Below are 49,823 nucleotides of genomic sequence, written 5' to 3'. Positions count from 1 at the left end.
GCTTTTTTTCTGGCATAATTACCCCTACCTTTTCTAGACTTAATTTCATGGAAACATTTTGCCTTAGAGTGTGTCCAATTTTGATACTAACCTTATTATTGTAGGTTATTCGGTAGTTATGGCCTTCTATTCAGTATTAATTTCGCCTATTCGGTAATTATCACCTGCTATTCGGTATTAATCCCGCCTATTCGGTAACTTTCACCTTCTATTCGGTATTAATCTCGCCTATTCGGTAATTATCACCCTCTATTCGGCATTAATCCTTCCTATTCGGTAATTATCACCCGCTATTCGGTATTAACCCTCTCTATTCAGTAATTACAGCACCGCTGCCAAAAAAAGAACACTCCCCACAAGAAAGTGCTCCTTCCATTATTCTATGTCGATTCTTGTTTTTCCTCTTCGTAATATTCATCTTCTTGAAGCTTGTATTCTGGTAAGAAAATAACACACACCAACGTTAACACCGCAAAGATTAAGCCAACAAAAAACAAAGCGCTTATACCGCTTGATAGTGACAATTGAATTGCATGTAACCATTCTTGATATAATGCTTCACCTTCTGGGCCAACCGCGGCAAATGATGACTCAACGCTTTCTTGTGCCTCGCGAGTAATGAGTTGTTGTGGGTCCATCGCTAAAATGTCTTGTTGAGCGGAATCACTTAACTCATTAAACCCTGATGGCTCGACTTCGTTAAAGCGGCGTAAAAACCACGCATTTAATATCGCACCAAACACTGGCGCCGCTATAACACCAGCTAGTGACCTAGAAAATTGTAAGTTCGCATTCACTTGCCCCATCTGTTTATAAGGGAAAGCATTTTGCACCGACACGTTCATAATTGGCATGAGCGAGCCAATTCCAATTCCGAACACTGCCATGTTAATCATTACGGTCCAAAACGTCGTGTTCACATCCATTTGATTAAATAAAAATAAACCAATTAACATAAGTGTTGCTCCAACAAATGCATAGCGTTTATACGTCCCTGTACGTGACATGAGCTGACCTGTCAACGTCGCGCCAATAATGAAACTTAGCATAAGTGGTGTCATGACGATCCCACTTTGTTGTACAGTAAGTCCGACGACCCCTTGAATATATAACGGTAAGAACATGATCGTACCGAACATCGCCATCGTAACAAATAAAGCAAGCACGACTGTAATGGAGAAAATTTTGTTTTTGAAAAACGACATTTCAATAATCGCGTCTTTTACGCGACGTTCGAATAAGACAAAGATCGTTAAAATAATAATACCGACAATAAATACCGTCACGACTTGCCAATCTGTCCAGCCGAAGCGATCACCAACCCACGTTAACCCAATCATAATCGGTAACAAACCAGCGATTAATAAAAAGCTTCCCGTCCAATCGACTTTCACTTGGTCTTCTGTCTTAACTTTCGGCAATGTAAAATAAACGCCGATAATCGCCAATACAGCAAATGGTAAGTTAACGAAGAAAACCCACTCCCATCCGAATTGTTGGGTAATAAAGCCACCAAGTGTTGGGCCGATTATGCTTGATATACCAAATACGATCCCTAATACTCCCATCCATTTACCACGTTCTTTCGGGTTAAAGATATCCCCGATCGTCGCATTCGGCATCGTCATCATCGCACCAGCACCAATTCCTTGAATCGCTCGCGCTACGATCAACCACATCATTGATTCGGCTAAACCAGCCAGGACTGAACCGATGGCAAAAACGATTAATCCAAACAAATAAAAAGGTCGCCTTCCATAAACATCTGATAGTTTACCGTAGATTGGAACCGTTACAGCCGATGTAATCATAAAGGCACTAAACAACCATGCATAATACTCAAATCCACTTAAGTCACTAACAATCGTTGGGATTGCTGTTGATACGACGGTCTGATTCATCGATGCAAAAAACATCGTCATCATAACGGTCGCTAACGCCCACCATTTTCTTTTCCCCGTAATTTGATTCGTCGTTTGAACTGCCACCATATGTACCTCTCCCAATTTTATTTCGATACTCGAAATTATATCATAAAAAAGAGAACCACTCCAGGTTTTTAGAGTGGTCCTTTATCTTTATTATTTGTTTTCAATTACCATCGCAATGCCCTGTCCGCCGCCAATACACAAACTCACAACAGCGTAGCGACCTTCTCTTCGTTTCAATTCATAAGCTGCGCTTAACAAAACGCGTGTACCACTTGCTCCAACTGGGTGACCTAACGCAATCGCACCACCATTAACATTTGTTTTATTACGATCTAAGCCAAGTTCTTTTTCGACCGCTAAGTACTGAGCAGCGAACGCTTCGTTCACTTCGACTAGATCCATGTCCTCAATCGTTAAATTTGCGCGTTCTAACGCTTGCTTAATCGCTGGAACTGGGCCAATGCCCATAATCGTTGGATCGACACCAGCAACACTCCACGATTTAATTTCCGCCATCGGTGTTAAGTCGTGGTCATTGACCACTTCTTCTCCTGCGACAACGACACTTACAGCACCATCATTAATGCCTGATGAATTCGCCGCTGTCACTGTACCGTCTTGTTTAAAGACCGGCTTCAACTTCCCTAATGTCTCCAAAGTTGAATCGGGTTTAATGTGCTCGTCTTGAGTAACCTCAACTTCACCTTTTCGCGTTTTGAGCGTTACAGGTGCAATCTCTTCTTCAAAGTAGCCATACTCTACTGCTCGAGTTGCTCTTTCATGCGATTGAACTGAATATGCATCTTGTTCTTCACGAGAAAGATTATGAATGTCAGCTAACTTCTCAGCTGTCATCCCCATTCCATTTCCAGTATATTGGTCAGTCAACGTCGCCTGCAACATGTCTTCAAATTGCATGTTACCCATTTTCACACCGTTAAACCGTTGCTTAAAGTTTGAAAAAGGTGACTGCGACATATTATCAGACCCACCGGCTAACACAATGCCTGCTTCACCTAACTTAATATGTTGAGCACTTGTAACAACCGACTGCAAACCAGAACCACACAAACGATTCAACATTAATGCTGGCACTTCTTGTGGTACACCGCTGTAAAGGCCGATATGACGTGCTAAGTATGCGGCATTTTTCCCCGAATGAATAACGTTTCCGTAAATAACATGATCAACATCACTAGCTTGTACATTGGAGCGTTCTAACGCCGCTTTAGCAGTAGTTGTCCCTAACTCAACTGCATCCGTATTAACAAAAGAGCCACCAAAAGCTGTAAATGGCGTTCTAGCTCCATCGATTAAATATACCTTTTCCATATTTAATACCTCTCCTCTTGATCACGCAATTCTATTTCATGTTCACTCAAGCCATCTTCAACATCACGTAAACGATGAGCAATTCTACTTGAAGCATTAGCTGCAATACTTCCAACAATATCATCTAAAAATGTGTGACATTGACCGCCTTCTTTAGAATCTAATTGCTTTATAATTCCAATCTTCTCTTTATCTAAATGGCCAAATGTTGTAACAGAGATACTGCCATATCCTAAGGCCGCTCCAAAAGCAATCGTTTCATCAACCCCGAAAAGCCCTTCATCTTGAGCGACTAATGATTGTAGAGGTTCAGATAGCTGGCCTTTTTCAGCCAATTGATCTAATTCGACTCCGACTAACAATGCATGTTGAATCTCTCGTTTTTCTAATACACGATTGACACTTTCTACGCAATATTCAAAAGTTAACGATTCATTATATGGTTTTTGCATTTGATAAACAATTTCTGCAATACTAGAAATAGATACACCTCGTTTTTCTAAACATTCTCGAGCTGCGTTTTCTACTTCTTTGCTACGAATGTGGTTCGAATAAGTCGTCATCCTTCTCCTCCTCCTTTTTCCTAATTATACCACGCGCAAGGAGTTGGACAAATCGTAAAATTCGCGATTTTATTTATATGTGGTAAAATAAAACAAGACCAACTACAACTGGAGGTATCGAACTTGGCTAGAGATGGTTCAATGGTTGAACGTGAAATTGAGAGTGAATATATGAATGAAACGTTCACGATAAATATTTACCGACCTGAAAATTATTCAACGCTTTACAAGTACCACTTATGCATCGTGCAAGATGGTGATGATTATTATCAACTTGGGCGTTTAGCAACAGTGAGTGACAAGTTGCATAAAGAAGGCAAAATTGAGAACACCATTTTTTGTGGCATCCACTATAAAGATCGTGACGATCGTTGGCACAAATATCATCCAGAAAGTGAACAACAGGAAAACTATATGAAGTTTTTACGCTTTGAAGTCGTTCCTGTTTTAGATAAAGAATTGCCGAGTTATCATGTGAAGTCATGCAGAGCATTAATGGGGGACTCTTTAGGTGGAACCGTATCTTTAATGACTGCTTTAAAGTATCCGAACACATTCGGAAAAGTTATTATGCAGTCACCTTATTATGATGAGCGTGTCGAAAAGCTCATTAAAGAAACAGATGAAATTGAAACGATGTCCCTATATCATACGATTGGTTTAGATGAGGAAGAAGTAGAAACGACTTATGGAGATATTGATGACTTTTTGAATCCGAACCGTGAGATGAACAAACTTCTAGAAGAACGTGTTTCCGACTATACTTATAAAGAGTTAGAAGGAAAACACACATGGAAACAGTGGCAGAAAGACTTACCAAACGCAATTGAAAATATTTTCGGAAAATAGGCACATTATAGGGGCGATTTTTCCAAGGTTTTTCTGTTATAATATAATCTATACTTTGTTAATCAGTCTTATCGGAAAATACTTATTGAAATATGGAGGGATTTATTCATGACACCAGTGACTTATGGAATTGCTATTTTTCCATCAAAACACATACAAGATGTAGCAAACTCATACAGAATGAGGTATGACCCACGTTATTCATTAATTCCACCACACATTACGTTAAAAGAACGTTTTCAAGCTACAGAAGATGAAATTAAACAGGTTGAAGATGCTTGTCAAAAGCTTGCAGATGAAATGGACCCTTTTGATATCGAAATTAATCGTGTAAGTTCATTTAGTCCAATTACACACACAGTTTATTTAAAAATTGAAGAGAATGATGATTTAACTTATTTAAGTAACAAAATGCATGAGGAACCATTCCCTCAAGAGCGTGAGCATAAGTTCGTGCCGCATATCACAATCAGTCAAGAGTTATCAGAAGATGAACACTCTGACGTATATGGCAGTTTAAGACTTTCAGAATTTGATTTAAAAGATACAGTTGATCGCTTCCAGTTACTTTATCAACTAGATGACGGGGCTTGGACTGTACATGAAACATTTAAGTTTGGTAAGGAGTAAGATTCATGATAAACGTGCAAGAAGTTGAAACGAAAAGACAGAAAGACGAAGCCTTTGATATTCGTAAAATCGTCTTCGTTGAGGAACAAAATGTACCACTTGAAGAAGAAATGGACGAACACGATGACCATGCCACTCATTTTGTGGGCTACACGTTAGAAAGACGCCCAGTTGCAGCAAGCCGCCTACGTTTTGTCGATGAGTTTGGAAAATTAGAGCGTATTGCTGTATTAGAAGAAGAGCGTGGCAACGGGTTTGGACGAGACATTATTTTAGCAATGGAAGATGTCATTCGTTCTAAAGGTTACACGAAATCGAAACTAAACGCGCAAACTTACGCTGAAGATTTTTATAAAAAACTCGGTTATGAAACAGTCTCGGATGAATTTATGGATGCTGGGATCCCACACGTGACAATGGTAAAAGATTTATAAATAAAACCGCCAATAATGGCGGTTTTATTTTTTATATAATCAAATAAGTAAATGATATCCTAGCCAAAAAATAGCGAGTGCAGACCCAACAAGGACTAATATTATCGTCATTTTCCCTTGCATATTCACAGCCACTTCCCCCTTCCTCTATTGGTGCCATTAGTTATAGGTTGAGTTCAGTTAAAAAATATATACTAACCAACTAAAATTCACTCTCACTTAAATGCATGAAAAAACCTAGCCTTCAAATAATATTGATGACATGTAATGAAGGGAGTTTTTGTGTTGGGCACTGAACCAATGGATTTTGTTCGAATTACTATGGAAACTATCGTTGGATTTGCCGCTTTATTCGCATTAACTAAAGTGCTAGGTAAGTCGCAAATTACACAAATAACCCCTTTTGATTTTATTGCAGCCATTATCCTAGGTGAATTAATTGGTAATGCGCTTTATGACAAAGAGATTGGTATTAGTATGATCTTGTTTGCTGTTACTTTATGGGGGACATTGCTATATTCAATCGAAGCGATCACTAACAAATTTCGAAAAACACGCAAGCCTCTTGAAGGTTCACCATCTCTGATTGTCCGTCGAGGAGAAATTCAGAAGGACTTACTTAAAAATGCAAAACTTGATATGAACCAATTCATGCATTTATTAAGAGACAAAAACGTCTTTTCAATCCAAGAAGTAGAGTATGCCGTACTTGAGACAAACGGTACAGTTAATGTCCTTAAGAAATTTATCCACCAATTACCAACAAATGAAATATTGAATCAAACACCAAAAAGTGTTGAACTACCAATTTCAATCATTTCAGACGGTGAGATCGTTGAAGAAAATTTGAAAGAAATATCATGGGACTTAGAAGATGTTGAAAAAGAAGTCGAACAACAAGGGTTAACCATTCAAGACATTATGTACGCTGAGTGGACACAAGAAAAGGGGCTGTATGTCATGCCATACTAGCCCCTTTTAAACTCTCATGTAGAAGTCGTCCAACTAAAGGGCGACTTTTTAAATTGATTTGATCATAACACGAAAATTTTCAACCTCAAACTCAGCTTTATTCTCTTCAACTAATGCTTTTACGTATGCAGATACAGCGGTTCTAAACAGCATAAACATGGATAGTTGATCAGCTTTAACATCATATCGAGCACACATAAACGACACGATATCTTCATGAGATAAACCATGTGCGGATCGGTCAAGCATTTCTTTCACTGTACTTAAAATGTCTTGGTGGTAATCAATATTGTATTGAATCGTATCTTGGAAGTCTTCTTCATAAGGTCCATGCCCTGGTACTGCGCCATCATACTCTTTATCTTTAATTTTTTCTAGGCTTTCAATCGTGTCTTTCGCACACGTAATATAGGGAATTTTATGCTTGTCTAACTCTTTTTTACCAAAATAACTATCGGCTGCATACAATATGCCGTTTGTTGCAAGGGCAAGTTGGTGATAGCTATGCCCTGGAGTTGCAATGAACTCTAAATTAAACCCATCTATACTCTGTTCACCTTCATCAACTACTAAATCTACTTCAACTGGCGGCCCTTCTAAAAACTTGTTCCTCAATTCCTGAACCGGTGTATTACCTTGAAACATATAAATCGGCTCAATAATCGGATTTTCAACGATCGCCGCTTCTAATCTAGGTGCAATGACTTTTACATTATAATGCTTTTTTAAATAAGCAGCCCCGCCATAATGATCTGCATGGGCATGTGAAATAAACAGATGGGTAATTGGAAGTTCTGCTTCTTCTAATTGACGCACGACTTTTCGAATAGCCGACTGGTCAATGGCAGCATCAATGATCAACCCTTGATTCCCCTCATGCACATACCCAACATTGACGGAGCTTGAGAAGTAATAACAATGATTATTTAATCGATTCATTTTCATAGACTAGAATCCTTTCTTTAGCGGACTGTCTTATTTTAAATGCTTTCGCTAAAGTATTGACCTTTTCCTGTTATTTTAGAAAAATTTCTCTCAGCTGAATGACTCGTAATAGACCCTGGTGTATAAAGTTGCGCAGTTTCTGCTTGTTCACTATTTTTAGGACTGTTTTGATTGTTATAACGTAAACTCATTCTTCTTCTTTCTTCAGCATATTCAAACGGATGTTTACGCCTTGTCTCTAATTCTACACGAAATGGTCTTTCGATTACGAATGGAGACTTCTTTTCACCAGCTACTCGTTGATGGTATTGACTATATTGATGTTGACCAACTGGCAAAATGTATCCCATATGATCAACCTCCTTCTTATATTAGTCCTATTCCCGTTTTTACTTATACTTATTCGTTTATGGTTACTTCGGTTTGTCGATTTTCTTCTCTAAATCTGCCATCCACTTTTCAATCTTTTGCGCATCACCTTCTAACATTTTCTCCCACTTATAAAATTCACTTGTCTGTTTGTCGTATTTTTGTTGAGGTGACTGATTTAATTGTTTAGTCAATTGTTTCAAATGGTTCATTAGGAGAATGAATCGGTCAGGCATAGATTATCACACCTTTTTCAAAAAATTTGTCTAACTTTGTTCGTTATAAAATATTTTTATAAAAAATCGGTCGGTTTAAGTTCTTTATCAAGAATCAAGTCCTATAAAAAAGGAACTCGGACTAAACCCGAGTTCCTATGTTCCGATTAGATCCAGAAAAATGGTGGACGTCTCTCTTCACCATCGTCTTGATCGTCATCTTTCATTTCTTCATCTTCTGACATCATTTCCTCATGACGGGGCTCTTCATCCATCATACGAGGGCCAAACCATGGGTGAGATTCTCTTTCAGAGGGCTCAAAATGAACATTGTCAGCTCTAATAATTAAGTCCTGTACGTGGATTTCTTTTTTAGAATCGGACATGCTTTTCACTCCTTTAAGTGTTAGGCGTTTCGTTAACTAGTATATTCAGTACTTAAAAATTAGCATAGGTTGATGCCCTAGAATTTCCAATTCATTTAATTTAACCTTGGAAACTTTTTTTGGCGTATGCCCACACCTATATAGGTAAAATGCATACATTATTATCGTAACAAGAGTCAATATTGACCAATAAGAAAGGAGTTTGCTTATGACTTGTCGAGATAAGCGTCGTATTGAAGAAGATACTAACTGCGTAGCCGATATTCTACGCCAGATCGTTGATGCACAAGATGATATTGTCGATGACGATTGTGATATTAGTTGTGAACAGTCAATTCAAGATTTACGAGGTGACACTGCTGCACCCAACAGCTTAGATACAGTTCCTGTTTTACTATACTGCAAATGTGATCCATTTAAAGGGTATGGTGTCCGCAATGATCAACAAAAGACTGTTGTAGACAGCTTTTATTTCCGTGTTAACAGCATCGATGACGATAATTGTGCAACGTTAGAGTTATTACGCGACCCTTCTGACTCGCATACAGGCGCACCGGATCCAACTAAGCAAAAAACCGCTAACCTACGCGCAACAGGTATTTGCATCACGGTTGATTTAGAATGCTTCTGCCACGTTACTTGTTTACCAGCTATTAACGCACTTTAATATTACCGCGCACATTAAACGAGTCTGCTATATGATTAGCAGACTCGTTTTTTTGTAAACATGTTCTATTAGTTTTTTCCCTTTAAAAAGGTAACTAGGCGTCTCCTGCCTAGTTACCTTCTTTTAAACTAAAAACCTACTAACTGTACGTCTACTATATCTCCTCGTTTTATCTTCACGCGAAAACCTTGATCCACCGTTCTTAACATTAATATGTCTTCATCACACTTCTCAATCGTTCCAATATATTTGTTATTGTCAGTTTGAACTTCGCATTTCATTTTTGGAAGAATGCTAGGCATATCAACCATGTATCTTAGTCGCTCTTCAACTGACATGTCTTGAAACTTCTTTCGTTTAGAAGAAATGCTTTCCGTCTTTCCTTCCTCTTTCGGTTCATCGTCTACCACATTTTCATTGTTACTATAAAAGTATGTTTGTGCTTTAGCGGAAGGGTTATGATCAGAGTTTTGCGCAATAAATAAAAGTGGTGGCTTCACTTTATGATCTGGCATGAGTCAATCTCCTCTCTTGACTTCTTTTCACCTTATCTTATGCATAAATGCCTAGAGGAGTGAGCATAAAAAAGTAAAGTGCTTTCAGCTCATCTGAAAACACTTTACCTTTTGAAAGATCTTATCGACCTAAAATACTATAACCGCTATCAACGTGTAAAATTTCACCTGTCATTCCACGTGATAGGTCACTCATTAAGAAGTATGCGACATCGCCCACTTCCTCTTGTGTAACCGGCTTACGTAATGGTGCACGATCAGCGATTTCTTGTAGAATGGAGTTAAAGTCGCCAACACCTTTAGCTGATAACGTACGGATTGGACCAGCTGAAATCGCGTTAACACGAATGCCATACTTACCTAAATCATTCGCTCCATATTTCATCGTTGCATCTAAGCTTGCTTTTGCGACTCCCATAACATTGTAGTTCTCAACAACACGCTCGCCACCTAAATAAGTTAGTGTCACGATGCTTCCGCCTTCTGTCATAACATCTTTAGCAGCACGAGATACTGCCGCTAATGAGAATGCACTAATGTTATGCGCTAGTAAGAAGCCATCACGTGATGTGTCAATGAATTCGCCTTTAAGTTCATCACGGTTTGCAAATGCAATACAGTGCGCTAATCCATGAATGACACCTACATCATTCTTAATATTTTCGAATGTTGTATTGATCGCATCATCATCTGTTACATCACACTCATAAAATAGAGAGTCATCACGATCTAGTGTTTCTGCTAAATCACGAACAGGCTTCTCAAAACGTTCATTGGCATAAGTGAAAATTAGACGTGCACCTGCATCGTGTAACGCTTGAGCAATCCCCCAAGCAATACTACGTCTGTTCGCTACACCCATTACAACATATGTTTTACCTTCTAATGAAAAATTCATTTGATTGACCTCCTAGTCAGTCATAGAAATTATGATTTGTTATTAGTACCTACTACTATTTTATATAAAATTGACGACAGATACAATTGTTTTCTATAGATTAATTGAAAACTTTCATAAACTGTTAACGAGTTCACATTGACGAACTAACTGAAATGCACGAAAATAGAATAGATGATTACTTTAAAGGAGTATATCCATGGACAACACTGTAAACGAAAAAAAACTCGATACATTTCTCATATTTATAATGACAGCTTTAGTTGCGATTAGCTGTTTTACGTTATATACATTACAACCTCATTTGCCAGGTTATTTAGCCAATAATAACTTCTATTTACAGCAATTAATATGGTTTCTAGTAGGGACAATTGGAATTGCGTTAATTATGATTCTTGATTTTGATCGTTACCGCAAACTTGCTTGGCCAGTGTACATATTAGGAATCTTAATGCTAGCTGGTCTCTTTGTTTGGGGCGACACACGACTAGGAGCGACTCGTTGGTATGACTTACCTATTGGTTCTATACAGCCATCAGAGTTCATGAAAGTGTTTCTCGTCATTGCCCTAGCACATGTTATTACGTCACATAATGAAAAGTGGACGCATAAAGATTTACAATATGATTTATTGCTGTTAGGAAAAATTGTTGCGTTAACATTACCGCCGTTCGCATTAATAGCGATGCAGCCTGACTTAGGATCTTCGTTAGTTATTATGTCGATTATGGGCTTTTTAATTTTAATTTCTGGTATTCGTTGGCGAGTTATTTTAGTTATATTAGGTATTTTTACTTTAATTGGCGCTTCACTTGCAGCGATGTACCTTTTATACACTGAACAGTTTATCGACATTATCAATGAATATACGCCATTCGGACATGCGATTCATCGTATTCAAGCATGGCAAGACCCTCATTTATATGAACAAAGTTCCGCCATGCAAGTGATTCGTTCAATGTTAGTCATCGGCTCAGGTGAGTTATCAGGTAAAGGGATTGGTAATTTTGAACTTTACATTCCTGAACGCCATACAGACATGATTTTTACTGCTATTGCTGAACAATTCGGCTTTATCGGATCAAGCGTCGTTATTATTTTGTTCTTTTTAATGATTTATCGAATGATTCAAATTGCACTCGTTTGTCGTGACCCATTCGGTACGTACTTAGCTGTAGGTTTCGTCGGTATGTTCTCTTATCAAATCTTCCAAAATATCGGCATGTCTATTCAGCTCTTACCTCTAACCGGACTTCCACTACCTTTCTTAAGTTACGGTGGTACGTCATTACTCGTTTACATGGCTGCCATTGGCCTTGTGCTGAATATACAATCAAGGAAGAAAGAATACATGTTTGAAACAGACGACTAAGTTAACCGTTTCAATTCATTTGGCTTGTTCGCATAAGCATGAACTGTTTTATTATGAATCGGATGTTGAAACGTAATCCACCCGCAATGTAATGCTTGTCCTGTTAACTGATGATGATATCCACCATATAAGTCATCACCGATTAACGGATGGCCTATATGTGCAAAGTGAACGCGTATTTGATGTGTTCGACCAGTTTCAAGTTCCACTTCAACTTGCGAGCCTTGCGCGATTTCCCGTTTTACACGGTAATGCGTAACGGCTCGCTTTCCTTTATCACTTACTTTGCGCTCAATGATCGAAGGCAAGTTACGTGCAATCGGCAAATCAATCGTTCCACTTGGTTGCTCTAATTGACCAGTTACAAACGCTTCATACCATCTTTTAATCTCATGTTGTTGTAATAAATGATGGATGTAACGGTTTTTAGCGATGATCACTAATCCTGATGTAAAGCGGTCTAAACGAGTGACAACATGGTAAGTCGCATTAATCGATTGAGTATCAAAATAATGCAACACACCATTAGCTAGCGTAGATTCTTTCAAGTCATTCATATTCGGTGAGACAGCCAATCCTCTTCGTTTATTCACAATGAGTAAGTAGTCATCTTCATACACAACTTGAAGAGGCATATATTTTGGTTCGACTGCATCACTTCTTTTTTCAGCTGGAAACTGAACGGTTAAAACATCGCCGGAAACTATTTCCTTTCTTACCGTAACCGATTCGCCATTTATTAAAATGGCTCCTTCTTTTTTCACTTCTTTTAATAATCGATTAGAAAAAGCTCGCACGTGCAGTAAATAGTCACGTACGAGCCACTGATGATGTTTTCTAGTAATAGACCATGAAATGTTCATTTGAATTTCACACCTAAAATTCAGTTCTTTCATTAGAAATAAATGAATCGTGCACGCGTTTCCAAAACGGGAACGGACGGAAACGTGCAAAACGAACACGTTCTTTTGCGACACGGCATTGAATGCTATGCACATGGTTAAAGTTCATCGTTAAATGATCAATCGTAATTAAAAACGTTCTGTCACTTTTCGGTTTCATGACCGCTGTATGATGTTTTGGCAAAATAAGTGGTGAGCCGACTGTACGGAACACACGATTGTTAATTGAAGCCATCTCAGTAATTTGGAAAGCTTCAAGTGACGGGTGAATAATTGCTCCACCTAAGGCTTTGTTGTAAGCTGTAGAACCTGATGGGGTAGAAATACATAACCCATCACCACGGAACGTTTCGAAATGCTCACCTTTAATCTCAACATCTAATACGACAGAACCCTCAGCCGTTTTAACGGAAATCTCATTTAACGCTAAGTAACAATGTTCTTCATCATATTCTTCAGGTCTAATCGTTAATTCTAATAGCGGATACTCAACGACTTGGAATGGCGTTCTTGCAATTTCAATGATTAACTTTTCCAGCTCTTCTGGTACCCAATCCGCATAAAACCCTAAGTGCCCTGTATGTACACCGATGAACGCTGTCTCATTCAGTCTGTGGACATAACGGTGAAACGCTTCTAACAATGTTCCATCGCCACCAACTGAAATGACTAAGTCGGGCTCTTCTTCGTTATACTCCATCTTAAATTCGGACAAATAACTTTTAAATTTTGATTTAATTTCTTTGGAAGCTTGGTCGCCTCGGCACTGTACTGCAAACTTCACTTCAACCCCACCTTTATCGAGTCTAAAACGCTAATCTTTTTTTCGTCGGAAAAATTCTTGTGCATCACGTATTTCTTTTCTAATTTTCGACATTTCTTCATCTAGGCGAAATGCGGCTTCAGCAGCATTTTTCAACCGTTGTGTTACATCTGTAGGCATTTGACCAGAATATTTATAATTTAACGAGTGTTCATTAATCGCCCAGAAATTCATTGCTAATGTACGAATTTGAACTTCAGCTAAAATCCGCTTCTCACCGTGAATCGTTTCAACCGGATATGAAATAATGACGTGATAAGAGCGGTAGCCACTTTCTTTATTTTTTTCTATATAATCTTTCTCTTCTACTATTTCAAAATCTTGTCGTGCCCGAATCATGTCAACAACTTCATAAATGTCATCGACGAAAGGACATACGACTCGTAAGCCTGCTATATCTTGTACTTCTTGTTCGATTTTAGGGATCGGAATGTCTCGTCTTTTAGCTTTATCAACAATACTAGTAATTGGTTTCACTCGACCTGTGACAAACTCAATGGGAGAATGTCGAGACTCGTAATCAAATTGTTTACGCATTCCTTTTAGTTTAATCTTTAATTCATCTACTGCTTGACTGTATGGTGCTAAAAAGATATCCCATTTCAAACGGTTCTCCCCCCACTTTCACATGATGTCTTTACACTAAACCCATTGTACCATAATTTCCAGACTGTCATAATCGTTGAATCTAACAAATTTATCCTTCATAATGAGAATGAGTTTAGCAAGAGGTGAGACAATGCAAGAAATTGAAATTGAATTTAAAAACTTACTAACAAAAGAAGAATATGAACGTTTAGCTGTGCATTATATTAAAGATTCTTCGGAAATTAAACAACAGATTAACTATTATTTTGAAACTAATGACTTTGAATTGCGTTCTAAACGTGCTGCACTTAGAATTCGTGAAAAAAATGGTGAATACATTGCCACTTTAAAACAACCTGTTGAAAACGGTTTGTTAGAAACACACGACGTCTTGTCAGCAGAACAGTTCGACCAATGGCTTCAAGATGATATTAATCTACCACCAAACATCAATAAACAATTAAACGAAATTGGTGTAACTGGTGATCAACTTTCATACAAAGGCGCATTACAAACAAACCGCTTCGAAGAGAAAAACGATCAATATATAATTGTTTTAGATCATAGTCAATATAATCAAACCGAAGACTATGAGCTTGAACTTGAAGTGTATGACTATGAATATGGTAAACGACTTTTTTCAGAACTATTGAAGAAATTCAAAATAGAAAAACGAGAAACTTCAAATAAAATCGCACGTTTCTTTGCAACTGTAAAAAAATAACACCCTGTACAACATCGCGCAATGAGCGGAAGTTTCCTTGTTAACAGCATTTCCCTATTCATATTAATTGATACTATGCTTCGAGGTTGCTACAATATAGAACAAAGAGAGAGAGGAATATATATGGCACATTCACAAGCAAACATTTATGAAGCAATTGGAGGCGAAGAGGCTGTTGAACGTTTAGTAGATGCATTTTACAAACGTGTAGCCGAACATCCAGATCTCATTCCGATCTTTCCAGATGATCTAACCGAAACGAGAAGAAAACAAAAACAATTTTTAACACAATTTTTCGGTGGACCACAACTATATATTCAAGAGCATGGTCATCCTATGCTTAGAGCTAGACACATGCCATTTCAAATTACACCAACACGTCGTGATGCTTGGTTAGATTGTATGGCAGAAGCATTAGATGAAGCAGAAATTGAAGAGCCTTACAGAAGCTCTATTTTCGAAAGGCTAACGATGACCGCTAACCATATGATGAACACACCGGAGTAAATTGTTTGAAAGGGGAAATCGATGTGATGGATCAAACAGCAGATGTTATGAACAATCTTGCATCGAATGATAATTCCCAAGTTGACTTTTGTAACTTACTAAATAAACCAGTAGAAATATATTTATTTGTCGATCCGCTTTGCCCGGACTGTTGGTCTTTTGAACCTTTTATAAAAAAGCTAGCGATGGAATACGGATGCTATTTTAAATTACGCACGATTGTCACAGGAAAATCAACTGAAATGAACATCCCAACTTTAAACAGAACGAAAAGCCATACCTCCTGGCACAAAGTTTCTAGACGTACAGGGATGAACTGTGACGATGGATTTGAATCGAATGCCGTATCATCACCAATTTTAACGTCTTTGGCGATTAAAGCAGCTGAACTTCAAGGCCAGCGTTTAGGTACAAAGTATTTACGTAAATTACGCGAATATTTATTTTTAGACAGACAAAACATTTCAGATGAAGACGTGCTAATCGAGGTTGCTGAAAAAGTCAATTTGGATGTAGAGGAGTTTAAGAAAGACTTACATTCCAAAACAGCAAAGAAAGCTCTTAAATGCGACATACATGTTGCTAGAGAGATGGAAGTTGAACAAACACCAGCAATGGTCATGTTCAATCGTGAGAAAGAAGAAGACGGATTGAAAGTTTGTGGACTTTATAATTATGACACTTATATACGTGCATTTTTCGAAGTGATGGATCGTAAACCAAGACCATCAGTTAAACCAGAACTTATCGATTTCTTAAATCATTTTGAGTTTGTCGCATCCAAAGAAGTATCCGTCGTCTTTGACTGGTCAGAAGAAAAGACAGAAAAAGAATTAAAGAAACTGCAACTTTCTCGCAACGTAGAGCGTTTTCCTGTAAAGCACGGAACCTTTTGGAAGTATATAAAACAGGACAACTAGAATATTTTTAATAAAAGCACCATATGATGAGTATCAAAGGAAGGGAACGATGCACATGGTCCAACTTCTCTTTTGGTTGATTCTGATTATAGGTGCTTTTTTCTTTAATATGTTAGGTATGATGCAATTAGTACCTAGGTGGATCTCTTTTCCACTTCTATTTTTAGTTTTGTTTCTGTTTATAACTGCGATTACACAGAGAAATTCTTTTAGTCGAACGACACGACGATTTCATTAACCCTCAAGAGCTGCTCTCGAGGGATTTTTTATTTAGTTTCGTTGTCGAATTTTGTAGCTTATGACCTATTTGCGCTTTCCTATAAGCTATTATCAAAAATCAGTCGACTACTTAAAGTAGCCGACTGATTTTTATCCGTTATTCATTTAATAATGCTTCGAACTCATCTAATTTTTGTTCAAATACATCTAACGCTTCTAAAATTGGAGCTTTAGTCGTCATATCAACGCCTGCTTTTTTCAGCACATCGATTGGGTCTTCACTACTTCCAGCTTTTAAGAAATCTTTGAAACGTTCAACAGCTGGTTCGCCTTCTTCTAAAATTTTCGCAGCTAATGCTGTTGCTGCTGAATAGCCGGTTGAATATTGATAAACGTAATAACCCATATAGAAGTGCGGAATGCGTGCCCACTCTAAACCAATAGCTTCATCAACGTGGACCTCATCTCCGAAATATTTCTTATTCAAGTTATAGTAAATCTCTGTAAGCTTCTCAGCTGTTAACGCTTCACCATTTTGATCACGTTGGTGGATCTCGTGTTCAAATTCAGCAAACATCGTCTGACGGAACACGGTACCTCTAAAGCCTTCTAAGAAGTTGTTTAATAAGTATAAACGCTTCTTCTTCTCATCTAATGTCTTTAACAAATAATCATTTAATAGTGCTTCATTAGCAGTCGAAGCAACCTCAGCTACGAAAATTGAATAGTCACCGTAACGTGGTTCTTGATATTTACGTGTATAGTAACTGTGTAATGAGTGACCTAATTCGTGAGCTAGGGTAAACAAATTATCGACATTGTCTTGCCAATTCATTAAAATGTATGGGTTTGTTAAATAGCCCCCTGATGAATAAGCACCACTCCGCTTTCCTTTCGTCTCTAACCAGTCAATCCAACGCTCCTCATAACCTTGTTGTACAATTGACGTGTACTCTTCACCTAAAGGCTCTAAACCTTTTAATACATAGTCTTTCGCTTCATCAATCGTCACTTTAATTTTCTCGTCAACTAAAGGTGTATAAATGTCGTACATGTGTAATTCATCTACACCTAAAGCTTTCTTCTTTAAATCCATGTAGCGATGTAAAGAAGACAGACGTTCATTCACAGCATCGACTAAGTTATCATACACTTTTTCAGGAATATTGTTTTTATCTAAAGCCGCTTCACGAGCCGAGTTGTAATTACGCGCTTTGGCAAAAAAGTTCGCTTTCTTTACTTGACCGCTTAACGTTGCGGAAAAAGTATTTTTATACTGACCGAACGTTTCATACATTTTCTCAAACGCTTGTTGACGGACAGTTCGATCCTTTGAATCTAAAAACTCACGATAACGCCCGTGCGATAGTTGAACCTCTTCCTCATTTTCATCTTTAATCGTTGGAAAATCGATGTCTGCGTTATTTAACATACTAAACGCATTACCTGGTGTTGAAGTCACTTCTGAGACTTCAGCTAGTAGCGCCTCTTCTTTTTCTGATAAAACGTGTGGACGAGACTTCATAATGTCTTTTAACGTCTTTTCGTAATGCTTTAGTTCGTCTTTCTCTTGAATAAATTTCTCAATTTGCTCATCTTCCATCGCTAAAATTTCTGGAGTAACGAAGCTAAATGCACTCATCATTTGAGTAATTAATGACTTAGCACGAGCGTCTTGGTCTTGATATTTACTATTTGTCGTATCTTGGTCAGAACGCATATGCGAATAAACAAACACTTTTTGAAGACTAATGCGTAGTTCATCTTCAAGCTTCAATACTGCTAATAAGTTATCTGCAGATTCTGCAATACGACCTTTATACTCTGAGATTTTCGGAAATTCTTGCTGTAGATCTTTAAACGCTTGTTCCCATTCTTCATCCGTTGAAAAAATCGCTTCCAAATCCCATGTTAATTCTGTTGGGACCTCTTCCCTCGTTTTTAAACCTGTCGCTACTGACACGTATGTAACCTCCTAATAATAACTTTTTTCTTATTATTCTCTATTTTATAAAAGTTTCATGTAATTGTAAAACCTAACTACTTAACCATTAAAAAGTTGATCAAGCAATTCACGGTCATTCCGTAAGGCTTCATCCAACGTTTTTGGATAGTGAACATCTTTCTTCTTCACAAATGTTCCATCTTCATGACATTTGATATAACCTAATTGATCTAGTTTTAAAGTGTAATCATAAAGTGGGTGAATTGCAGAACTTGGGTAAGCTGAAGTCAGACGAGGATAAAAGAAATCACTTAAACCGTCATATAAATCTTGCCACGTAAAAGAGCCTTCTACATCTTTTACATCTAATACATCCATAATAAAATGTGTCTGCCATACATATATAGGTGTGTGAAATAAGTGATAATTTTGTACAGGTAAGTATATACAAGAAGGTAAATATTGAGGGTGTAAACGATTGTTGTAAAGAAACTGTAAATACTCTTTTTCCTCATCAGAAGTAAATTGACGTTGTTTCGTTCGGAATCGTCTTTTTTGTAACAACCACTGTTCTTTTTCACGGTTCTCTTTTGACTCGTTAATTAATAAATCTTGGAAGGAAAACGTTGTAATAGGCTTAGTAGTTGATGATGAGAAGGCTAAATTTTGGTGAACCGTTGAGGGGTGGTGTATAGAAAGCGTAAATTTACTAGGGTTATAGGTGAAAAATCTTAAACTTTTTGCATATGGGGATGCTAGTAAACTTGTTCTGATAGCTGTATTTACTTTATAGAATTCTTGTTTCAAAGGTTGTTCATACGATGGACCGAAAATCCATATCGGGATAATTTGTTGGGAAAGAAACCCTTCAGTTCGTTTCAATAGCTCTTGTGGTTCAATTGGAGAGCATTGATACTCAATTGCGTAGTAAAACTTGCCGACTTTTGTTATGATATCAGCTCGTTGTTGAATGGATTTGACGAAGTACTCGAGGTAGATTGGGTGTTTTTGTTGAAACAACCATTTGGCTAGGTGCATCTTACCTTTTAAATGAACATCATTCTCACCTTGGCCGTGACGGCATTGCCCGTCACTCCTATGCGCAAAATGGGGAATATTCACTTCACCTGCTTTTAAGATGACTGGTTGCTTACAGTTTGGGCAATACAGATGTTCACGCCTCAGTTGTTCAAGCTTTTCACGAGGTTGACTAAACGAGATGACTGCTTTTCCTTGGTCATTCATAGCCTTTAGCAATAGACATCACTCCTATAATATCTTAATAAAATCACCGCTGCTACAACAGCGGTGACATTAGTCTAAACAATGATTCTACAACACGAATAAATATAGAACGCTGTTTGAATTGATCTGGGTCAATTGGTTGGGACACTTTAAAATCTTCTTTAAAATCCTCGACAAGTTTATTCGTACTATTAGTTCTAAACAAAAACGCGTTTACTTCGAAATTGAGATGAAAGCTGCGCATATCCATATTGGACGTACCGATTGATGCCAACTCTTCATCGACAACAACAATTTTGCTGTGCAAAAAGCCTTTACCATACTCATACACTTTAACTCCTGCATCCATTAACTCCGGATAATAAGATCGAGAAGCATGGAATACAATTCGTTTATCCGGTACATTCGGAACTAACAAACGTACATCAACACCACTTAAACTCGCCACTTTCATCGCAGTTAAAATATCATCTTCAGGAATAAAGTAAGGTGATGCAATCCAAATTGATTTCTTAGCTGAAATAATCATCGAAAAATATAACTTTTTAATATTCTCCCACTGCGTGTCAGGGCCATCAGCAATCATTTGTACACCGCCAGCTTCATGGTCATTTAATACCATTTCAGGTGACAAATAATCTTGTTTCAACAATGACTCCCCAGTTTCATAATGCCAATCTTGTAAAAAGATCATTTGCAGTGAACGAACAGCTTCCCCTCGGACATGTAAGTGTGTATCTCGCCATTCACCAAAGTACGCATTTTTCCCTAAATATTCATCACCGATATTCAAACCACCCATAAATCCTAACTCACCGTCTACTACTATAATTTTACGATGATTACGGAAGTTTATACGGTTACCGATAAAAGGTAACTTTACAGGGGCAAATGCTTTAAATCTAACACCCGCTTCACGAAGTTCTTCTTTAAACTCTTGTGACAATTTCCAGCTTCCAACTGCATCATACAAAAATCGTACTTCTACTCCAGCTTTTGCTTTCTCAATTAGAATATCTTTAATTTCACTACCAATCTCATCATCACGCACTATATAATATTCCATATGGATATGATGTTCCGCTTTTCGTAGAGCCTCTAAAATGGAAGGAAAAGTTTCTGATCCATTCGTTAATACACTCGTTTCTGAGTTAAATGAGACAGGTGAATTACCAAGTTCATGGGCAAGTCGAAAAAACATCTTCTGGTGGTCACCCATTTGATTCAAGTCTTGTTTTGTAATAGGTTTTTGCCCTTCAATCTTGCTAAAAGCTTGCTCATCTAACTCTTGCTTTTCGTCATAGCGTTTTCTCTTCGTATAATTTCGACCGAACAAAATATAGAAGAAAAAACCTAATACAGGAAAGGCTGCAAAAATTAATATCCAGTTGATCGTTTGAGATGGATTACGATTCTCGATGAATATAATAAATACAATTAAAATAGCGGAAAGAGTCACAAAAATAGAGAACGTCGTAACAAGCCGACCTTCCCAAATGACATATGAGAGATATCCGATCCCAACAACTAGCGCTGTAAACAACAGCACTTGTATCCATTTAAGCATAATACATAAGCCTCTCTTCTCTATCCCTCTTTGAAAGTTGGACTTGCACCAACACTTTATTATAAAGCGTTATTTATAAACCCTTTTTCATCATATACGAGATATAAATTTACAATACAAAAAATGTTACATTTTTGCAACCTAGTTGATTTTGGGAAATTTTTAGATACTAATAATAACCCCTCTATATTTGTAACACTTTACTTATTTTAGCTATATAATTTATTGAAGGTTGATGAAAAAATATTTATTTTGGTTTGAGAGCTGTCAATTCTTGCGAGTGCTGATAAACACCCGTCCTCATAACAAAAAATGACAAGCTTGTCATATAAGGAGCAAGCTTGCCATTTTATTATTTAAAATGTTTTCTTAGTTGTTTAAGTGCATTTTTAGCCACTACTTCTGTGCCATATTCGGCTAGGTAATGAACCGTTTTATCTGATTCCTCACCATATTCTAGTAACTGGCTAATGTAGTCTTCTTGTTCATCTTCGCTTAAGAAGCCATTTGGAAAACCAATGTGTAGATAATATTCATTATCATAAGCGTATAGACGATCATCAACGAAACGCGTGTCTTTCATTGATTTGCTTAATGAAATAACGTCTTCAATATCTTTAAACTTAATCATTAACGTTAAGTCATCATCTAAATGTCTTTTCTTCTTTGATTTAGGAGTTGATTCTTCAGACGATGAACCTTCTTTAGGGAAGCTTTGTTCCATAAAGTTTTCTAAGTCCTGTGTTACACCTGGACCGTTTTCATCATCATTTAAATCAGGTAACTCTAATTTATTTCCGTCTTTTGAAATTTGAGCTTTAGTCACAACAATTTCAAGACCTTTGTCTAACGCTTGAACTTGAATCCATAATGGACCATCAACACTAAAGTCTTCTTGGTCGTTAACTTCATCCATCATTTCCCAAAACAGTTCTTCGCCTTTTTCTCGGTTGTACCAGATATCTTCGCGACTAAAACCGCGTTCTTCAATATCACTGTATGATATATAAAATTTTAACGTGTTCTCATTAATTCTTTCTATTTCCATTGTTCTCCTCTCCCTTCTCATAAGCAATTAAATAGCTGGGAAGGACTACCCGAAAACTCCTTACACCTACAATACCCTGAATCAAAATCTTTCAATCATTTCATAAAGAAGCCTTCTTGTTCATATTTTATGTTAGGTAGATCTTTATTGAAAATGTTTTTGACTCGCTTTTTACAAATTCCATGTTTGCCCTAGTTAAACCTCCGTTGCCATAACATCTAAGCAAACTTCGGACAAGCCATGTTTTCTTTGTATTTAATCCACTATTTTAAAACATATATTACAATTTGTCACGTATAAAAAGGAGGTTTTTTAGTGGAAATTTTATTTGATATAAATTGGGATATTTTAAAAGCCGTACTCATCATCATTGGTCTCGATCTCATCTTAGGTGGCGATAATGCAGTAGTTATTGCCATGGCGAGCCGAAACCTGCCTAAATCGTTACAAAATAAGGCAATTATTCTTGGGACAACCTTTGCCATCCTATTCCGGTTCTTATTAGCGACGATTGCGATTTACTTACTAACGATTCCTTACGTACAGCTTATTGGTGGTGTCTTTTTATTTTTCATAGCGATCCAGCTACTACTAGATAAAGGGGATTCTCACCAAAACATTTCTGCATCAGCCACGATGTTCGGCGCTGTGAAAACCATTATAATCGCTGATGTCGTGATGGGGTTTGATAATGTGTTAGCAATCTCAGCTGCATCAAACCAGAACCTGTACTTAATCATCTTCGGATTATTAGTATCAGTACCTATTATCATTTTCGGTAGTAAGTTAATTTTACACTTTATGAGTAAATACCCAATCATCATTTACTTTGGGGCTGCTTTATTAGCTTATACGAGTGCAGAGCTCATATTGAAAGAAATCAAATTACAACCTTTTCTCATCCACATGCCGCTTGTGCACTGGGTTTTCCCAATAGCTATCATTTTAATAACTGTATTGATTGGTTACTCATCAAGAAAAAAGACAGCTTATTAAAAATAGACAAAAGCCGAACCCATTTACAGTGGTTCGGCTTCTTTATATTGTACTTGTTAATTAATTAACTAATCGCTGCGCTTCTTTTAGTTGGAAAGAACGAACTTTTCTCGGTAAGAAACGACGAATTTCATCTTCGTTGTAACCAACTTGTAGGCGCTTATCATCTAAAATAATTGGGCGTCTTAATAGCCCTGGATTTTCTTGAATAAGATCAATTAAATCCTTTAGCGGCATTTGATCTAAACTTGTATCAAGTGTTTGGAACACTTTTGAACGTTTAGAAATGATCTCGTCAGTACCATCTTCTGTCATGCGTAAAATTTCTTTAATCTCATCAGCTGACAATGTCTCTGAGAAAATGTTACGCTCTTCAAATGGAATTTCATGTTCTTGCAACCATGCTCTTGCCTTCCTACAAGATGTACAGCTTGGTGATGTAAATAAAGTTACCATGCCATTCACTCTCCTTTTAAACGGCTTTAGACATGAAACAAAGTATATTGAAAAAGATATTAGTTTAGAATTAATCTAATCTAACCTATATTAATTATACAACATTTTTATGTAGTTGAATAGAGCGTCAGATTAGTTGTAATGAAATATTCACAATATCGATTTCTGTCTTATTATTGGTTTACCCTTAATTACCAATATTAAACCTATTTTTTATAAAAAATTTTAAAAAATTATAGTAAAATGAGATGTTTCCTAGAGTAGCTTGTTGTCGAAATAGGGGATTTAATAGCTAAAACTCCTTACGTGAGATCAGCTTAAAAATGAAAGAGGCTGCTAATAAAAGCAACCCCTTCATTATAACATATTTTAAACACCTTTTGGATCCTTTATTGCTTCAAATAAATCACTTTTTCGATTACGATCAATGCTTAATACTTCTTCAACTGGCTGATAGGATTCCCCGTAAATTTCTTCATCTTTATAAGTATGGATCTGTTCGTACAGCTTTTTCATCTGTTTATATATAACTTCTTCAGACCCTTCATCAGGTGACCAATATAATATTTCTAACGTGTTCATTTCATCAGTCGCTAAAGAACGGCGTGTATAACCAATTGATTGAGCATGTTTAAACCCTTCACGTTGATAAAAGCGTAATCTTTTCTCTGTATCAGTATCTTCATAATCAACTGGTTCAACTTCTAAAATTATTGGTTTATGACGCTCTTTAAGCTTGTTTAATAACTTGCGACCAAGGCCTTGCCCACGTGCTTTCGTTGAGACATATACATAATCTATAAAAATGAACGATTCAAACTCAACATACATCATAACATGGTGCTCACCTTCATCTTTATAGTACACATCACTTTTTTCTTTTAACAATCGTTCCATATGTTCCTTTGACTTCATCTCTTCTACCGGAAAGTATTCATTTAACTTCTCGTACCAGTTCATACATCTACTCCTTCTTAAGTTGTTTCACCATAAAATGACGATGGCGTTTTCATTATTAATTATAGATTACGGGGGAAATTCTGTTAAATGGCATTAAGTGACGCTCAGTTAGATTAAGTTTGATTTATAGTGACTATTTAGCCTCATCCATATAATCCCTCAAATATACACATATAAACTCCCATATCCATTAAAATATAAGAAATTTGCTAAAGATCACGTTCAAAGCAATAAAAAAAGACTTTTGGCTAAATAACCAAAAGTCTTTTTAAGAGAGAGTTAACGTGGGTCAAAGTTTGCATCTCTCGTATATCTATTACTTGGGTCCCACAGTAAGTATTCGTAAATACCGTTATCATAAAGCGCTTGGATTTGTGCTGTTACTTCATCTGGTCCGTAACGAAACACATTACCTGAAGAATATAACCATGAAGCTGTAAAATCTTGTAGCCACGGCCTAGAAACCGGTGGGTCATCAAGCTCAGCTAACAGTTCATTCTCAACTTGTGCATATTCATTTACTAAATTATATGGTTCACGGTCTGGTTCTGAGATACCGAAATATGGTGTCCAATGACTTGGATAAATCATAGAAGAAATAACATCCACATTTTCTGAGATACCTAAGAAATTTTGTCCAATACCAGGAGCGTCTTCAACAGTTGCTGCATAGCCAAAAATATCAACTGAAACGTCAACACCATATGGCTCTAATTCATTATATGAATACTCAACAAACTCATTTACTGCTGTAACACGCTCTCTAACATTATCTAAACCAGCATCTTCATAGTCTCCACGCGTATAGTCTAAATCTTCATCACGATGTTCAAATCCTTCAGGGAAACGAACGTAATCAAGCTGAATTTCTTGGAAACCTAATTCTACAGCATGCTTAGCTATGTCAATGTTATATTCCCAAACATCTTGTACAAACGGATTAACAAAAGCTTCGCCACGTCCATTAACCCAAACTTCACCATCTTCTACAAATGACCATTCAGGCTTGGACTTAGCCAACTCTGAATCTTTGAAGACAACAACTCTTGCAATTGGGTAAATACCTTCCTCTTCAAGGCGTTCAAGCATTGCTCTTGGGTCTTTAATATAGCTTTCTGAGAACTCATGTCCATATAAATCTTCCGGTAATTTATACGTGATCTTACCGTAATCGTCCTTAACATCAATAACCATAGAGTTTAACGGTGTATCGTGTATAAACTCAATTAAGTCTTCAAAACGAGAACCACCCGCGGAATGTCCTGTCACATAAATGCCTCGCACAGCATCAGGGTACTCAAAGTGTAAACCTGAGTTAAATGTAAAGCGGGGAATTGGGTCAGGTAATTCCTTAATTTGTAGACCTGTTTCATATGTAGAATGGAATGTGACCATTTTTGACTCTGTTTCATCTGCATGAAGTTCAAATTCTGATGAAAACAATTGAACAAGTCCTAAAATTAATATTAGTGAGATGATGATCCGACTCTTCTTCATAGTTTCATTCCCCCAAGTTGTTTTCTATCTGTTACTATTATAATCTGTTTTTGACAGTATTTGTTGAAATTTTAATAATTTCTTATAAAAAAACAAAAAATCCAACAATTGTTTCAGTTCTTTTTAACGAATGTCCAATATTTTTAGTCAAAATGGTTGATTGACTTGCAACACAATTGAACATTACATATAATAAAAGCAGTAAATTTATACTCTATTAAATGCTATGAAAAAGTATAAGTACAATATAACCTCTATTTTCAGAGAGTCTGGATAGTGGAAACAGACAATATGTTATGTTGGAAATTGGAACTTTGGAGCTGAATGGTCCGGTTAGCAACCGTTAACAAGCTTACACTGAGTGATCTCATTTTGAGGTAACAAGGGTGGTACCGCGAATCCAGTCGTCCCTTATTTTAGGGAAGAGTGGATTTTTTTATTTACTTCTTGATGTAATAACCTGAGTTAAAGGAACAGACTAAAAAATATTTTGAGGTGATTTGATGAGTACAATATTCTCTGGCATTCAGCCGAGTGGTTCATTAACCATTGGAAACTATCTTGGTGCTTTAAGACGCTTTCCAGAATTACAAGATGATTATAACTGCTATTTTTGTATTGTAGATGAGCATGCAATCACAGTACCACAAGATCGTTTAAAACTTCGTAATCAAATTCGTTCTTTAGCAGCTTTATATTTAGCTGTTGGTATTGACCCGAAGAAATCTACACTGTTTATTCAATCAGAAGTTCCAGCCCACACACAAATGGCATGGATTTTACAGTGTGTTGCTTATGTCGGTGAGCTAGAACGTATGACGCAATACAAAGACAAATCATCAGGTAAAGACGGCGTATCAGCTGGTTTATTAACATATCCACCATTAATGGCGGCTGACATTTTATTATACTCAACTAATGTCGTACCAGTCGGCGAGGACCAAAAACAGCACATTGAGCTAACTCGTAATTTAGCAGAGCGCTTTAACAATAAGTACAATGATATTCTAACTGTTCCAGAACCACACATCCCAGAACAAGGCGCTCGCATTATGTCATTACAAGACCCTACAAGTAAAATGAGTAAGTCAGATGAAAATCAAAAAGCAACAATCTACATCCTAGATGAACCAAAACAAATTGAAAAGAAAATTAAAAGTGCAGTTACTGACTCAGAAGGCATAGTGGAATACGATCAAGAAAATAAACCAGGTATTACAAACTTATTAAACATCTACTCTGGCTTCTCTGGTGAGTCCGTTGAAGAAATTACACAAAAATTCGAAGGCAAAGGTTATGGTGAATTTAAACAAGACTTAGCTCACGTTGTCATTGAAGGACTAGAACCAATCCAAAAACGTTACCATGAATTATATGAATCTGAAGAGTTAGATACCATTTTAGACGAAGGTTCCGATCATGCTTCATTTGTCGCTAACAAAATGTTAAAAAAAGCGAAGAAAGCTATGGGATTAGGACGCGTACATTTGAAAAGGTAAAGTTTAAAAGCAGAACTGTCGGTCAGTTCTGCTTTTTATTTAATCTTCAAATGGTGCCACCGGACTTTGTATTAACCACTCCCTATTCGGTAATTATTTTCTCTATTCGGTATTAACACTTCCTCATTCAGCATTAACCCTCTCCTCAACATAAAAAACCTGCGTGATCACATCACACAGGCCTTTCACATCATCTTTTCAACACATTTTTCTTCTGTTGTTCCATTTCCCAAAGGCGTTCAAAGAATGGTTGGCCTTTTGCCATTTTTTCACACATTTCTTCATGTTGAATACTCCATCCATCACACGCTTCGTTAATTAGTAATTCAAATCCTTCTTCAAAAGTCATTTGTTGAATCTCTTGATACATTTCTGGTCGCCATTCGGTTAGCCAATAACGTAATTCATCAATACGTTTACTTTGTTTTAACTGATCAAGCATCAACATGAGCAAATGCTTAAGTTGGCGCTCTTTTCTCGTTAAGCCCATCATATATTCTGGTTGTAATGATAAAATGTGATAATCTTTTTTCCCTCTTCTCGGTTTATAAGAAAAGTCTAACGGACGTTTGTGTGTAATTAAATCTAGTACTAATCGTTCCTGTCTTGGTATGACACGACTCTTTCTAACTGGAATATCGTAACCTAACGTGTCGATAACCATCACTTGGTGTCCATCTGTTGCAACAAATGCATATTCTAGTGAGATTCTCTTATGTTGTTTCTTTAAGTATGCACGTTTATAAACTGCTTCTAACAAAGGTTTCGGTAAATCAGACATATCGTTTTCTATGTAGTTAAATAGCTCCTTTGTTACATATACCACTGGGACTTGATCGAGCAGCTCAATTGAGTCATTTTTGCGCCACTCATGAAAATGGCAAACGTTATAACCATTTTCCTCCCCTTCAAACCAGTTCACCCAAATATCATGAACGTACATCATTAACATCCCTCACTTTAAGTGTTAATCCGTTTATGTTCATTATCACCAAGTGACATATTTTTATTCTTAATTTATGAACTAAATGGGTTTTTATACATGGCCAAGATCATAATGAAAGAGCCGAGCGGAAGCAAATAGCACTCTGGTCTTTTATAAATAAAAAGCACAAAATCATACCATCCCATCCCGACAGGTAAAAAATTCAAATAACCAATAATTGATACTGCTCCAACACACGTAAAACCAAAACCGATAAAAAACATTATTAACTGCCACATCATTAGCATCTCCTATTTTTGATGCTTATCCTTTGGTGACTTGTCCAATTTCCTTATTTGAATATATGTAACAGCGAGGCTAAACATTAATAAGTAACCATAAAAAAACAGGCCTAACGAATGTTAGACCTGCCTGTTTAAGATAAAAACTTGATTAATCAATAATACCTTGATCAATTAAAAACTCTTCTGCTACTTCTTGTACACTTCTTTCTTCAACATCTACTTGGTAGTTCAATTCAATCATCGTTTCACTATCTAAAGCGTTAGCCATTGGTTCAGTTAAATCTGCTAAATCTTCATTAGCTTCAAGTACATCTGTGCGAACAACAGCTGCAGCAGTATAGTCTGGGAAGAAGTCTTGATCATCTTCTAAATTCATTAATTCAAACTGCTCAATACGGCTATCTGTGCTAAAGCCCATCGCAATATCTACTTCTTCATCTCTTAATGCTGCATACGTTAACCCTAAATCCATTAACTCTACATTAGCTGATGGAAGTTCAAAATCGTAATGCTCTTCTAATGCCCCGTAACCATCTGGACGAGCTGAGAACTCATCATTAACTGCAACGTTTGGCTCATTACCTGAGTTTACATATTCAGCTAAGTCTGACAAGCTTTCTACTCCTTCAGTTTCAGCAAATGATTGACGAACCATTAACGTATACGTATTATTGACCTCTGTTGGGTTCATCCAAGTAATTCCATTGTCTGCATCGATTTCACGGACCGCTTCAAACGCTTCTTCTGCTGTCGATACAGGCTCTTCATCTAAATAGGTTACAAGCCCCGTACCAGTATAATCCCATGTGAAATCAACTTGTCCACTCTCAATAGCTTCACGCAGTACATTACTTCCCATGTCAGAGCGTTGGTCAACTTCATAACCAGCATCCTCTAAGACGATTTTTGTCATCTCAGATAATAGTAGAGATTCTGTAAAACTTTTCGCACCTACTGTAATTTCATTTTCATTGTCCCCACCACAAGCTGCTAACAACAATATAGTGACTAAAGCAATAATACTTAACATTTTCTTCATAATGATTCCTCCTCAATTTATTATCTAGTACTAGGTCTAGCACCACGTGGTACAACCTTACGTTCAAGAAGACGTAAAAATAAGTCAACCGTGATCGCTAAAAGGGTGATTGGTAATGCACCTGAAATTAAAATACTATTATCAAACACATTAATACCAACGAAGATCCAATTACCTAGACCTCCACCACCAATTAAGTAAGCTAATGCCGTTGCACCAATATTTATGACAACTGCAGTACGAATACCAGCAATTATTGAATATGCTGCATTGGGCAATTCTACTTTAAACAAAATTTGATAAGGTTTGAATCCCATACCTTTTGCAGAATCTATTAAATTACTGTTCACAGACTGAATACCAGCTAAAGTGTTTCGGAAAATTGGCAAGATCGAATAAATAAACAGTGCAACTACTGCTGTTTGAAAGCCAATTCCCATAATCCCCATCATTAAAGCTAAAATGGCCATATTCGGAATGGTATAACCGAAGTTAACGACAGTTGACACAACCCCTTCAAAACGTTGGAACTTGGGTCTCGTTACTATTATTGCAGATGGAACAGCTACAGCGATCGCTAAAAACGATGATAAAGCAACTAATTGGATATGTTGTCTCAACAACACTAAAAACTCTTCAAAGTTTTCAACAAGGTGGTTTAAATACTCATTACTGAACACCCAAATAAAAAATGCTAATAAACCAAGATAGACGATTACTCTAACCGTCCACGTAATCACATTTTTCCCCAAAACACTCCCCTCCTCTTAAGGATTTACAACGGGCTCATCCTTCTCTGCCAGGTCAATCATATATTGATTAACTAACGCAAAGTCAACTTGACCGATTACTTCATCATTTTCATTAACAACATGAACAGCTTGTTGTTTGCTTTCTAAAATATAACTTAATACATCTCTTAAGTTAGAAGACTTAGAGACTGTCGCAATTTGACCTTTTTCAATAGAAGAATCTAATAACTCGTAACGCTCCATTAATTGCTCGATCCGATGAATGGTCAAACTTTTCACCATGCGGTCTTTACCAACGAATTGTGCAACAAAATCATTTGCAGGATTTTGCAATATTTGACTAGGTGTATCAAATTGCATTAATTGACCATCTTTCATAAGAGCAATTTTATCTCCCATTTTTATCGCTTCATCAATATCATGACTAACAAATAAAATCGTCTTATTTAATTCACGTTGAATAGCTAAAAACTCATCTTGCACTCTTTCGCGAATAATGGGATCCAACGCCCCAAATGGCTCGTCCATTAGCATCGCTGGCGGATCTGCAGCTAGGGCTCGAATGACACCAATTCTTTGTTGTTGTCCACCTGATAATTCATGTGGATAACGTTTACGGTAATCTTCTGCATCCAACCCTACTAACTCCATCAACTCTTCGAATCTTTTCTTTTTATCTTCTTTTGACCAACCAAGTAAGGTAGGGACAACGGTTACATTTTGTTCTATATTCATATTAGGAAACAGACCATTACTTTGGATAACGTAACCTATTTTTCTTCTTAACTCTATTTCATTTAAACTTTTAATACTTTCTCCATTAAATAAAATATCTCCATCAGTAACAGACTCTAATCCATTAACCATTCTTAATAACGTTGTTTTACCACACCCTGATGGCCCTAATAAAACGACTATTTCACCTTCATTGACATCTAGAGAAACTTGATCAACTGCCGTGACGTCTTCACCATAAATTTTGGTCACGCTTTTATATTGAATCACAACCGTTCAACCCCTTTTCATATTAATCACCTAATAGATTAAGATATCCCCTTTGGCGTTAACAGACGTTGTAAAAACCTTAAAAATAAATCTGCTGTTATTCCTAGAATTGAGATCGCAATCGCACCAGAAATAATCATCTCATGATAACCACGTGTAATACCTTGTGAGATTAAAATACCTAATCCACCAGCACCAATAAATGCAGCAATTACACCAATTCCGATATTTAATACGACCGCAGTTCTTATCCCTGCCATAATAACCGGAATCGTATTCGGGATCTCTACTTTGAACAAACGTTGCCAAGTATTCATACCAACACCATATGCGGCATCACGAATCTGTGGATTAACGTTATGAATTGCTGTGTATGTATTACGGATAATAGGTAACTGAGAGTATAGTATTAACGCGACAAATGCTGGGACGAAACCAATTCCTTGATTGATTACAGCAAAGATCGGAACCATAATTCCGAATAACGCAATACTTGGTATTGTCATAATGACACCAGCAATGTTTAATACGGTACTAGCTAATTGTTCGTTTGTCGTTAAATATATACCTAAAGGCACACCGATTAAAATCGCAACAATGATCGCTGAACCAACTAAGACTACGTGCTCGACTGTTAATTCCAAAATCCAATCAATATTGTTTTGGAAATAATCAATTACACGCCAAAACGTTGACTCTGAATTCCCCATCGACCTCAATTCCCCCTTTATCATTCAACCAATGATTATTTGAAAATTAGCACGCCTTTTATGATAGCTTAATATTTATTTATTAAACAAACATCAAACCAGGTTGTTAAATTGAGTTATCATGAGTATTTTTGAAAAAAACATCATTAATTTTCTTATCACATTGTTTAAAGACTATAATTCCCTATTTTTCGCATCTTTTCATTTTTGAGTAAACATATGAAGTCTGTTATGTTTCGAACAATCCAAAATGTGAACTAAAGACTTTAATTCGAAGACAATATGTTAGAAGGAGCGTATTATGAAAATAACTTCAATTGAAACAAAGCATTACAAAAAGCCGTTAAATCCAGCATTTAAAGCTGCATGGGATCCGAAACCGAGAGAAGAATTTCTTTCAACGATCGTTAAAGTTCACACTGATCAAGGAATAACAGGAATTGGGTCAGGAGATTTAATGAAAGGTTTTGAAGGTCATGAGCATTTGTTTATTGGTCAAGACCCCTTCGCAATTGAACGACACAACCAAATTTTAGATAATATTGATTTTCATTATGGACGTTGTTGGCCTTTAGACCTTGCACTTTGGGACCTCATAGGGAAAGCGACTGGACAACCAGTCTATAAATTACTAGGTGCTAAATCTGACAAAATAAAAGCTTATGCTTCAACCGGTGAAATTGTTTCACCAAAAGAGCGCGCTAAACGTACACAGAAGCTTATTGATGAAGGATTTGAAGCGATGAAAATTCGTTTTCACCATGAGGACGTACGTGATGACATTAAAGTAATTGAAGAAATACGAAAACAAGTCGGTAACAAAATTGAAATTATGGTTGATGCTAACCAAGGTTGGAAAATGCCTTGGGATACCGAGCGCACTTGGGATTTAAAAATGGCATTACAAGTTGCTAAAGAACTTGAAAATCTTAATGTTTTTTGGTTAGAAGAGCCGCTTCCTGCCCACGATTTTAAAGGAATGGCAAAGCTTAGAGAATTAACTTCTATAAGAATTGCTGGTGGAGAGATGAACAGAAGATGGCATGACTTTAGAGAAATGACTGATTATGGATCACTTGATGTTTATCAACCTGATGTCGCACTAGCTGGAGGCCTTACTCAAGTGAAGAAAATTGGTGAATTAGTCCAAGGCAGTGGACATATCTTCTCACCTCACACGTGGAGTAATGGCATTGGGTTATTAGCGAATTTACATTTAAGTGTTGCTATAAGTGATTGTCCTTATATTGAATTCCCATATGATCCTCCTTCATGGACGAATGAACGTCGTGACTTTGTTTTAAAAGAAACGGTTAAGCCTAATAATCAAGGTGAACTGGTCATGAGTGACAAACCTGGGTTAGGATTTGAACTAGATGATGCAGCACTTGCTAAGTATGAAATTTAATAATCGAATATAATAAAAGGTTGAATCAGCATAAGCCGATTCAACCTTTTTGTTATTTATATTCTTTAAAGACTAACGAAGCGTTGTGACCACCAAAGCCTAAAGAGTTCGACATGGCAGCCGTAATTTCTGCTTCACGCTTTTCATTAGGCACATAATCTAAATCACAGCCCTCATCAGGTGTTTCATAGTTCACTGTCGGTGGCATGATATTATTTTTTATTGATAAGACCGTCACAATTGCTTCTAAACCACCAGCAGCTCCTAATAAGTGACCTGTCATTGATTTCGTTGAGCTCATAGCCAAGTTATAGGCATGATCTTTAAAGACTGTTTTAACAGCCGTTGTTTCATACGGGTCATTTAACTCTGTACTCGTACCATGTGCGTTAATATACTGAATGTCTTCACCAGTCATTTCTGCATCACCAAGTGCTTGTTCCATTGCACGAGCAGCTCCTTCGCCTTCTGGTGCTGGAGCTGTAATATGATGGGCATCACCTGTTGAACCATAACCGACAACTTCAGCGTAAATGTTCGCACCACGCTTTTGCGCTGATTCGAGTGATTCAAGAATGACGATTCCTGCACCTTCACCCATAACAAATCCGTCACGGTCTTGATCAAACGGACGACTTGCTTTTTTCGGGTCTTCATTTGTCGTTAAAGCCTTCGCACTAGAAAAACCTGCAAAAGACATATTATTTATTGGCGCTTCAGTACCACCTGTAATCATAACATCGGCATCGCCACGTTCGATTACTTTGTACGCATCACCAATTGAATTAGTTCCTGAAGCACATGCTGTAACTGTACAAGAGTTGATTCCTTTTGCTCCAAAAATAATTGAAACTTGACCAGAAGCCATATCTGGAATCATCATCGGTACGAAAAACGGACTAACACGACGCTGCCCTTTTTCCATAAACTTTCTAAACTGCTCCTCATACGTTGACAACCCACCAATACCAGAACCGATCCAAACACCAGCTTTAGGTGCTAATGTTTCATCAATCTCAAGTTTAGCGTCATCCAACGCCATTTTAGAAGCAGCTACAGCATACTGTGTAAATAGATCCATTCGTTTTGCTTCTCGTTTATCCATATATAATGAAGGGTCAAAATCCTTAACTTCTGCTGCAATTTTCGCCGGAAATTCATCTGGATTCACTTTAGTTACTGTATCGATTCCAACATGACCTGCAAGTAAATTGTTCCAAATTGTTTCAACATCATTACCAACTGGAGACACAGCTCCTATACCTGTTACGACCACTCGTCTTTTTGACATTTCCTTAACCTCCTAAAGTCCTCATACTTTTATTTACCCCATTTTAAAGCAACCGCACCCCAAGTTAGACCGCCACCAAAGCCGACTAACACAACGACATCGTCCTCTTTTATGCTACCTGCTTTAACATCTTCTGACAATGCGATTGGGATTGATGCCGCTGACGTATTGCCATATCGATCAACCGATTTTGACATTTTCTCTAGCGGTATTTCTAACTTTTCTCTCGCTGCTTCCATAATGCGAATATTCGCTTGGTGTGGAACCAAATAGTCAACATCATCTTTCGTTAAACCTGCTTTATGAACAACATTAAGTGATGATTCACCCATTTGACGAACAGCAAATTTGAATACTTCGCGACCATTCATATAAATATGATCTTCATCTGTCTGATGCAAGTAAGGAATCCCTGTTCCGTCTGCTCCTAACTCATGTGACAAAATTCCTTTTCCTTCAGACACATTAGATACAACAGCGGCTCCAGCACCATCACCAAACAATACTGCTGTATTACGATCAGACCAATTTGTGATTTTAGATAGTTTTTCCACTCCAATCACTAAAATATTCTCGTGAACTCCAGCTTCAATGAACTGCTTAGCTGTAACAATGCCATAAATAAACCCGGAACACGCAGCACTAATATCCATTGCTGCAATTTGTCTTGCACCTAGACGTTCTTGTAATTGACTTGCTACAGAAGGGAATCCCATATCAGAAGTTACTGTAGCTACTAAAATCATATCAAGTTCTTCTGCTTTTAAATTAGCCTCATTTAACGCTTCACGCGCTGCTTCGTATGCCATATCAGATGTATTCATATCATCAGAGGCAATTCTTCTTTCCTCAATGCCAGTTCTTGTACGAATCCATTCATCCGATGTATCAACAATCTTCTCTAAATCATGATTTGTGACAACTTTTTCTGGTACATAATGTCCAGTACCAATTAAACCTGCTTTCATTCTGTCATCTCCTAACGATTAACTTATATAATCATATATTATGACCTGGTTCTAATTTTACCAAAAAATAAATCCATTTAAAAGATAACTTTCTTCTAAATGGCAAAAAATATTATTGTGGTAATCTTCCAGTGTCTATATACTGTTCAATCATCTCATCAATATGAGCCGCTAAATGTATTGGAACGTCGTCACCATATTCCCCTAAGTAGATATACTCTTGGTCAAACGAAATATTCATAATCCCAGAAGGAAGCGTTCCTTCGTTATACATTTGAGCAATTTCCGAATACAAACCTTCAACCTCTTGGACGGTGCTAGTTATAACTGTCTCAGGTGCCACATCATATTGATCATGAATATAACCGATTGCATATATGCCATGTTGTTCAGCTGCACGAATAACTGGTACATTAAACCCATCACCAGCTGGATAAATGACATCAATACCTTGATCCAACAATTGATCAAACATCATCATCGCTCGTTGTTGATCATGCCAACTATTGACAGAATTAATAATCGTATTAATCGAGGAATCGACTGCTTGGATTCCTTCATAAAATCCTTGCACTTCATCTTGATGATGGTAGGCTGCAATGACACCAATTTGATTCGTTTCAGTCATTTCTGCTGCCAACATTCCTGAGAAAAAACCCATATGATAGCCATCAAAATTAACACTCGTAATATTACGATCAAAGATTTGACCATTAAAATAAATGAATTGAATATCAGGATGATACTCGTTCATCTGTTCAAACATTCGACCAAAATTCTCTCCATGTCCAAACACTAAATTTACACCTTGACTAGCAAAGTCTTGAACAGCCTCTTCCGCTTCTCGATGAGTATCGATATTCTCTCGCAATAAGGCACTGACATTTTGCTCTTCTTTTATATTTAAACTACCTAAGTATGCACCACGTCCCCACGTTTCATCGTGAATTGTACCTTCTAATAAAAGCCCAACATTATTAAGTTGTCCACTATTAAAGTAACCACAACTCGATAAAATCATTGGTGTGATCATGATTAAAAACAGCCACTTATACAACCTTGGACACCCCGATACGTATAATTCATCTTTTATTAACTATTGTGGTGGCAATTCATTAAAATAGCAAGAAATTAAATGTCTGAATTTTTATTTTCATTGGTCGATAACTTAAAAATTTGCTTAGCATTTACATTAAAATCTTCTCCGATTAAAAACGCTTGGTCGAAAGGCTCTCTCTGTTCAACCTCTTCTCCTTCAACAAAATTGAAGTTGGAATTACGTCCTACCATCGCAAAATAAAACATTTCATCATCGGTCTCAAGTGATCCAGTACCTACCACTTCAACACCACTATTTAAATAATAATTTACGAGCTGGTACCCAAATTGATCAAAACAAGGGTATACAAAAACTCTCATAAAAACTCTCCTTAAATGTTTGACACATTCGCCAAAATTTTTATATTTATTTTTCTTTAGAGCTTTGATAAACTATAGTATGGAATGTATAGATAAATGAGGTGAACAATATGCGTTTAATTTGGACAGCTATTTGGAGCTTTTTACTTAGTGCAATGATTGTATATGTAATCAGTAGCATGGCTGGATATTCATTTGATCTTACAGGTACTGTTGCAATCGCAGTTACATTCACTTTAGTTGCGGTAATTTTAAGTGAAGTCGTACTTAAAGACAAGCCGAACGAATAGCAAACGAGGTTGACTTCCTATTAGGGTAAGTCAACCTCTTTTTTCACCTACCAAGGCAGTAAACTTAATGCTGCAACAAAAGTTAAAGGAATAATTAAACGACTAAGGCCATATTCATATGGTGGATAGCCATAGTACGGGCCATATCCACCACCGTAATAACCTCCATAAGGACCATAGCCGCCATAAGCACGAACAGGTAGATGAGGAATTTGTTGTGACGGTACAACTAAATGGACATGCTCATCATCCACTTCAATGACATAACCTTCAATTTGATCGCCTGTTGTCGTTTCAACTAAAACATGTTGTTTAAGGTGGTTTTGACACAAATCAAGTTTGTGTTCTTTAGAATGATGTACCAATGTAACCTCCCCTTTCTAAGTACAATGTATTCAAAAAGCCCAGTACATGTGCATAGTTTCGGAGGTTTAAGGAGGATTCCATTTATAATGAATGAGTTAGTTGAAGTGTTAAGGTATTTATTTTTAGGGTTATTCCAAGGTTTCACTGAACCGATCCCCGTTTCCTCAAGTGGTCATTTAGTGATTTTGCGAGAACTTTTAGACATGAACGACCCGGGCATCACGTTTGAAGCTTTTATTAACTTCGGATCACTTATTGCTGTCATTATTATTTACCGAGAAGACATTTGGCAGCTTATGATTAACGGCAGCCGTTACTTAATAAAGCGAGAGCAAAATACACAGCAAGATTTTTATTACCTATTCTTATTGTTTATGGCTACGATTCCAGCTGGAGTTATAGGAGTTTTGTTCAACGATACAATTGGCGGAATTTCTGAACATGTGAAAATCGTTGGAGTCACTTTGATTTTAACAGCTATTGCATTGTGGATTATTCGAAATTTGAAAGGGTATAAAGGGGATGCCGAAATTACATTAACAGATGCTGTAATCGTCGGTTTTGCCCAATCACTCGCATTAATTCCTGGAATTAGTAGGTCTGGTGCAACGATTGTGGCTGCTATGTTAGTCGGCTTTAACAGACGTAGTGCTTTAAAGTTTTCTTTCCTTATGTATATACCAGTCAGTATAGGAACGATGGTTTTTGCTGTTAGTGACGTTTTAAGTACTCCAGAATTATCTAACCAGTTCGTTTTATATCTAATTGCACTAGGGGCAACAATAATCGCATCATACTTTGCGTTATTACTATTTATTAACATTATGACAGCTGGCAAATTGAAATACTTCGCTTATTATTGTATGGCAATAGGGGCATTAGTTGTTATTTTCTTATAATAAATAAAAAGACCGACTGTGTTTAAAAATCACAGTCGGTCTTTTTATTAGTTTTAGTCTGGAATACCAAGTGCAATTTTCGCATAACGAGACATACGATCTTTCGTCCATGGTGGATTCCATACGATATTAACTTCTACATCATCAACTTCAGGTATATCTGAAAGTGCATTTTTAACATCTGATTCAATTGTTGCCGCAAGTGGACAACCCATCGCCGTTAATGTCATTGTTACTGTCGCTATACCTTCATCATCTAAATCGATATTATAAACAAGCCCTAAGTTTACAATATCAATCCCTAGCTCAGGGTCAATAACATTTTCAACAGCACCCCACAGATTCTCTTCTAATGCCTGATCCATGCATAGTCCTCCTTCAAACGTTCTTACTTTATTATAAACATGATTGTACTTAATTTTAAAGTAAAATAAACGAATTATAAATAAGTTTTTATCCAATTTGTCAATTCAATCATACCTTCACGACTCACTTTATGGTCACGACCTTTTTCGCTAATGAATTTCACGTTTTCACCGTTTCGCTCCAGCTGTTCATAAAAATCAACAGCATGGTCAAAAGGTACAACACGATCTTCTTCTCCGTGCCATATTAAAATTGGACGTCCATTAATGACTTCTATTTGTTGAGATAAGTCGATTTTACTTAGTTCATCTATTTGTGCTGTAATTTCCTCACCAGTGTATGGTAACTCAATCCCTTGTTGCTCAATTCCTTTTAGTAAATAATGAGCCATATACTGAAGCTTAGCTGATCCCATCATAAGACCTGTTACTTTTACTTGTTCAAACTGCGTTAGAGCAGCTGCTGTTGTAATTCCACCCATACTTGTTCCAGCAACTCCTAATCGTCCAGCTTCTAACAAGCCACTTTGTGTTAACCAGTTCATTAATTTATGCATATCAACTAGGTTGTGCTGTACAATCTTCCAAAAAGCAAACTGAATGTCATCATCAGTTATATCTCCTCTTCTTTCACCATGATGAAGAGCTTCAGGAAGAATGACACGATAACCTTGATTAGCTAATAAATAAGCAATTGGCAAGTTTTGCTCCTTCGCACTTGTGAACCCATGAAAATAGATAACAACTGGTAGTGGTGCTGCTTGTGTATCTTGTTCATGTATCATTAATATTGGAATATCATCAACAAGTTGACGATCTATTACAATCCCCATTAAACGTCCTCCCTTTTCACTTTATTACTATAATAAATCATATATTTATGCTTAACAAATGTTAGTCTTTTGCAAAAGAAAGTACCATGACATTTTAAGAAAAATATGTTATTATAATTTAATTAGATATAAAAGGGTAATGAGGTGAAACCATGAAACAACAGCATTTAATTGCGTTAGATTTAGATGGTACTTTACTAAATAATCATAAAGTGATTTCAGAAAGAACTTTACAAACTATTGAAGCAGCGAAAAAAGAGGGGCACATTGTAGCTATTGCAACAGGACGTCCTTATCGAGTAAGTAAACAGTTTTATCATCAAATGGGATTAGATACGCCAATCGTTAATATGAATGGTGCATTAATTCACCACCCAAAACAAGCCAATTGGGATCATATGCATTCACCACTCCCGAAAGAAGTGGCACATGATATTGTTGAAACTTGTTATAATGTTGGTGTCCAAAATATATTAGCTGAAATTATGGACGAAGTGTATATAGAATTTGACAATAGCCATGACATTACACACTTTTTCCAAGCTGGACTTGAACAACCAGCTAGATTCGGGAAAATTAAAGAGAACTTAGCACAAGATCCTTCATCAGTCTTAATCCATCCATTTGATGATCGTGTCGACGAAATTCGCCAAACTTTAACGGATCGTCACGCAACGATCGTTGATCACCGTAAATGGGGAGCACCTTTTCACGTTATTGAAGTGATTCGTTCCAACATGCATAAAGCTGTAGGCGTACAAAAAATCGCTCAAGAATATGGTATTTCAAAAGATCGTATTATTGCTTTTGGTGATGAAGATAATGATTTTGAAATGATTGACTATGCCGGTGTCGGTGTTGCTATGGGCAACGGTATTGACGAGCTAAAATCAATGGCTAATGAAATTACAACAACTAACCACGATGATGGTGTTGCACAATTTTTAGAAGAATATTTAAGTTTACCTAAAAATATCCTAACAAAATAAGTTCAAACTATTTCGACCGCTAACTTAGCGGTCTTTTTTATTTGCAAATCATTTCAAACGTAAATATAACCAATTATATTTTGCTCTAATCGACACACACTATTCTTGAACGCGATCATTCGTGTTCAACTAACGCTGATTTCATCACTCGTTGAACTTAGGATCCTAAAGCTAAGACGAGGCCGTAATGTAGCCTTATACTTCATTTCCATTAAAGGAGGAGCTTCATGCGCCAGAAGAAGCAGCAACAACGAAATACGAAGGTAAATCCTCAATCGAAAACAGGTCGTCGTGCATTTTCAGATCAAGATCGTAAACGTAGAGAACAGAACATGTACAACCGAGGAGGATTTTAATGGAAAATAAGTTTTTAAACCAAGCGAAGCAAGCAATGCAAAACCTTTCTGGAAGAGATAGACAGCCAAACGGACAAGCCCAAGCAGACGAACAAGAAGTTAAAGCAATCCAGCAATGTATTCAATCAGCATACGAATCATGTTCACCCGAAGAAGAACAGGAATTACAACAATTAGAGAACCAATTGAACGAATATAAGTAAAATTAACACCCTCAAAAAGTGACACAATTCGACTTGTGTCACTTTTTTTGTTAAGAATTCGTAAATTTACAACATAATTTTAAAATTATGTTGTACTAATGTCATAGATTATTTATAATTAAGTTGTTTTAAACATTCAATTATTCAAGGGGGAGACAATTATGAAAAAGTTTTTAGCGTTTGCAACTGTAGCACTTATTATGTTGCTTGCTGCATGTGGTCAAGACAACTCTGATCCAGACGAATTAGTTATGGGGTTTGTTCCATCTCAAGATTCTGACACAATTGTAGAAACAGTAGAACCATTAGCTGAAGAACTATCTAATGTTCTAGGTCGCGATGTGGATGCTCGTACAATGACTAACTATAACGCATTAGTTGAAGGAATGGGCTCGGGTCAAGTACACATCGGATTTATTCCAGCATTCGGTTATGTTATGGCGAATGAAGACTATGATGTAGAAGTAATCTTAAAGTCTGTTAGACACGGAAGTGAAACTTATCAAGCTCAATACCTAGTACGCCAAGACTCTGGTATTGAAACTCTTGCAGATTTAGAGGGTAAATCTTGGGCTTACGCTGATGCTGCTTCAACTTCAGGGTTCCTATTCCCAGCTTCTCAATTAATGGACATGTTCGATATCGAAACACAAGCTGATTTAACAAGTAACTGGTTTGGTGAAGCAAATGCAGTTGGTGCACATGATACTGCCGCTTTAGAAGTTTACGAAGGTGATGCCGATGTTGCAACAACATTTGATGACGTTCGAGACCAACTAGAAGAAGATTACCCAGATATCTTTGATGTTACAACAGTTATCGATTACACAGACGACATTCCAAATGACACAATTTCTGTTATTCATGAACTAAATGATGATTTAGCTGACGAGATTCGTGAAGCGTTCTTATCCTTCAACGATAACGAAGATATGATCGAGATTATGAATGAAGTTTATAACTGGGATGCAATTGCAGAAGCTGAGCATTCTGATTATGAAGTCGTAGCTGATACTTACAATCGCTTCAAAGATGAAATTTCACTAGACTAATTAACTACTCTTAATTTGAATATTTCTTTTAAGAAAGGGGAGGAGAAATCCTCCCTTTTAGATTACAAGCTATTTTTCCAAATAATCAAATTAATAGATGATTTTTCCTACAAACAATTAAAAAGGCATGAGGTGAAGAGTGTGATAGAGTTCAAAGATTTGTCATTAGTTTATCCAAACGGACATCAAGGATTAAAAGACGTTAATGTCAAAATTAACGACGGGGAATTTGTCGTTATTGTCGGTTTATCAGGTGCCGGCAAGTCAACTTTTATTCGAAGCATTAACCGTTTAGTGACACCAACTGAAGGTGAACTAAAAGTCGATGACGACAACATTCTCGATTACAAGAGTCGCGGATTAAGAGACTTACGTACAAAAGTCGGTATGATTTTTCAGAGTTATAACCTTGTTAAACGTAATAATGTATTCAAAAATGTTCTAGCTGGCCGTTTAGGCCACACAGGAACTTTTCGTTCTGTCTTCAACCTTTTCAGTCAAGATGATAAAGCATTAGCCTATGAAAGCTTACAACGTGTTAATATTGACGATAAAATTTATAGTCGTGCTGACCAATTGAGTGGTGGACAACAACAACGTGTTAGTATCGCGCGTGTACTGACACAAAAACCTAAGTACATTTTAGCCGATGAACCTGTCGCATCGCTTGACCCACCTACATCTCATCAGGTGATGACTTATTTACGCAAAATTAATAAAGAAGATGGTATCACAACCATTGTAAACCTACACTTTATTGATATGGCAATGGAATATGCTGATCGTATTATTGGTATGAGATCTGGAGAAGTAGTGTTTGATGGTCCTGTATCTGAAGTAACAGAAGAAACATTTGAAGAAATCTATGGTCGTTCAATCCGTGAAGATGATTTACGCGGAGGTGCAGAAGAAGATGGCGAACAAAATGAATAAACCGACCATGAATGAGGATAAGTATGCACCACTTCTCTCACCATGGCGCGTTAAGGCAAAAATTTCTTTAATCTTTTTTGTAATTTTATTTTTCCTAATTTATAGTTCAGAACAAACAGGTGTTAATTTTGCAGATTTAATTTGGGGCCTATCAAATATGGGACAAATTTTTGATAAACTATTCCCGTTAAATTTTGATGTATTAGGTCCAGCGTTTGATCGACTATTTGAAACGTTGCATATGGCTATTATTGCCTCAACATTTTCAACGTTAATTGTTATTCCAGTGAGTTTATTAGCAGCTCATAACATTACGTCCAATTGGCTCGTATATAATACGACACGTTTAACAATGAACGTATTACGTACAATTCCTGATGTTGTATTAGCTGTTATTTTCGTTGGTATTTTCGGTACAGGTGTATTCGGTGGTATCGTGGCTTTATTTATTTTCTCGTTAGGTATTTTAGCTAAGTTAATAAGTGAGACGATTGAATCTATCGATATGCAACCCGTTGAAGCAATGAGAGCATCAGGTGCAAATACTATTCAAGCGATTGCTTATGGTGTAGCACCGCAAATCATGCCTCAGTTCACATCATTTTCACTATATGTATTTGAAATTAACGTTCGTGCGTCAGTTGTAATCGGCCTAGTTGGTGCTGGTGGTATCGGTCAGTTACTGATGAATCAGTTCAGCTTCAACAACTACGGCGCCGTAATGACGATTATTATAGTAATTTTCGCTGTTGTAATACTTATTGAATACATCAGTGGTAAGATAAGGGAGGCGATTTTATAATGAGCCAGCAATTACCTCCAAAAAAACCTAGAACACCCAAGCAAATTGCACGTAATATCGCCATAGCGTTAGCTGTACTTGCTTTATACATTTGGACCTTCGTATCAATTAACATTGATTGGGGAAGAGTCTTAGATCGTTTCACATCAAACTATGACGTAGTACTCCCACAGCTTTTTAGTCCTAACTGGGCACGAGCTGGAGAAGTGGTTGAAATGATGATCGAAACCATCTTCATTGCTTATGCTGGTTCACTAGCTGCAGCAATCCTTGCAGTACCTTTAGGTTTTTTAGCGGCGATTAACATGACTAACAATCGCTTTCTTACTACTTTTGGTAAGTGGATCCTAAGTGGTGTACGTGCATTCCCAGAAATTATATTGGCGATATTATTCGTCGTTGCGGTGGGACCTACACCTTTCGCTGGTATTTTGGCGATCGCTATTGGTTCTACTGGTATGTTAGGTAAGCTTTACGCAGAAGTGTTAGAATCGATTGATATGAACGTCGTCGAAGCAATGCAAGCAAACGGTGCAAACAAAATTCAAATTATGTTCCACGGGATTATTCCACAGGTTATTCCTGAGTTTTTATCTTATGCGATTTACCGTTTTGAAATCGACGTTCGTGCATCAACCATCTTAGGTTACGTTGGTGCTGGTGGTATCGGTACGATGATCTTCTTCGCTTACAGTAACCGTAACTGGAACGATATGGGAATGATTTTACTTGTCATTATCATTGTCGTTACCATTATTGACTATGCAAGTACTTACATTCGTAAAAAGATTGTATAAATCTAATGATCATTTGGTTAAAACCAAATGATCATTTTTTGATTGAAAATATTTAAGACTATTGCTATATTTACATATCAGTATTTATCGACTAACATAATGAATAACATTTAAAGCACTGATAGGAGATGAGACATATGATCGTACTAAAAAATAACGATTTTATTGAACGTAATGAAGCGACAATTGATATGGAAGACCGTGGACATCAATTTGGTGACGGAGTTTACGAAGTTGTCCGTGTATATGATGGTGAGGCCTTTTTATTACAAGACCATTTAGACCGACTGCAATATAGCTTAAATGAAGTAGAAATTAATTATGACGTTAACCAACAAGGTTTAAGCCAATTACTTCAACAATTAATTGAAAAGAATAAAATCAACGACGGAGGCATTTACTTACAAATCACACGTGGTGTAGCACCTCGTAATCACCCATATCCAGAAGATACTCAGCCTGTCTTATTTGCTTACCCTTTACAGTTATCTCGACCACTAAAAGCACAAGCACAAGGGATCACAACGATTTTACAAAAAGATTTTCGCTGGTTACGTTGTGACATTAAAAGTTTGAACCTATTAGGTAATGTCATGACTAAACAAAAAGCAAGTAACGCCAATGCTGGTGAAGCAATCTTTTACCGTGATGAAAACCACGTAACAGAAGGTTCTTCAACAAATGTATTTATTGTTAAAGATGATAAGCTTTATACACACCCAGCAGACAACCTTATCTTAAATGGCATTACACGTCGATATATTTTCCATTTAGCAAACCAACTGAACATACCTTATGAGGAAAAAGTATTTAGCTTAACAGATTTAAAAGAAGCTGACGAAGTGTTTATTACATCAACCTCAGCTGAAGTAACGCCTGTCGTTGAAATCGAAGGACAAAAAATAGCTAATGGACAACCAGGGCCCATTAGCAAAAAACTATTAGATGCTTTTTTCGAATATAAGAATGTTGGTCAACTAACAAATGTTTAAGTTGATTGTTTTCTCGTCTTTTTAAACAGCCATTCTGTAATGTAATACAAGTTAAAAAAGAATATAACATGGGCGATAAACCAGTCAAAAATAGCGACGATATCTGTTACAGCAGGTGTCGTCGTTTTTGCTAGTATCGTAAGTGGGAAGTATGTTAAAAAGGCAATAAATGATAACAATGCTGCTATTTCCATACGACGCTCCCACAATTTGTTGCTTTTCGTTATGAGGTATAAATAGATGCAAACGATCAATGTAGCCACTAGTACATGTAAGGCGTATTCAAAAGCAAGATACAAATTTTCTGGAACAGACTCACCTGGAGTATAAATAAAATCAATATTTAATAATAACGTAAATAATTGCTTACCTGTAAATGCTTCAATCACATACAAGTATAAGCTGATTGCTGTTGAAGCAATTAAACCGACAACGACAGCTATGTATAAATAACGCATCAGGTCCTCTCCTCCTCTCCATTATTAATGATACCATTTTCTAATTGACTTTTCTTTTGTACCGACTTAATTCGTGCTAAGATATAAGAGAGAAATTCAGGGAGGGATTCACGATGGCTGTAATTGCAGAACCAACACCAAATCCAAATGCGATGAAGTTCACAGTAGACAGTGTCATTTTTGAAGGTGATGACAGCATCTCTGTCATGCAAGGTGAGACAAGCGAACACAACATCTTAAATGACTTAATGGAATTAGACGGTGTCGATAACGTATTCGGTTACTACAACTTCATTACTGTTAATAAAACTTTTGATGCTCAATGGGAAGAATTATCACCTAAAGTGGAGAAAGTAATCGAAGGCTACGGTTATTAATAAAAGTTCCAGCTATTGGCTGGAACTTTTATTTTTTAAATCATAATTAAGCGATTTTTTTGATTTTCCGGCGAAAATTTAATTATTCCGGCGAAATTCTAAATAATTCGGCGAACTGTATCAATATTCCGGCGTTCGCTGAATTATTTCACTTACGGCACTTCAAACGTTACTTCTTTTTTAAATGGATGATCTTGAATTTCTTCTCCATTCACTTCATATGGCAGTAGTTCAACACTTGCTTGATATTCTCCTGAATCAACTCTTGCTCCATCTTTCGTATAGTCCCAAGAATCTTGGAATTCCATTTCATCTCCTGGAGACAATTCACTCGTTTCAATCGCTTGGGTAAACATCATCCCTTCTGAGAAACGATATACCTCTTCACCGTTAGGGTCTGTTACAACAACCTCAAATTTTTGACCAGACGAAAATGATAACGTTAAATCTTCGTCCCCATCATGCGTCAACTTCATATTAAACTTAACACTGTCTTCACCAGGTTGAACATCGACATCAAACGTTAGTTGATCCAACAAAGCATCCACTCCTGTTAATTCTTCTTCATTATTTTCTTCTTCATCATTTGGCTGTTCTCCTGCATTATTTTTACCTTCATCAGACTTCGTATCTTGTCCACCAGTTCCACAGCCAATTAAAGCTATACTTAATAACAAGACCATCAAGTAAAAAACGATTCTTTTCATACAAACACCTCACGCACTTATTTTGTACTCTATTAGACGTATGCGAAAATTTAACGTTACACTTTTTCGTCTTCTTTTCTAAAGAAGCCAAATATACCAGTCGTTTGAACAATATTAGTAAAGGAATTAGGGTCAGCTTCTTTGACGAGATTTTCTAAATCATATAGCTCATAACGTGTCACAACAATGACAAGCATTTCACGGTCTTCATCAGTAAAAGCACCTTTAGCCGGCACACGTGTAATACCTCTAACCATATTTGAATGAATCGCTTTTGTTACTTCTTGTCCTTTAGCCGTTACGATCATCGCTGTCAACTTACTGTGACGAGTATGAATCGCATCGATCACACGTGTTGTAACGTATAGCGTAACTAATGTATATAAAGCTTTTTCAGCATCATACACAAACCCAGCAGCAATGATGATCGCACCGTTTAATGTTAAGAAATAAACACCGATTGGACGGTCTTTTAAACGTGATAAAACCATCGCAATAATGTCCATCCCCCCTGTTGACGCACCCCACTTCAGAGTCATACCTACACCAATTCCACCAAACAAACCACCGAAAACTGCATTTAATAGGATATCATCATTCGCAATAACCCTTATTGGAATCGTTTCAAGGAATAACGTCATAAATAATACCGAAATGATACTATAAATCGTGAACCCTTTTCCGACTTTGAGCCAACCTAATATGATAACCGGAATGTTAAGTAAGAATAATAGAATACCTGTACTAATATCTATATTAAAAAAATCTTGAGATATACTTGCAGATATTTGGGCAACTCCTGTAAAGCCACTAGCAAATACATTAGCGTGCTCTAAGAAGAAGTTAAGTGAAATCGCATTAAAAAATGCACCGATAATAACGATTACAAACCGTTTTGCTTCAAATATAAACATAATAGCCTCCTGTCTAACATTGACGTATGCAATTTGTCCTATTAAACTAAAGTATAATAGTGATTGAAAGAAATATCTAGGAGGAAATCCATGAGCGTAAAATTAATTGTTGATTCAGGTTCAGATTTACCTAAAGACATTTTAGAACAACACGACATTGACATCGTCTCGTTAATTGTCCATTTAGATGGACAAGATTATTATGATCGCGACACCATTGACTCACAGAAAGTATATGACGCTATGCGTAAGGGTTCTGCACCTAAAACAGCACAAGCAACACCCGATACGTTTTATGACGTATTCAAACAGTATACCGATGAAGGTAGACCTGTCGTTTATCTAGCATTTTCATCAGAATTATCTGGAACTTATCAAAGTGCAATGATTGCTAAACAACAAATTGAAGATGACAATGAAAATGCAGAAATTTACATCATTGATACACGTGCTGCATCAATGGGACACGGCCTAGTAGCCTATCATACTGCAGAAGCAATCGCAAATGGCGGAAGCGTTCAGGACATCTTAGACACAGCAAACTTTTATGTGAATCATATGGTTCATATTTTCACCGTAGATGACTTAGAATACTTACAGCGAGGTGGACGAGTTAGTAAAGCACAAGCCTTTGTTGGTGGTATGTTAAAGATCAAACCTCTTCTCCATGTTGAAGATGGTAAACTAGTACCTC

General features: G+C 36.9%; 60 protein-coding genes and 1 other annotated feature (1 of these 61 cut by a window edge). Of the genes, 25 read left to right on the top strand and 35 right to left on the bottom strand.

Annotated features, from left to right (window positions below; all coding sequences use genetic code 11):
* Window positions 1-380: 380 nt before the first annotated feature.
* The 3 genes from J2R98_RS08050 to J2R98_RS08040 form a co-directional block, all read right to left on the bottom strand.
* Window positions 381-1,991, bottom strand: coding sequence for an MDR family MFS transporter (locus tag J2R98_RS08050; protein WP_307067827.1), 1,611 nt, complete (start codon window positions 1,989-1,991; stop codon window positions 381-383).
* A 90-nt stretch (window positions 1,992-2,081) separates the two neighbouring features.
* Entirely contained in the window at window positions 2,082-3,263 is a 1,182-nt protein-coding gene (locus tag J2R98_RS08045; RefSeq protein WP_307067825.1) for an acetyl-CoA C-acetyltransferase, read from the bottom strand.
* Between the two features lie 2 nt (window positions 3,264-3,265).
* A complete protein-coding gene (locus J2R98_RS08040) occupies window positions 3,266-3,826 on the bottom strand; it encodes a phosphatidylglycerophosphatase A family protein (protein WP_307067823.1) in 561 nt (186 codons plus the stop codon).
* A 123-nt stretch (window positions 3,827-3,949) separates the two neighbouring features.
* Between J2R98_RS08040 and J2R98_RS08035 the strand changes: the two genes are divergently transcribed.
* From J2R98_RS08035 to J2R98_RS08020, 4 genes are all read left to right on the top strand, one after another.
* Window positions 3,950-4,675 carry an alpha/beta hydrolase gene (locus J2R98_RS08035; RefSeq protein ID WP_307067821.1) on the top strand — a complete coding sequence of 242 codons (726 nt, stop codon included), beginning with the start codon at window positions 3,950-3,952 and terminating at the stop codon, window positions 4,673-4,675.
* A 108-nt stretch (window positions 4,676-4,783) separates the two neighbouring features.
* A complete protein-coding gene (locus J2R98_RS08030) occupies window positions 4,784-5,305 on the top strand; it encodes a 2'-5' RNA ligase family protein (protein ID WP_307067819.1) in 522 nt (173 codons plus the stop codon).
* A gap of 5 nt (window positions 5,306-5,310) precedes the next feature.
* On the top strand, window positions 5,311-5,739 hold the full coding sequence (locus tag J2R98_RS08025; protein ID WP_307067818.1) for a GNAT family N-acetyltransferase: 429 nt from the start codon (window positions 5,311-5,313) through the stop codon (window positions 5,737-5,739).
* Between the two features lie 285 nt (window positions 5,740-6,024).
* Window positions 6,025-6,711: a DUF421 domain-containing protein gene (locus J2R98_RS08020; RefSeq protein ID WP_307067816.1), complete on the top strand. Its 687-nt coding sequence runs from the start codon at window positions 6,025-6,027 to the stop codon at window positions 6,709-6,711.
* Window positions 6,712-6,759: 48 nt separating this feature from the next.
* Here the strand turns inward: J2R98_RS08020 and J2R98_RS08015 are convergent, their stop codons facing one another.
* The 4 genes from J2R98_RS08015 to J2R98_RS08000 all read right to left on the bottom strand — a co-directional run bounded on the left by J2R98_RS08015 (window position 6,760) and on the right by J2R98_RS08000 (window position 8,626).
* A complete protein-coding gene (locus J2R98_RS08015; protein ID WP_307067814.1) occupies window positions 6,760-7,656 on the bottom strand; it encodes an MBL fold metallo-hydrolase in 897 nt (298 codons plus the stop codon).
* Window positions 7,657-7,691: 35 nt separating this feature from the next.
* Window positions 7,692-8,006, bottom strand: a complete 315-nt coding sequence (locus J2R98_RS08010; RefSeq protein ID WP_307067812.1) for a hypothetical protein — start codon at window positions 8,004-8,006, stop codon at window positions 7,692-7,694.
* A gap of 63 nt (window positions 8,007-8,069) precedes the next feature.
* Window positions 8,070-8,261 (bottom strand): hypothetical protein, encoded by a 192-nt coding sequence (locus J2R98_RS08005; RefSeq protein ID WP_307067810.1) that lies wholly within the window; start codon window positions 8,259-8,261, stop codon window positions 8,070-8,072.
* Window positions 8,262-8,407: 146 nt separating this feature from the next.
* Window positions 8,408-8,626 carry a hypothetical protein gene (locus J2R98_RS08000; RefSeq protein ID WP_307067808.1) on the bottom strand — a complete coding sequence of 73 codons (219 nt, stop codon included), beginning with the start codon at window positions 8,624-8,626 and terminating at the stop codon, window positions 8,408-8,410.
* A gap of 208 nt (window positions 8,627-8,834) precedes the next feature.
* Here J2R98_RS08000 and J2R98_RS07995 point away from each other — a divergent pair, with 208 nt between their 5' ends.
* Window positions 8,835-9,293 (top strand): CotY/CotZ family spore coat protein, encoded by a 459-nt coding sequence (locus J2R98_RS07995; protein WP_307067806.1) that lies wholly within the window; start codon window positions 8,835-8,837, stop codon window positions 9,291-9,293.
* 128 nt (window positions 9,294-9,421) lie between these two features.
* On the opposite strand, the gene J2R98_RS07990 is transcribed toward J2R98_RS07995, so the two are convergent.
* Together J2R98_RS07990 and fabI are read right to left on the bottom strand one after the other, a co-directional pair.
* Entirely contained in the window at window positions 9,422-9,808 is a 387-nt protein-coding gene (locus tag J2R98_RS07990) for a CotO family spore coat protein (protein ID WP_307067804.1), read from the bottom strand.
* Window positions 9,809-9,929: 121 nt separating this feature from the next.
* Complete coding sequence (gene fabI / locus J2R98_RS07985) at window positions 9,930-10,706, bottom strand: enoyl-ACP reductase FabI (protein ID WP_307067802.1); 777 nt, start codon at window positions 10,704-10,706, stop codon at window positions 9,930-9,932.
* Between the two features lie 199 nt (window positions 10,707-10,905).
* On the opposite strand from fabI, the gene J2R98_RS07980 reads away from it, so the two are divergent.
* A complete protein-coding gene (locus J2R98_RS07980) occupies window positions 10,906-12,078 on the top strand; it encodes an FtsW/RodA/SpoVE family cell cycle protein (protein ID WP_307067800.1) in 1,173 nt (390 codons plus the stop codon).
* On the opposite strand, the gene J2R98_RS07975 is transcribed toward J2R98_RS07980, so the two are convergent.
* Genes J2R98_RS07975 through yjbM form a run of 3 tightly spaced genes read right to left on the bottom strand, consistent with a single transcriptional unit; the run spans window position 12,075 to window position 14,409 of the window.
* Window positions 12,075-12,941: an RluA family pseudouridine synthase gene (locus tag J2R98_RS07975; protein WP_307067798.1), complete on the bottom strand. Its 867-nt coding sequence runs from the start codon at window positions 12,939-12,941 to the stop codon at window positions 12,075-12,077. The two genes, J2R98_RS07980 and J2R98_RS07975, sit on opposite strands and share 4 nt — an antisense overlap.
* A gap of 13 nt (window positions 12,942-12,954) precedes the next feature.
* Complete coding sequence (locus J2R98_RS07970) at window positions 12,955-13,764, bottom strand: NAD kinase (protein ID WP_017184994.1); 810 nt, start codon at window positions 13,762-13,764, stop codon at window positions 12,955-12,957.
* A 30-nt stretch (window positions 13,765-13,794) separates the two neighbouring features.
* Window positions 13,795-14,409 (bottom strand): GTP diphosphokinase, encoded by a 615-nt coding sequence (yjbM, locus tag J2R98_RS07965; RefSeq protein WP_307067796.1) that lies wholly within the window; start codon window positions 14,407-14,409, stop codon window positions 13,795-13,797.
* A gap of 133 nt (window positions 14,410-14,542) precedes the next feature.
* Here yjbM and J2R98_RS07960 point away from each other — a divergent pair, with 133 nt between their 5' ends.
* The 4 genes from J2R98_RS07960 to J2R98_RS14585 all read left to right on the top strand — a co-directional run bounded on the left by J2R98_RS07960 (window position 14,543) and on the right by J2R98_RS14585 (window position 16,780).
* Window positions 14,543-15,115 (top strand): CYTH domain-containing protein, encoded by a 573-nt coding sequence (locus J2R98_RS07960; protein ID WP_307067794.1) that lies wholly within the window; start codon window positions 14,543-14,545, stop codon window positions 15,113-15,115.
* Window positions 15,116-15,238: 123 nt separating this feature from the next.
* Window positions 15,239-15,622, top strand: coding sequence for a globin domain-containing protein (locus tag J2R98_RS07955; RefSeq protein ID WP_307067792.1), 384 nt, complete (start codon window positions 15,239-15,241; stop codon window positions 15,620-15,622).
* A 5-nt stretch (window positions 15,623-15,627) separates the two neighbouring features.
* On the top strand, window positions 15,628-16,542 hold the full coding sequence (locus J2R98_RS07950; RefSeq protein WP_307067790.1) for a ClpXP adapter SpxH family protein: 915 nt from the start codon (window positions 15,628-15,630) through the stop codon (window positions 16,540-16,542).
* Window positions 16,543-16,591: 49 nt separating this feature from the next.
* Window positions 16,592-16,780, top strand: coding sequence for a hypothetical protein (locus J2R98_RS14585; protein WP_503128523.1), 189 nt, complete (start codon window positions 16,592-16,594; stop codon window positions 16,778-16,780).
* Between the two features lie 138 nt (window positions 16,781-16,918).
* Here the strand turns inward: J2R98_RS14585 and pepF are convergent, their stop codons facing one another.
* The 4 genes from pepF to mecA form a co-directional block, all read right to left on the bottom strand.
* A complete protein-coding gene (gene pepF / locus J2R98_RS07945) occupies window positions 16,919-18,724 on the bottom strand; it encodes an oligoendopeptidase F (protein ID WP_307067788.1) in 1,806 nt (601 codons plus the stop codon).
* An 81-nt stretch (window positions 18,725-18,805) separates the two neighbouring features.
* Window positions 18,806-19,963, bottom strand: coding sequence for a competence protein CoiA (locus J2R98_RS07940; protein WP_307067786.1), 1,158 nt, complete (start codon window positions 19,961-19,963; stop codon window positions 18,806-18,808).
* A 40-nt stretch (window positions 19,964-20,003) separates the two neighbouring features.
* The gene (gene cls / locus J2R98_RS07935) at window positions 20,004-21,518 is read right to left on the bottom strand and encodes a cardiolipin synthase (protein WP_307067785.1); all 1,515 of its coding nucleotides are present in this window, start codon (window positions 21,516-21,518) and stop codon (window positions 20,004-20,006) included.
* A 352-nt stretch (window positions 21,519-21,870) separates the two neighbouring features.
* Complete coding sequence (gene mecA / locus J2R98_RS07930; protein ID WP_307067783.1) at window positions 21,871-22,566, bottom strand: adaptor protein MecA; 696 nt, start codon at window positions 22,564-22,566, stop codon at window positions 21,871-21,873.
* Window positions 22,567-22,881: 315 nt separating this feature from the next.
* On the opposite strand from mecA, the gene J2R98_RS07925 reads away from it, so the two are divergent.
* On the top strand, window positions 22,882-23,562 hold the full coding sequence (locus tag J2R98_RS07925) for a TerC family protein (RefSeq protein ID WP_307067781.1): 681 nt from the start codon (window positions 22,882-22,884) through the stop codon (window positions 23,560-23,562).
* 60 nt (window positions 23,563-23,622) lie between these two features.
* On the opposite strand, the gene spxA is transcribed toward J2R98_RS07925, so the two are convergent.
* The 3 genes from spxA to J2R98_RS07910 all read right to left on the bottom strand — a co-directional run bounded on the left by spxA (window position 23,623) and on the right by J2R98_RS07910 (window position 26,475).
* Window positions 23,623-24,018 (bottom strand): transcriptional regulator SpxA, encoded by a 396-nt coding sequence (spxA, locus tag J2R98_RS07920; RefSeq protein ID WP_017184984.1) that lies wholly within the window; start codon window positions 24,016-24,018, stop codon window positions 23,623-23,625.
* Between the two features lie 369 nt (window positions 24,019-24,387).
* Complete coding sequence (locus J2R98_RS07915; protein WP_307067778.1) at window positions 24,388-24,978, bottom strand: GNAT family N-acetyltransferase; 591 nt, start codon at window positions 24,976-24,978, stop codon at window positions 24,388-24,390.
* Window positions 24,979-25,257: 279 nt separating this feature from the next.
* Entirely contained in the window at window positions 25,258-26,475 is a 1,218-nt protein-coding gene (locus J2R98_RS07910) for a putative glycoside hydrolase (protein WP_307067776.1), read from the bottom strand.
* Window positions 26,476-26,692: 217 nt separating this feature from the next.
* Window positions 26,693-26,890 (top strand) — a binding site (T-box leader).
* Between the two features lie 88 nt (window positions 26,891-26,978).
* On the opposite strand from J2R98_RS07910, the gene trpS reads away from it, so the two are divergent.
* Window positions 26,979-27,974 carry a tryptophan--tRNA ligase gene (trpS, locus tag J2R98_RS07905; RefSeq protein ID WP_307067774.1) on the top strand — a complete coding sequence of 332 codons (996 nt, stop codon included), beginning with the start codon at window positions 26,979-26,981 and terminating at the stop codon, window positions 27,972-27,974.
* Window positions 27,975-28,164: 190 nt separating this feature from the next.
* Here trpS and J2R98_RS07900 read toward each other — a convergent pair whose 3' ends face one another.
* From J2R98_RS07900 to J2R98_RS07875, 6 genes are all read right to left on the bottom strand, one after another.
* Window positions 28,165-28,920 carry a DUF3603 family protein gene (locus tag J2R98_RS07900; RefSeq protein WP_307067772.1) on the bottom strand — a complete coding sequence of 252 codons (756 nt, stop codon included), beginning with the start codon at window positions 28,918-28,920 and terminating at the stop codon, window positions 28,165-28,167.
* Between the two features lie 71 nt (window positions 28,921-28,991).
* On the bottom strand, window positions 28,992-29,198 hold the full coding sequence (locus tag J2R98_RS07895; RefSeq protein ID WP_017185424.1) for a YuzI family membrane protein: 207 nt from the start codon (window positions 29,196-29,198) through the stop codon (window positions 28,992-28,994).
* A gap of 154 nt (window positions 29,199-29,352) precedes the next feature.
* Entirely contained in the window at window positions 29,353-30,243 is an 891-nt protein-coding gene (locus tag J2R98_RS07890) for a glycine betaine ABC transporter substrate-binding protein (protein WP_307067770.1), read from the bottom strand.
* A 20-nt stretch (window positions 30,244-30,263) separates the two neighbouring features.
* Window positions 30,264-30,995: an ABC transporter permease gene (locus tag J2R98_RS07885; protein WP_307067768.1), complete on the bottom strand. Its 732-nt coding sequence runs from the start codon at window positions 30,993-30,995 to the stop codon at window positions 30,264-30,266.
* Between the two features lie 15 nt (window positions 30,996-31,010).
* A complete protein-coding gene (locus J2R98_RS07880; protein WP_307067766.1) occupies window positions 31,011-32,000 on the bottom strand; it encodes an ABC transporter ATP-binding protein in 990 nt (329 codons plus the stop codon).
* Window positions 32,001-32,038: 38 nt separating this feature from the next.
* Complete coding sequence (locus J2R98_RS07875) at window positions 32,039-32,710, bottom strand: ABC transporter permease (protein ID WP_307067764.1); 672 nt, start codon at window positions 32,708-32,710, stop codon at window positions 32,039-32,041.
* 301 nt (window positions 32,711-33,011) lie between these two features.
* On the opposite strand from J2R98_RS07875, the gene J2R98_RS07870 reads away from it, so the two are divergent.
* Entirely contained in the window at window positions 33,012-34,118 is a 1,107-nt protein-coding gene (locus J2R98_RS07870; protein WP_307067762.1) for a mandelate racemase/muconate lactonizing enzyme family protein, read from the top strand.
* 52 nt (window positions 34,119-34,170) lie between these two features.
* Here J2R98_RS07870 and fabF read toward each other — a convergent pair whose 3' ends face one another.
* The 4 genes from fabF to J2R98_RS07850 form a co-directional block, all read right to left on the bottom strand.
* Window positions 34,171-35,409, bottom strand: coding sequence for a beta-ketoacyl-ACP synthase II (gene fabF / locus J2R98_RS07865; protein ID WP_307067760.1), 1,239 nt, complete (start codon window positions 35,407-35,409; stop codon window positions 34,171-34,173).
* Between the two features lie 29 nt (window positions 35,410-35,438).
* The gene (locus J2R98_RS07860; RefSeq protein ID WP_307067758.1) at window positions 35,439-36,377 is read right to left on the bottom strand and encodes a beta-ketoacyl-ACP synthase III; all 939 of its coding nucleotides are present in this window, start codon (window positions 36,375-36,377) and stop codon (window positions 35,439-35,441) included.
* 112 nt (window positions 36,378-36,489) lie between these two features.
* Complete coding sequence (locus J2R98_RS07855) at window positions 36,490-37,434, bottom strand: BMP family ABC transporter substrate-binding protein (RefSeq protein WP_307067754.1); 945 nt, start codon at window positions 37,432-37,434, stop codon at window positions 36,490-36,492.
* 74 nt (window positions 37,435-37,508) lie between these two features.
* On the bottom strand, window positions 37,509-37,796 hold the full coding sequence (locus J2R98_RS07850; protein ID WP_307067753.1) for a hypothetical protein: 288 nt from the start codon (window positions 37,794-37,796) through the stop codon (window positions 37,509-37,511).
* Window positions 37,797-37,906: 110 nt separating this feature from the next.
* Between J2R98_RS07850 and J2R98_RS07845 the strand changes: the two genes are divergently transcribed.
* Window positions 37,907-38,086, top strand: a complete 180-nt coding sequence (locus tag J2R98_RS07845; RefSeq protein WP_307067750.1) for a YjzD family protein — start codon at window positions 37,907-37,909, stop codon at window positions 38,084-38,086.
* Window positions 38,087-38,133: 47 nt separating this feature from the next.
* On the opposite strand, the gene J2R98_RS07840 is transcribed toward J2R98_RS07845, so the two are convergent.
* Complete coding sequence (locus J2R98_RS07840) at window positions 38,134-38,451, bottom strand: hypothetical protein (protein ID WP_146815783.1); 318 nt, start codon at window positions 38,449-38,451, stop codon at window positions 38,134-38,136.
* Window positions 38,452-38,538: 87 nt separating this feature from the next.
* Between J2R98_RS07840 and J2R98_RS07835 the strand changes: the two genes are divergently transcribed.
* Window positions 38,539-39,351, top strand: a complete 813-nt coding sequence (locus J2R98_RS07835) for an undecaprenyl-diphosphate phosphatase (RefSeq protein WP_307067748.1) — start codon at window positions 38,539-38,541, stop codon at window positions 39,349-39,351.
* A gap of 53 nt (window positions 39,352-39,404) precedes the next feature.
* Here J2R98_RS07835 and J2R98_RS07830 read toward each other — a convergent pair whose 3' ends face one another.
* Window positions 39,405-39,716: a metal-sulfur cluster assembly factor gene (locus J2R98_RS07830; protein ID WP_307067746.1), complete on the bottom strand. Its 312-nt coding sequence runs from the start codon at window positions 39,714-39,716 to the stop codon at window positions 39,405-39,407.
* Window positions 39,717-39,790: 74 nt separating this feature from the next.
* Complete coding sequence (locus tag J2R98_RS07825; protein WP_307067744.1) at window positions 39,791-40,549, bottom strand: alpha/beta fold hydrolase; 759 nt, start codon at window positions 40,547-40,549, stop codon at window positions 39,791-39,793.
* A gap of 152 nt (window positions 40,550-40,701) precedes the next feature.
* Between J2R98_RS07825 and J2R98_RS07820 the strand changes: the two genes are divergently transcribed.
* From J2R98_RS07820 to dat, 8 genes are all read left to right on the top strand, one after another.
* On the top strand, window positions 40,702-41,538 hold the full coding sequence (locus J2R98_RS07820; protein ID WP_307067742.1) for a Cof-type HAD-IIB family hydrolase: 837 nt from the start codon (window positions 40,702-40,704) through the stop codon (window positions 41,536-41,538).
* Window positions 41,539-41,765: 227 nt separating this feature from the next.
* Window positions 41,766-41,894, top strand: a complete 129-nt coding sequence (locus J2R98_RS07815) for a hypothetical protein (protein WP_307067740.1) — start codon at window positions 41,766-41,768, stop codon at window positions 41,892-41,894.
* Entirely contained in the window at window positions 41,894-42,097 is a 204-nt protein-coding gene (locus J2R98_RS07810; RefSeq protein WP_146815794.1) for a DUF3813 family protein, read from the top strand. The genes J2R98_RS07815 and J2R98_RS07810 overlap by 1 nt, the downstream gene beginning before the upstream one ends.
* Before the next feature lie 161 nt (window positions 42,098-42,258).
* A complete protein-coding gene (locus J2R98_RS07805; RefSeq protein WP_307067737.1) occupies window positions 42,259-43,149 on the top strand; it encodes a phosphate/phosphite/phosphonate ABC transporter substrate-binding protein in 891 nt (296 codons plus the stop codon).
* A 141-nt stretch (window positions 43,150-43,290) separates the two neighbouring features.
* Window positions 43,291-44,082, top strand: a complete 792-nt coding sequence (gene phnC, locus J2R98_RS07800; protein WP_307067736.1) for a phosphonate ABC transporter ATP-binding protein — start codon at window positions 43,291-43,293, stop codon at window positions 44,080-44,082.
* Entirely contained in the window at window positions 44,063-44,884 is an 822-nt protein-coding gene (gene phnE, locus J2R98_RS07795; protein ID WP_307067734.1) for a phosphonate ABC transporter, permease protein PhnE, read from the top strand. Before phnC ends, phnE (J2R98_RS07795) begins: the two co-directional genes overlap by 20 nt.
* Window positions 44,884-45,681 carry a phosphonate ABC transporter, permease protein PhnE gene (phnE, locus tag J2R98_RS07790; RefSeq protein WP_307067732.1) on the top strand — a complete coding sequence of 266 codons (798 nt, stop codon included), beginning with the start codon at window positions 44,884-44,886 and terminating at the stop codon, window positions 45,679-45,681. The genes phnE (J2R98_RS07795) and phnE (J2R98_RS07790) overlap by 1 nt, the downstream gene beginning before the upstream one ends.
* A 137-nt stretch (window positions 45,682-45,818) precedes the next feature.
* Window positions 45,819-46,673: a D-amino-acid transaminase gene (gene dat, locus J2R98_RS07785; RefSeq protein WP_307067730.1), complete on the top strand. Its 855-nt coding sequence runs from the start codon at window positions 45,819-45,821 to the stop codon at window positions 46,671-46,673.
* Here the strand turns inward: dat and J2R98_RS07780 are convergent.
* Entirely contained in the window at window positions 46,670-47,131 is a 462-nt protein-coding gene (locus J2R98_RS07780) for a hypothetical protein (protein WP_307067728.1), read from the bottom strand. The two genes, dat and J2R98_RS07780, sit on opposite strands and share 4 nt — an antisense overlap.
* A 113-nt stretch (window positions 47,132-47,244) precedes the next feature.
* Here J2R98_RS07780 and J2R98_RS07775 point away from each other — a divergent pair, with 113 nt between their 5' ends.
* Entirely contained in the window at window positions 47,245-47,508 is a 264-nt protein-coding gene (locus J2R98_RS07775; protein ID WP_017185446.1) for a NifU N-terminal domain-containing protein, read from the top strand.
* 152 nt (window positions 47,509-47,660) lie between these two features.
* On the opposite strand, the gene J2R98_RS07770 is transcribed toward J2R98_RS07775, so the two are convergent.
* Both J2R98_RS07770 and J2R98_RS07765 read right to left on the bottom strand, forming a co-directional pair.
* The gene (locus J2R98_RS07770; protein WP_307067725.1) at window positions 47,661-48,215 is read right to left on the bottom strand and encodes a BsuPI-related putative proteinase inhibitor; all 555 of its coding nucleotides are present in this window, start codon (window positions 48,213-48,215) and stop codon (window positions 47,661-47,663) included.
* 56 nt (window positions 48,216-48,271) lie between these two features.
* On the bottom strand, window positions 48,272-49,129 hold the full coding sequence (locus J2R98_RS07765) for a YitT family protein (RefSeq protein ID WP_307067723.1): 858 nt from the start codon (window positions 49,127-49,129) through the stop codon (window positions 48,272-48,274).
* Between the two features lie 90 nt (window positions 49,130-49,219).
* Between J2R98_RS07765 and J2R98_RS07760 the strand changes: the two genes are divergently transcribed.
* On the top strand, window positions 49,220-49,823 hold the 5' portion of the coding sequence (locus J2R98_RS07760; RefSeq protein ID WP_307067721.1) for a DegV family protein. 254 nt of this gene lie beyond the right edge of the window; the window shows 604 of its 858 coding nt (coding positions 1-604); the start codon lies at window positions 49,220-49,222; the stop codon falls past the right edge of the window.

The organism is Alkalibacillus filiformis (genome assembly GCF_030814115.1).
Taxonomy (GTDB): domain Bacteria; phylum Bacillota; class Bacilli; order Bacillales; family Alkalibacillaceae; genus Alkalibacillus; species Alkalibacillus filiformis.
Note: the sequence above shows the minus strand (reverse complement) of the source record. Positions and strands in the feature narration are given on the sequence as shown.

What these genes read in the sequence shown, in the direction of transcription:
- J2R98_RS08000 (WP_307067808.1), bottom strand. Translation starts at nt 8,626, where the DNA reads ATGTCCGATTCTAAAAAAGAAATCCACGTACAGGACTTAATTATTAGA.
- fabI (WP_307067802.1), bottom strand. Translation starts at nt 10,706, where the DNA reads ATGAATTTTTCATTAGAAGGTAAAACATATGTTGTAATGGGTGTAGCG.
- cls (WP_307067785.1), bottom strand. Translation starts at nt 21,518, where the DNA reads ATGCTTAAATGGATACAAGTGCTGTTGTTTACAGCGCTAGTTGTTGGG.
- trpS (WP_307067774.1), top strand. Translation starts at nt 26,979, where the DNA reads ATGAGTACAATATTCTCTGGCATTCAGCCGAGTGGTTCATTAACCATT.
- J2R98_RS08050 (WP_307067827.1), bottom strand. Translation starts at nt 1,991, where the DNA reads ATGGTGGCAGTTCAAACGACGAATCAAATTACGGGGAAAAGAAAATGG.
- dat (WP_307067730.1), top strand. Translation starts at nt 45,819, where the DNA reads ATGATCGTACTAAAAAATAACGATTTTATTGAACGTAATGAAGCGACA.
- J2R98_RS07845 (WP_307067750.1), top strand. Translation starts at nt 37,907, where the DNA reads ATGCGTTTAATTTGGACAGCTATTTGGAGCTTTTTACTTAGTGCAATG.
- J2R98_RS14585 (WP_503128523.1), top strand. Translation starts at nt 16,592, where the DNA reads ATGCACATGGTCCAACTTCTCTTTTGGTTGATTCTGATTATAGGTGCT.
- J2R98_RS07770 (WP_307067725.1), bottom strand. Translation starts at nt 48,215, where the DNA reads ATGAAAAGAATCGTTTTTTACTTGATGGTCTTGTTATTAAGTATAGCT.
- spxA (WP_017184984.1), bottom strand. Translation starts at nt 24,018, where the DNA reads ATGGTAACTTTATTTACATCACCAAGCTGTACATCTTGTAGGAAGGCA.
- J2R98_RS07990 (WP_307067804.1), bottom strand. Translation starts at nt 9,808, where the DNA reads ATGCCAGATCATAAAGTGAAGCCACCACTTTTATTTATTGCGCAAAAC.
- J2R98_RS07765 (WP_307067723.1), bottom strand. Translation starts at nt 49,129, where the DNA reads ATGTTTATATTTGAAGCAAAACGGTTTGTAATCGTTATTATCGGTGCA.
- J2R98_RS07875 (WP_307067764.1), bottom strand. Translation starts at nt 32,710, where the DNA reads ATGGGGAATTCAGAGTCAACGTTTTGGCGTGTAATTGATTATTTCCAA.
- J2R98_RS07980 (WP_307067800.1), top strand. Translation starts at nt 10,906, where the DNA reads ATGGACAACACTGTAAACGAAAAAAAACTCGATACATTTCTCATATTT.
- J2R98_RS08025 (WP_307067818.1), top strand. Translation starts at nt 5,311, where the DNA reads ATGATAAACGTGCAAGAAGTTGAAACGAAAAGACAGAAAGACGAAGCC.
- J2R98_RS07815 (WP_307067740.1), top strand. Translation starts at nt 41,766, where the DNA reads ATGCGCCAGAAGAAGCAGCAACAACGAAATACGAAGGTAAATCCTCAA.
- J2R98_RS07810 (WP_146815794.1), top strand. Translation starts at nt 41,894, where the DNA reads ATGGAAAATAAGTTTTTAAACCAAGCGAAGCAAGCAATGCAAAACCTT.
- J2R98_RS07975 (WP_307067798.1), bottom strand. Translation starts at nt 12,941, where the DNA reads ATGAACATTTCATGGTCTATTACTAGAAAACATCATCAGTGGCTCGTA.
- J2R98_RS08045 (WP_307067825.1), bottom strand. Translation starts at nt 3,263, where the DNA reads ATGGAAAAGGTATATTTAATCGATGGAGCTAGAACGCCATTTACAGCT.
- J2R98_RS07860 (WP_307067758.1), bottom strand. Translation starts at nt 36,377, where the DNA reads ATGAAAGCAGGTTTAATTGGTACTGGACATTATGTACCAGAAAAAGTT.
- J2R98_RS08030 (WP_307067819.1), top strand. Translation starts at nt 4,784, where the DNA reads ATGACACCAGTGACTTATGGAATTGCTATTTTTCCATCAAAACACATA.
- J2R98_RS07835 (WP_307067748.1), top strand. Translation starts at nt 38,539, where the DNA reads ATGAATGAGTTAGTTGAAGTGTTAAGGTATTTATTTTTAGGGTTATTC.
- J2R98_RS07825 (WP_307067744.1), bottom strand. Translation starts at nt 40,549, where the DNA reads ATGGGGATTGTAATAGATCGTCAACTTGTTGATGATATTCCAATATTA.
- J2R98_RS08040 (WP_307067823.1), bottom strand. Translation starts at nt 3,826, where the DNA reads ATGACGACTTATTCGAACCACATTCGTAGCAAAGAAGTAGAAAACGCA.
- J2R98_RS07830 (WP_307067746.1), bottom strand. Translation starts at nt 39,716, where the DNA reads ATGGATCAGGCATTAGAAGAGAATCTGTGGGGTGCTGTTGAAAATGTT.
- J2R98_RS07780 (WP_307067728.1), bottom strand. Translation starts at nt 47,131, where the DNA reads ATGCGTTATTTATACATAGCTGTCGTTGTCGGTTTAATTGCTTCAACA.
- J2R98_RS07895 (WP_017185424.1), bottom strand. Translation starts at nt 29,198, where the DNA reads ATGTGGCAGTTAATAATGTTTTTTATCGGTTTTGGTTTTACGTGTGTT.
- J2R98_RS07960 (WP_307067794.1), top strand. Translation starts at nt 14,543, where the DNA reads ATGCAAGAAATTGAAATTGAATTTAAAAACTTACTAACAAAAGAAGAA.
- J2R98_RS08015 (WP_307067814.1), bottom strand. Translation starts at nt 7,656, where the DNA reads ATGAAAATGAATCGATTAAATAATCATTGTTATTACTTCTCAAGCTCC.
- J2R98_RS07995 (WP_307067806.1), top strand. Translation starts at nt 8,835, where the DNA reads ATGACTTGTCGAGATAAGCGTCGTATTGAAGAAGATACTAACTGCGTA.
- J2R98_RS07850 (WP_307067753.1), bottom strand. Translation starts at nt 37,796, where the DNA reads ATGAGAGTTTTTGTATACCCTTGTTTTGATCAATTTGGGTACCAGCTC.
- J2R98_RS07805 (WP_307067737.1), top strand. Translation starts at nt 42,259, where the DNA reads ATGAAAAAGTTTTTAGCGTTTGCAACTGTAGCACTTATTATGTTGCTT.
- J2R98_RS07955 (WP_307067792.1), top strand. Translation starts at nt 15,239, where the DNA reads ATGGCACATTCACAAGCAAACATTTATGAAGCAATTGGAGGCGAAGAG.
- J2R98_RS07900 (WP_307067772.1), bottom strand. Translation starts at nt 28,920, where the DNA reads ATGATGTACGTTCATGATATTTGGGTGAACTGGTTTGAAGGGGAGGAA.
- phnE (WP_307067734.1), top strand. Translation starts at nt 44,063, where the DNA reads ATGGCGAACAAAATGAATAAACCGACCATGAATGAGGATAAGTATGCA.
- J2R98_RS07890 (WP_307067770.1), bottom strand. Translation starts at nt 30,243, where the DNA reads ATGAAGAAAATGTTAAGTATTATTGCTTTAGTCACTATATTGTTGTTA.
- J2R98_RS07915 (WP_307067778.1), bottom strand. Translation starts at nt 24,978, where the DNA reads ATGAACTGGTACGAGAAGTTAAATGAATACTTTCCGGTAGAAGAGATG.
- J2R98_RS08010 (WP_307067812.1), bottom strand. Translation starts at nt 8,006, where the DNA reads ATGGGATACATTTTGCCAGTTGGTCAACATCAATATAGTCAATACCAT.
- fabF (WP_307067760.1), bottom strand. Translation starts at nt 35,409, where the DNA reads ATGTCAAAAAGACGAGTGGTCGTAACAGGTATAGGAGCTGTGTCTCCA.
- J2R98_RS07870 (WP_307067762.1), top strand. Translation starts at nt 33,012, where the DNA reads ATGAAAATAACTTCAATTGAAACAAAGCATTACAAAAAGCCGTTAAAT.
- mecA (WP_307067783.1), bottom strand. Translation starts at nt 22,566, where the DNA reads ATGGAAATAGAAAGAATTAATGAGAACACGTTAAAATTTTATATATCA.
- J2R98_RS07820 (WP_307067742.1), top strand. Translation starts at nt 40,702, where the DNA reads ATGAAACAACAGCATTTAATTGCGTTAGATTTAGATGGTACTTTACTA.
- J2R98_RS08005 (WP_307067810.1), bottom strand. Translation starts at nt 8,261, where the DNA reads ATGCCTGACCGATTCATTCTCCTAATGAACCATTTGAAACAATTGACT.
- phnE (WP_307067732.1), top strand. Translation starts at nt 44,884, where the DNA reads ATGAGCCAGCAATTACCTCCAAAAAAACCTAGAACACCCAAGCAAATT.
- J2R98_RS07910 (WP_307067776.1), bottom strand. Translation starts at nt 26,475, where the DNA reads ATGAAGAAGAGTCGGATCATCATCTCACTAATATTAATTTTAGGACTT.
- J2R98_RS07775 (WP_017185446.1), top strand. Translation starts at nt 47,245, where the DNA reads ATGGCTGTAATTGCAGAACCAACACCAAATCCAAATGCGATGAAGTTC.